We start from the raw sequence: 57,318 nt of genomic DNA, 5'->3' as shown, positions 1-57,318 counted from the left end.
GCATTCGCTGCATCACAGCCAGCGCCAGATGACGCTATGGAGCGATAACCGCAACCACCTGCTCGACGACATGCTGCGCGACGTGGTGTTTGCGGTGGCGGCGCTCGCGGTGGGCGTGGAGCCTTCCCAGTACGTGCTGCTGGTGGCGCTGTCGCAACTGCTGCAGAGCCTGCAGCATGCCAACCTGCGCCTGCACTTTGGCACATTGGGCGAGCGGCTGCTGGTCTCACCGCGCTTTCACCGCACCCACCATGCGGTTGGCGTCGGCCACGAAGCCATCGGCCGGCCCACCAAGCTGGGCGGATGCAACTATGGGGTGATCTTTCCGTGGTGGGACATGTTGTTCCGCACCGCCGTGTTCACCGACGCCTACTACCCCACCGGTGTGCGCGACCAGATGCCGCCACCGGCCGGCAAGGGGCGCGACTACGGCGCTGGCTTCCTGTCCCAGCAGTGGTACGGGATCAAGCGCCTGTTGCGGCTCGGCTGAAGCGGCGGGGCGCCTGCCGTGGCAGCCCCGTGAGCGCGTATTTCCTCGCAAGGTGCGCGCCCCGCGCCCTGCCGTCTTGCGCTAGCGGCGCACGCGTCCCCCGCGGCACTTATGACGTGTGCTAGTCTAGTTATCCCCGCCTTTGTGGAACCCCAATTTACTGCATGAACGATATTTTTCGCGCGCTAGGCCGTGCCCTGATCAGCCAGTTGCATCCGCGCATGCTGATGCTTACCGTCATTCCTTTCCTGCTCGCCACCGGGCTGTGGGGTGGCCTGCTGCTGTGGGGGTGGGAGCCGATCATGACGGCCGCGCGCGGCGTGCTCGAGACGTCGGTGCTGACCAGCTGGATCTACGGCGCGCTCGACTGGTTCGGCCTGCAGTCCTTGCGCACGGTGGTGGCGCCGCTGTTCGTGATAGCGCTGATGATCCCGCTGGTGATTGCCTCCATGCTGGTGTTTATCAGCTTGTTCTCGGTGCCAGCCGCGGTGCGGCACCTGGAGCGCAGCTATCCGGACCTGGTGAAGGCCAAGGGTGGCAGCATGGTGGGCAGCGTGTTTCAGGCGCTGGGCAGCACCATGGTGTTCCTGTTGCTGGCGCTGGTGACGCTGCCGCTGTGGCTGATCCCGCCTTTCTTTGCCTTGATCCCACCCTTGCTGTGGGGCTGGCTGACCTATCGCGTGATGACCTACGACGCGCTCGCGCAGCATGCCACGCCAGAGGAGCGCAAGACGCTGATGAAGCGCCATCGCATGGCGTTGCTCTCCATCGGCGTGGCAGTGGGCCTGCTGGGCTCGGCGCCGACGCTGATCTGGGTGGCTTCGGCGGCGCTGATTTTCCTGTTCCCGTTCGTGCTCGCGGGCACGCTGTGGCTGTATGTGCTGATCTTTATTTTCTCGGCACTGTGGTTTGGCCATTTCTGCCTGCGCGCGCTGGAGCAATTGCGCGCCGAGCGCGCTGCCGCGGCAGCCGCGGCGGCGCCGGTGGTGGACGTTATCGACCTGGCGCCGTCCGATGTACGGCGCATTGAACAATCCTGAAGCGAGGGCATCATGGGTTTCGGCCTGATCGTCATTGGTGACGAGATTCTGTCGGGGCGGCGCGAAGACAAGCATATGCGCCGTGCCATCGAACTGCTGGCGGCGCGCGGGCTGGCGCTGGACTGGGCGGAGTACGTGGGCGACGAGCGCGCGCGCATCACCGCCACACTGCGCCGCACGTTCGCGGGCAATGATGTGGTCTTCTGCACCGGCGGCATCGGCGCCACGCCCGATGACCACACCCGGCAGTGCGCCGCGGCCGCGCTCGGCGTGCCGCTGGAACTGCATCCGGACGCCCGCGAGCAGATCGCCTTGCGGATCGCGGAGACCGCGGCGGGCGATCCCGCCAAGGCCGACCTGAACCTGCCGGAGAACCAGCATCGCTTCAAGATGGGCGAATTCCCCGCCGGGGCGCGCATCATCCCGAACAGCTACAACCGCATCCCGGGTTTTTCCGTGGCGGACCATCATTTCATGCCTGGCTTCCCGGTCATGGCGTGGCCGATGATGGAATGGGTGCTGGATACCTACTATTCCCACCTGTTCCATCAGGCGGTGCAAGTGGAGCGGTCGTTCCTGGTGTTCGAGGCGCCGGAATCCACGCTGACGCCGCTGATGGAGCGGGTCGAGGCCGCCTTCGAGGGCGTCCGCGTGTTCAGCCTGCCGTCAGTGGGCGACGCCAAGCGCGGCGAGCTCTATGCGCGCCGCCACATCGACCTGGGTGTAAAGGGATTGGCCGACCTGGTCGAGCCAGCCTATGCCATGCTGCGCGAAGGCGTGCAGGCGATGGGCTTCGAGCTGGTGGAGGTTGCGGCGCGGCGCCCGGGAGATCCGGCAGGGGACTGAGCCGCAGGGCGGGCGTGGCCGGTGCAATGAAAAAACGGGACAGCCATGCTGTCCCGTTTTGCTTTTTCTTGCACGATGCAGGTGATTTACGCGATTTACGCGTTCCCGAGCTTCAGGCGCCGTGCCAGGGCAGGCCGCGGAAGCACCAGCCTTCCACCGTCTTGCGGTGGTGCTGTTCATCGCGAGCGCCTTCGAAGCCTTCCAGCACGTCCATGGCGAACTGATAGCCGGCTTCCGTGGCGACGCGGGCAGCGTGCTTGGAGCGTGCCGCACTGCGGCACAGGAACAGCACGGGCACATCCGCGCGCACGCGAGCCTTGAGCTGCGCGATAAAGGCGGCGTTCTGCGCGCCGCCCGGATAGCTGCTCCATTCCACATGCGCCGATTGGGCTTCCGGCAGGTCCGGCCCGCCGATCCAGTCGAGCTCAGCTTGCGTGCGCACGTCCACCATCACGGCGGTCGGGTCGCCCTGCAGCAGTGCAAAGGCTTCCTGCGGGGAGAGGGCGCCGAAGTACGGCAGTTGGTTTTGCTGCTGGCGCTCACGCGCCGCTTGGAGTAGATCGTCTCGGGTGGTCATCTGGGTGACAAAATCGGTGGGTGAAATGGCATCTGGCAGAGGCTGCGGGATATTCTAGCGCGGCGGGCGTGCTCGCCGGCGGCCTTTGGATGTGAAGGGCAGCTAGCGGCATCGGTTGTGCCGGAGTTGCGCCGGCTTGGTCGCGCGCTGCGGGTACCTTGGTAGCAGGATCTTGCACCGCAAGCAGGCAACGGCATTCGGTTTGCACCAAAATGTTCTAATCTGGTGCGTAGGCACCAAAATTGGGCAATGAGGCGTGCGTATGCACGTTTTTGGTGATTTTCATGGAGGGCGGGGAGAGCCGCTGGCGTTCCCGGAATGAGGCGGAAGCCAAACGGATTTATGCGTATGCCATATGCGGCACCCGAAACGCGCCTGGGCCCCCGTATCGCGCCGTCTGGCTGCACTTTTTTCGGGAACGCAGGGGTAACTAGGGGGTTGCCTTGGCATGCTTTCTGCTAACATTCCTCGTCCCTTTCGTGGCCGATCTTTGTATTGATGCAAACGTCTTTGATGCGTTGCACAGCGGGGATCGACGCAAGAATGGCTTTTCTAGATTCAGCCGAATTTCCAGGAGATAGGCATGGCCCACAGCGTTGCAGATGTGATGAAGCTTGTGAAGGAAAACGACGTCAAGTTCGTCGACTTCCGTTTCACCGATACCAAAGGCAAAGAGCAGCACGTGTCGGTACCCGTGTCGCACTTCGATGAAGACAAGTTTGAAAGCGGCCACGCTTTCGACGGTTCGTCGATCGCCGGCTGGAAGGGTATCGAGGCTTCGGACATGCTGCTGATGCCGGATCCGAATACCGCTAACGTCGATCCGTTTTACGAAGAACCGACCCTGATCCTGACCTGCGACGTGGTTGAGCCGTCGGATGGCAAGGGCTACGACCGCGACCCGCGTTCCATCGCCAAGCGCGCCGAGGCTTACCTGAAGAGCACCGGCCTGGGCGACACCGCCTACTTTGGCCCGGAACCCGAGTTCTTCATCTTCGACGGCGTGACCTGGAACATCGACATGCAGGGTTGCTCCGTCAAGATCAACTCGGAAGAAGCACCGTGGTCGTCGGGCAAGGAATTCGAGCACGGCAACAGCGGTCACCGTCCGGGCAAGAAGGGCGGCTACTTCCCCGTTGCCCCGATCGATACGTTCCAGGACATCCGTTCGGAAATGTGCCTGATTCTGGAATCGCTGGGCATCCCCGTGGAAGTGCACCACCACGAAGTCGCCGGCCAGGGCCAGAACGAAATTGGCACCCGCTTTAGCACGCTGGTGCAGCGCGCCGACTGGACCCAGCTGCAAAAGTACGTGATCCAGAACGTCGCCCACACCTACGGCAAGACCGCCACCTTCATGCCGAAGCCGGTCGTTGGCGACAACGGTTCGGGCATGCACGTGCACCAGTCTGTATGGAAGGATGGCCAGAACCTGTTCGCGGGCAACGGCTACGCCGGCCTGTCGGAGTTCGCGCTGTACTACATCGGCGGCATCATCAAGCACGCTCGCGCGCTGAATGCCCTGACCAACCCGGGCACGAACTCGTACAAGCGTCTGGTGCCGGGCTTCGAAGCACCGGTCAAGCTGGCTTACTCGGCTCGCAACCGTTCGGCATCGATCCGTATTCCGTACGTTGCCAACCCGAAGGGCCGTCGTATCGAGACCCGCTTCCCGGATCCGCTGATGAACCCGTACCTGGGCTTCTCGGCGCTGCTGATGGCTGGCCTGGACGGCGTGCAGAACAAGATCCACCCGGGCGAAGCTGCCGACAAGAACCTGTACGACCTGCCGCCGGAAGAGGATGCAAAGATCCCGACCGTGTGTAACAGCCTCGACCAGGCTCTGGAATACCTCGACAACGACCGCGAGTTCCTGACGCGCGGCGGCGTCTTCTCCAACTCCATGATCGATGCCTACATCGAGCTGAAGATGGAAGAAGTGACCCGCTTCCGCATGACGACGCACCCGATCGAGTTCGATATGTACTACTCGCTGTAAGGCGAGGCGTTGCCAGGTTGTGACCGGGCAACAGTTGCACCAGGAAGGGGCGGCCTCGGCTGTCCCTTTTTGTTTTGTTCGCCGGTTTGATCGCTAGAATGGGGCTCCTTTCCCACCATCCCTGCTGATGTCAATGGACGCGCTCGAATTCCCGCTTTCCTCGCTTCGACCGATGCACCGGTTCAGTGCCTCCATGCACGTATCGGCGGCTGCCTGCGCCATGCTGGCGCTTGTGCTGGTGTGCTGGAGCCGGCCGGCCCCGGCGCAGTCGGATATCTATGTCTGCGCTGGCCCCAACGGCGTGCCTGAATACCGCAACGGCAACGGGGGCAAGGGCTGCAAGCGGCTCAGCCTGCCGGAAGTCACGACGGTGCCGGGCGGGCGCGTGAGCGCCCCTTCGGCGGGCAAGGGCGCCGGGCCCGCGATGGCGCCCACCGCGTTTCCGCGCGTGGACAGCGCGACCCAGAAAAGCCGCGATGGCGAGCGCCGCGCGGTGCTTGAGCAGGAGCTGCAAAGCGAGGAGGCCAAGCTGGCCGCGCTGCGCGCCGAGTTCAACAACGGCCAGCCCGAGCGCCAGGGCAATGAACGTAACTACCAGAAGTACCTCGACCGCACCGCCACGCTGCGCGACGACATCGCGCGTGGCGAGGCCAATGCCGCTTCGCTGCGGCGCGAACTCTCCAATTTGAAGGACTAGCACTATGCGTCGCCTGATTCGCAGCGTCTCGCGCAAGGTGGCTTCGGCCGGGGCTGGCACGCCGGCCGAGGGTGGAGCCATGGTGCTGCCATTGGGCGATGTGTCCTACCACCAGGGGCTGGACGTGGTCGCCAACCCCGTGTTGCTGGTGCGCCAGCCCGGCCTGCGCATCGTCTACGCCAATCCCGCCGCCGAGGCCAGCTTCGCGGTGTCGCGCAAAGCCATGGTGGAGTTGTCGCTGGCAGACCTGTTCGGCGCTTCGGAAGAGCTCGGCAGCATGATCGAGACCGTGATTTCACGGCAGTTCGATGCGCGCAGGCAGGATGTGGTACTGCATCCGCCCCTGCAGGAGCCGATGCACGCGCACGTGGTGATCGGCGCGCTGGATGCCACGGCCGACACGGTCCTAGTGGAAGTGCTGCCCAACGAGCAAAAGGTCCGCAGCGACCGCGAGGAGCGCATCCTCGACCTGACCTCGGCCAACAAGGAGCTCATCCGCAATCTGGCGCATGAGATCAAGAACCCGCTGGGCGGCATCCGCGGCGCGGCGCAATTGCTCGAGTTCGAGTTGCCTGACCGTTCGCTGCGGGAGTACACCCAGGTCATCATCAAGGAGTCGGACCGCCTGCAGACGCTGGTGGACCGCCTGCTGGAGCCGCACCGCCATCCGCACATCGTGTCCGACCTCAACATCCACGAGGTGCTGGAGCGCGTGCGCTCGGTGGTGCTGGCCGAATTCCCCTCCGGGCTGGATATCGTGCGCGACTACGACGCGAGCCTGCCCGACCTGCGCGGCGACATGGAGCAGTTGATCCAGGCCGTGCTCAACATCGTCCACAACGCGGCCCAGGCACTCGCGGAGCGCGTGGCGCGGGGCGATGCGCAGATCATCCTGCGGACCCGGGTGGCCCGCCAGGTAACCATAGCGAAGCGATTGTTCAAGCTGGCATTGGACTTGCATGTCATTGATAACGGTCCGGGCATCCCCGAGGATATCCGCGAACGCATCTTCTACCCGCTGGTGTCGGGCAGGGATGGCGGTAGCGGCCTCGGTCTCACACTCGCTCAAACCTTCGTGCAGCAGCACGAGGGCTTGATCGAATGCGAGAGCCGGCCGGGCTGTACCGACTTCCGTATCCTGCTGCCCCTGCATTGATCGCATCGGCGACAGCAATTGGAACTGCCCCAATGATTGCTGCCGACCGGCTTGCCGGCGGTGTGCGGCCAGGTTCACGGAAGACCAAATGACACCGAGCAGACAAGCGACGCACATGAAGCCGATCTGGATAGTCGACGACGATCAATCAATCCGCTGGGTTCTTGAGAAGGCCCTCGCCCGCGAAAGCCTGCTCTCACGCAGCTTCACCAACGTGCGCGACGTACTGGCCGCACTGGAAGACGACGAGCCACAGGTCCTGATCTCCGATATCCGCATGCCGGGTGGCTCGGGCCTGGACCTGCTGCAAGCGCTCAAGGCGCGGCATCCGGGGCTGCCCGTCATCGTGATGACGGCATACTCCGACCTGGATAGCGCGGTAGCGGCCTTCCAGGGCGGCGCCTTCGAGTACCTGGCCAAGCCCTTCGATGTGGATAAGGCGGTCGAGCTGATTCGCCGCGCGCTGCAGGAAAGCCTGCGCGAGGAGGAGCTCGAAGACCGCCTGGTCGACGCGCCCGAAATCCTCGGCCAGGCGCCGGCCATGCAGGACGTGTTCCGCGCCATCGGCCGCCTGTCGCAATCGAACGTGACAGTGCTGATCACCGGCGAGTCCGGTACCGGCAAGGAACTGGTGGCGCAAGCGCTGCACAAGCACAGCCCGCGCGCCAACGGGCCCTTTATCGCCCTCAATACCGCGGCCATTCCGAAGGACTTGCTGGAGTCGGAGCTGTTCGGCCATGAGCGCGGCGCCTTTACCGGCGCGCAGACCATGCGCCGCGGCCGCTTCGAGCAGGCCGAGGGCGGCACGCTGTTCCTCGACGAAATCGGCGACATGCCGTTCGACTTGCAAACGCGCCTGCTGCGTGTGCTGTCGGATGGCAACTTCTACCGCGTGGGTGGCCACAATCCGCTGCGCGCCAACGTGCGCGTGATTGCCGCCACCCACCAGAACCTGGAAACGCGCGTCAAGGAAGGGCTGTTCCGCGAGGACTTGTTCCACCGCCTCAACGTGATCCGCCTGCGCTTGCCGCCGCTGCGCGAACGGCCGGAAGACATCACGCTGCTGGCGCGTCATTTCCTGCAAAAGAGTGCCAAGGAACTGGGCGTGGAGCCCAAGCGCATGTCGGACGAGGCCCTGGCCTATGTCAGCACACTGCCGTTCCCTGGCAACGTGCGTCAGCTGGAGAACCTTTGCAACTGGCTGACCGTGATGGCGCCCGCACAGACCATCGAGGTCAAGGACATGCCAGCCGAGATGATCGGCACCGGCACGGCGCCGGGTGGCGGTGCCGGCGCGGCGCGCCAGGCGGAGTTCCGGGCAGAGGGCAGGGCGGACGATGCCGACGGCCATGACGCCGTCGACTACGGCGCTGCGCCTTCCACCTTGGGCGGGGAGCCAGACACCGCGCTGGCTTACGCTGGCCGCTCGGCTGCGGCCAGCGCGCTGGCCGGCTGGGAGCACCTGCTGGCGGGGGAAGCCCGCGCCATGCTGGAGTCCGGCCAGCCGGAAGTCATGGACGCACTGACACGGCGTTTCGAGAAGGCAGTGCTGGAGGCTGCGCTGGGCGTTACCCGCGGGCGCCGCGTCGAGGCGGCCACGCGCCTGGGCATCGGCCGCAATACCATCACGCGCAAGCTGCAGGAGCTGGGCTTCGATTGAATCGGGTCATGGTCGTCGTTGCAGCGCAATAAAAAAACAGCCGGGCTTGCCCGGCTGTTTTTTTATTGTCGGCGCGCTCTTGGCAGGTCAGCCGCGCGCGGCCAGCAGAAGTTCGGCCATTTCCGCAAAGCCCTCGCCGCAGGCCGCCTCGGTGATATAGGCCGGCTTGGCTGGCAGCTGAGGCAGGATGTCGCGGATGTTGGCCACCCCGACCGACAGCGGGAAATGAGCAAACATGCTGGCGTCGTTCGCTGAGTCGCCGATAAACAGCCATTCCTCCCGTTCGGCATCCAGGTCGGCGCCCAGTAATTCCGCGGCGCACAAACGGCTCATGCTGAGCTTGTCGTGATCACCGAACCAGCCATTGACGTGAATGGACGAGACCGTGGCGGTCATGCCCGCTTCGCGCATCAGCCCGGCAATGCGCTCGACCGCGGCGGGCGGCAGGGGCGCGACGTCCTCGGCGTGGTCGACGGCCAGGTCGGCGGCGTGCCAGGCCTGGTCCGAGGCCAGCGCGCAGCCTGGCACCTCTTGCACGATGCGTTTGCCAAGCGCGTGGATGCGCGCCAGGTTGTCGGCTCGGGTGGCGGCGTCGTCCAGGTAACGGGTCACCAGCTTGCCCGCGCGCAGGTGGGAGTAGAACGCACCGTTTTCGCCGATGATGGCGTCCACCGGCCATAACCGCGTCAGGATCTCGGCCCAGGCGATGCAGCGTCCCGTGACCGGGATCACGTGCAGCCCGGCTGCCTTGAGGCGGTCGAGCGCCAGGTAGGTGGCCGCCGGCAGCCTGCCGTCGGTGGTGATGGTGCCGTCGATATCGGTCAGTACGCCGCGAATCCGGCGCAACGCCGGGGCGGGAAGGCTTTGTATGGCTTGCATAGCGCGAGATTCTACCCTGTCAAGCTGCCGATAAATCGTTGTCATATTATTGTAATTTAGTAGAAATGCCCGGTTTTCCAATCCAACAAGGCGGGGTAACATCCGCCTGTCACAAAAACTGCATACAGTCGGACGATTTTTGTCCAATGCCGCAAGATAGAACAGGAGAGATTTCCATGACCGTAAAACGTACCGCGTTGACCCTGGCCGCTTTTGCCATGCTGGCCGGCGCAGGATCGGCCAATGCCGCCGTCGAGATCCAGTGGTGGCATTCGATGGAAGGTGCGCTCAACGAGAAGGTGAACGCGATCGCCACGCAGTTCAATGCCAGCCAGTCCGACTACAAGATCGTACCGATCTACAAGGGCCAGTACGACGAGTCGCTGGCCGCGGGCATCGCTGCCTTCCGCTCGGGCAACGCGCCGGCGATCCTGCAGGTATTCGAGGTGGGCACGGCTACCATGATGAGCGCCAAGGGTGCCATCAAGCCGGTGGCGACGGTCATGAAGGACGCTGGCGAGAAGTTCGACGCCAAGATGTACATCCCGGCGGTGGCTGGCTACTACACCTCGAACAAGGGTGAGATGCTGTCGTTCCCGTTCAATAGCTCCACCACGGTGATGTACTACAACAAGGACGCCTTCAAGAAGGCCGGGCTGGATCCGAACAAGCCGCCCGTGACCTGGCAAGAGGTGGCCACCGATTCCGCCAAGCTCAAGGCTGCCGGCATCTCTTGCGGTTACACCACCGACTGGCAGTCGTGGGTGCAGCTGGAAAGCTTCTCGGCCTGGCACAACGTCTTGTTCGCCACCGAGAACAATGGCTTCGGTGGCACGGGCGCGCGCCTGGTGTTCAATTCGCCGCTGCACGTCAAGCATATTGCCAACCTGCTCGACATGCAGCAGAAGGGCTACTTTGTCTATGGCGGCCGCAAGGACGAGCCGAAGGCGAAGTTTATTGCCGGCCAGTGCGCGATGCTGACCGGTTCCTCGGCGGCGCTGGCGAATATCCGCAAGAACGCCAAGTTCGATTTCACCGTGGCGCAGCTGCCGTACGAGCAAGGCGTGCCGGGCGCTCCGCAAAACACCATCATCGGCGGGGCTTCGTTGTGGGTGATGGGCGGCAAGAAGGCCGAGGAATACAAGGGCGTAGCCAAGTTCTTCACCTATCTGTCGCGCCCCGAGGTGCAGGCCGACTGGCACCAGTCGACCGGCTACCTGCCGGTGACGACGGCAGCCTACGAACTCACCAAGAAATCGGGCTTCTATGAGAAGAACCCCGGCGCGGACGTGGCGGTCAAGCAGATGATTGTCAAGACCACCGACAAGTCGCGAGGCATCCGCCTGGGCAACTTCCCACAGATCCGTACGGTGATCGACGAAGAACTTGAAGCGGTGTGGACCGGCAAGAAGCAACCTAAGGAAGCACTGGATTCGGCGGTTGCGCGCGGCAATGAATTGCTGGAGCGTTTCCAGAAGACGGTCCGCGAATAAGCGCTGCGGCTTCTTGAGTGTTTGGGAGGCGGAGGCTGTGCCTCCGTCTTTGGTTTGTGCGGCAGCCTCGCCGCACTGGCTATGACTGATGACGCGCCGCGCATAGCGGTGGCTTGGATGCGTGATGGAAAAACGGGTCGTATTCCGATCTTCATGGTTGCCTTATCTGCTGGTGCTTCCGCAGATGGCGGTGACGCTGATCTTCTTTTTTTGGCCGGCCGGGCAGGCGCTGTACCAGTCTGTGCTGCGGCAGGATGCCTTCGGTATTGATCTCCAGTTCGTCGGCCTGGAGAACTTCCGCGATCTGTTCAGTGATGCGCAGTACCTGAACTCGTTTCGCGTCACGGGGGTGTTCGCCGTCGGGGTGACGCTGGTCGGGCTGACGGTCTCGCTGATGCTTGCCTACTTCGCCGATCGCGTGGTGCGGGGCGCCAGTGGCTACAAGATGCTGCTGATCTGGCCGTATGCCGTGGCGCCGGCGGTGGCGGGCGTGCTGTGGATGTTCATGTTCAACCCGACGCTGGGCGTGGTGTCCTACGCGCTGCATCGGTTCGGTGTGGACTGGAACTTCCTGCTCAATAGCAACCAGGCCATGCTGCTCGTGGTGCTGATTGCAGCGTGGAAGCAGATCAGCTACAACTTCCTGTTCTTCCTGGCCGGCTTGCAGAGCATCCCTAAATCGCTGATCGAGGCAGCCGCCATCGATGGCGCGGGGCCTTGGCGCCGGTTCTGGTCGATCATATTCCCGTTACTGTCGCCGACCACGTTCTTCCTGATGGTGATCAACGTGGTGTACGCCTTCTTCGACACCTTTGCCATTATCGACGCGGTGACCCATGGCGGCCCCGTCAACGCTACCAACACGCTGGTCTACAAGGTCTACCAGGATGGCTTCCGCGGACTCGATATCGGCGGCTCGGCCGCGCAGTCGGTTGTGCTGATGGGGATCGTGATTGTTCTCACGGTGGTGCAGTTCCGCTACGTGGAACGCAAGGTGCAGTACTGAAGGATTGGCAAAATGGTAGAACGACGACCCTTTCTAGATTTTCTCTCGCACCTGATGCTGGTGCTGGGCGTAGTGGTAGTGGCTTTCCCCGTCTATGTCACGTTTGTTGCCTCGACGCTGACCGCCGAGGAGGTGCTGCAGGCACCGATGACGCTGCTGCCGGGCAGCCATTTTCTGGAGAACTATCGCACCGTGCTGATAGCCGGCGTGGGCAATGCCGCCTCGCCTGTCTCCACCATGATGTTGAACAGCTTGATCATGGCGCTGGGCATCGCGCTGGGCAAGATCACGATCTCGATCATCTCGGCTTTCGCGGTGGTGTACTTCAAGTTCCCGCTGCGCAAGACCTTCTTCTGGATGATCTTCATCACGCTGATGCTGCCGGTGGAAGTGCGGATCCTGCCGACCTACAAGGTGGTGTCCGATCTCGGCATGCTGGACAGCTACTTCGGCCTGACCATCCCGATCATCGCCTCGGCAACCGCGACCTTCCTGTTCCGCCAGTTCTTCCTGACCATTCCGGATGAGCTGGCCGAGGCCGCGCGCATCGACGGCGCGGGGCCGCTGCGCTTCTTCAAGGACGTGGTGCTGCCGCTGTCCAAGACCAGCATCGCGGCGCTCTTTGTGATCCAGTTCATCTACGGCTGGAACCAGTACCTGTGGCCGCTCCTGATCACCACGCAGAAGTCGATGACGCCGGTGGTGGTGGGGGTCACGCAGATGATCTCCCGCTCCGGGGATGCCGCGACCGACTGGAACCTGGTGATGGCCACCGTGATGCTGGCCATGGTGCCGCCCGCGATCGTGGTGGTGCTGATGCAGAAGTGGTTCGTCAAGGGCCTGGTCGAAACCGAAAAATAAGCGGGCGGGGCGGGGCGCTCATAGGATGACGTGCCCGCCACGCTTGCCCAGCGAGAAAGAATAGCAATGGCAAAACTGTCGCTTCGCAACGTACAGAAGACTTACGCCGGCAACGTCAAGGTTGTGCACGGCATCGATATGGAAATCAACGACGGCGAGTTCATCGTCATCGTCGGCCCCTCGGGTTGCGGCAAATCCACGCTGCTGCGCATGGTGGCCGGGCTGGAGGCCATCAGCGGTGGCGAGGTGCATATTGGCGACAAGGTCGTCAATCACCTCGAGCCCGCCGAGCGGGACATCGCCATGGTGTTCCAGAACTACGCGCTCTACCCGCATATGAGCGTGTACGACAACATGGCCTACGGGCTGAAGATCCGCGGCATGGACAAGAGCGAGATCGAGCAGCGCGTCAAGCACGCCGCCGGCATCCTGGAGCTGGCGCCGCTGCTCGAGCGCAAGCCGCGCGCGCTGTCGGGCGGCCAGCGCCAGCGTGTGGCCATGGGCCGCGCGATCGTGCGTGAGCCTGCCGTGTTCCTGTTCGACGAGCCGCTGTCCAACCTCGACGCCAAGCTGCGCGTGCAGATGCGCCTGGAGTTGAAGGAGTTGCACCGCCGCCTGCGCACCACCAGCATGTATGTGACCCACGATCAGGTCGAAGCCATGACGCTGGCGGACCGCATGATGGTGCTCAATGGCGGGCGCGTGGAGCAGATCGGCACGCCGCTGGAAGTCTATGCACGCCCGGCCAGTACCTTCGTGGCCAGCTTTATCGGCTCGCCGCCGATGAATCTGGTTCCGGTGGCGCGGACCAATGGCGGGCAGGGCGAAGCGCAGATGCGCGTGGAGCAGAAGCCGGGTGCCCAAGGCGTACCCGCCACCCTCGGCCACTTGCCAATGGGCCTGCACCTGCCCGAGCGCGCGCTGCTCGGCCTGCGTCCGGAGCATATCGAGCCGTGTGCGGCGCATGAGGCGATCGCCGAGATCGAGGTCCGCCTGGTCGAGGCGCTTGGCGCCGACTCCTATGCGTATGGCACACTGGGCGGCCAGCCGGTAGTGGTGCGGCTGGACAGCAATATGCCTGTGCGCAGCGGCGATCGCCTGCCGATCACGGCCACGGCCGAGCACCTGCATTTCTTCGACGCCGATTCCGGCAAGCGCATCGAGGCCTGACATGACCCTAGCCGCCTGGCCCTATCCGCGCCATGTCGCCCATCGTGGCGCGGGCAAGCTCGCACCCGAGAACACCCTGGCGGCATTCCGCCACGGGGCATCGTTTGGCTACCGCATGTTCGAGTTCGACGTGAAGCTGTCGGGCGACGGACGCCCGGTGCTGCTGCACGACGCCACGCTGGACCGCACCACCAACGGCCAGGGGCGGGCCGATGCGCTGACGCTGGGCGAGATCGCCATGCTGGACGCGGGCAGCTGGCACAGCCCTGCCTATGCCGGCGAACCAGTGCCCACGCTGGCGGCGATTGCTCGCTATACCCGTGCCAACGGCTTCTTCGTCAATATCGAGATCAAGCCCGTGCCCGGCGCGGAATGGCGCACCGGCGCGGCGGTAGCCCTCGACGCGCAGGCACTGTGGGCCGGCAGCGATGTGCTGCCGCTGCTGTCGTCATTCTCGGAAGAGTCGCTGGAAGCGGCCCGCAAGGCCGCGCCTGGCCTGCCGCGCGCGCTGCTGCTGGACAAGCTGCCGCCCGACTGGCTGGAGCGGCTGCGCCGGCTGGACTGCGTGGCGCTCGATGCCAACCATCGCGAGCTTACCGCCGAGGTCATCCAGGCGGCCCATGCGGCCGGTTTCCGGGTGGCCTGCTATACCGTCAATGACCCGGTGCGCGCGACGGAACTGCTGACTTGGGGGCTGGACACACTGATTACCGACGCGGTCGACCTGATCGCACCGCGTCAGGGCTAGTCCGCCCGGTGGTGCCGGCGCGCCTGTTCATGCAGGCTGCGCCAACGCTTCGCGCACCGCATCGTCCACGCTCCAGCCGCGCCATATTTCCTCGGGCAGGGCGGGGTTGCGCGCATGCGCCAGCAGGTCGCGCACCTCGTCCTTGACCCGCGCGAGCCGTAGCGGCATGCCGTGGGCCTTCGCGAACACCGCCAGTTCGCCCAAGGCTTCAAGGGCAGTGCCGTCGAGGTCCGACGATTCTTCCAGGCTGAGTATCAGGCCGTACTGGGGATGCTCGCGCGCCAGCGCCTGGCGCACGGTGCCCAGCACGCTATCGACGTTGCCGAAGAAAAGCGGTACCTCCGGGCGCGCGATCAGCAGTCCCTTGGGCGCGGTGGCCTCGGGGTGGCGCGCCGTGTCGACGAAGTCGTGGCCATCGGCCCAACGCCCCAGCCAGCTCACCTGCGGGCGCGACAAGCGCTGCAGCAGCATCGCCAGGCTGACCCCGATTGCCAGCAGCAGCCCATGCAGCACGCCCAGCAACAGCACGCCGGCAAAGGCGGTCACCGCGACCAGGCGGTCGCGCCGCCAGTCGAAATAAGGCTTGAGGCTGCCCGGGTTTAGGCTGTGCCCGACCGCGCGGATCACGATGGCCGCGAGTACCGGTTCTGGCGTGTGCGAGATCCAGGGGAGCAGGGTGCATACCGCGGCAAAGACCACGGCACCCGCAATCAAGCCGGCACGGCGGCTTTGCGCGCCGGCTGCTTCGTTAGCCGAGGTGCCGGAAAAACCCGCGCCCACCGGCATGCCCTGGAACAACCCCGAAGCGAGGTTGGCTAGCCCCAGCGCTGCCAGGTCGCGGTTGGGCGAGACGATGTCGCCGTGGCGCATGGCAAAGGTGCGGATCGAGCCGTAGCTCTCGGCGTACAGGATCAGGGCCAGCGCGGCGGCCAGTTCGCCCACCCGCATCCAGTCGGCCGTGCTCAGTTCCGGCACCCGTGGCGCCGAGAACTGCAGGGCGATGTTGCCGACGGCTGCCACGCCATGCGCCTGGGTCCAGCCGCTGAGGTCGAGCATGATGCCGGTGGCGATGACCAGTAGCGCGCCCGGCATGGCGCGCCAGCGCGCGAACACGTGCAGCAGCGCCAGCGCAACCAGTGCCACCGCCGCGCCTGCCAGGTTCCAGTGGCGCCAGCTGGCGAGCAGTTCCCAGGCCAGGCGCAGGAAGTCGCCGTGCGCCGGGTGCACGTCCAGGACCTTCGGGCATTGCTTGAGCACGATGGTCAGCGCCAGTCCCAGCGCGAAGCCGCGCAGCACCGGCTTGGCGATCAGGTTGGAGATCGCCCCCAGGTGCGCCAGCGATGCCAGCAGGAACAGCACCCCCGCCAGCAGGATCACGGCGGCGCCGAGGGCGATGCGCAGTCCGGCGTCGCCCTCGGCGGCAGCCGTGGTGGCTGCCAGCAGCACCGCGGCAGACGACGAGGTGGCCGAAACGATCGCAAAGCGGCTGCTGCCAAGCAGGCCGTAGACCAGCAGGCCTGCGAACAGCGCGATCACGCCGGCTTGCGGCGGCAGCCCGGCAATGCCGGAATAGGCCACGGCCTCGGGCAGCAGCAGCCCGGCGATGGCCAGGCCGGCCACCAGGTCCGCGCGCCATGTGGCGGAAGCGGCGCCCGACGCCGCGGCGTCGGCGGTGGGGGCGGGCATCATTGACGGGGCCGGGCGCTGGCCCGCAGGGGGTGTGGCAAGAGATGCACGAATCGCTCCTTTGGTTTCCGGCTCCATGCTATCGAACGCATGGGTTTCGTCATCTGCCTCGGGAGGTGGTCTTGGCCGCTTCGCAACACTGCGGATCGGCCCGCGCGCGTTACGGCAAAATTCCCTCGGCTCACGCGGCAAACGTGCTATTCTTATGCGAGTGAAGACTTAGGTCCTTCCACGCACAACTGACCCTTTTAGGGCGACTGAACAGATCGGCACCCGCTGCGGTGCCGTTTGCATAATGATGCATTTAATGTGTTTCAGTTGCTGCCCAGAAAGAGTTGTTTGCAATCCGCTAACCGGTCAAGCCGTGTCGCGGAAGGTTGATGAACCCGCTTTATTCCGGCATTCCCGGATAATAGTGAGCGCCCCATGATGCAGCAGTATCAGAGCAATTCGTACCTCTTCGGCGGCAATGCCCCCTATGTAGAAGAGCTGTACGAGGCCTACCTCGAAAATCCCTCCTCGGTTCCCGATAACTGGCGCGCGTACTTCGACGCGATGCAGAACGTGCCGGCTGTCGATGGCTCCAACGCCCGCGATATCCCCCACGCTCCCATCGTCGCCTCGTTCGCAGAGCGCGCCAAGGCGGGTCCGATCAAGACTATTGTTGCCTCGGCCGACTCCGATATGGGGCGCAAGCGCGTCGCTGCCACGCAGCTGATCGCCGCCTACCGCAACATCGGTTCGCACTGGGCAGACCTGGATCCGCTCAAGCGCCAGGAGCGTCCGCCCCTGCCAGACCTCGACCCCGCGTTCTACGGCTTCTCCGAAAGCGATCTCGACATCGTCTTCAACGCCAGCAATACGTATTTCGGCAAGGAATCGATGAGCCTGCGCGAGCTGCTCAATAACCTGCGCGAAACTTACTGCAGCAGCATCGGCGCCGAGTTCATGTACATCAGCGACCAGGCGCAAAAGCGCTGGTGGCAAGAGCGCCTGGAAACCACGCGTTCCAAGCCGGTGTTCACCCTCGAAAAGAAGAAGCACGTGCTCGACCGCCTGACCGCGGCTGAAGGCCTGGAGCGCTTCCTCCACACCAAGTACGTTGGCCAGAAGCGCTTCTCGCTGGAAGGCGGCGAAAGCTTCATCGCTGCCATGGACGAACTGATCCAGCACAGCGGCAGCAAGGGCGTGCAGGAAATCGTGATCGGCATGGCCCACCGCGGCCGCCTGAACGTGCTGGTCAATACGCTGGGCAAGATGCCGGCTGACCTGTTCGCCGAGTTCGAAGGCAAGCACGTCGATGACCTGCCGGCCGGCGACGTGAAGTACCACAAGGGCTTCTCCAGCGACGTCTCCACCGAAGGCGGCCCGGTCCACCTGTCGCTCGCCTTCAACCCGTCCCACCTGGAAATCGTCAACCCGGTCGTCGAAGGCTCGGTCAAGGCCCGCCAGGAACGCCGCGGCGAGCCCGCAGGCCATGCGGAAGTGCTGCCGGTGCAAGTGCACGGCGACGCGGCATTCGCAGGCCAGGGCGTGGTGATGGAAACGCTGAACCTGGCGCAGACCCGCGGCTACGGCACGGGCGGCACGATGCACATCGTGATCAACAACCAGATCGGCTTCACCACCTCGGACCCGCGCGACTCGCGTTCCACGCTGTATTGCACCGACGTCGTCAAGATGATCGAGGCACCGGTGCTGCACGTCAACGGCGACGATCCCGAAGCCGTGGTGTTCGCCATGCAGCTGGCCGTGGACTTCCGCATGGAGTTCAAGAAGGATGTCGTGGTCGACATCATCTGCTTCCGCAAGCTGGGCCACAACGAGCAGGACACGCCGGCCGTTACCCAGCCGCTGATGTACAAGAAGATCGCCCAGCACCCGGGCACGCGCAAGCTGTACGCTGACAAGCTGACCGCGCAGAACCTGGTGGCTGCCGACTTCGGCGACCAGCTGGTCAAGGAATACCGTGCCGCGATGGACGCGGGCAAGCACACGGTCGACCCCGTCCTGTCGAACTTCAAGAACAAGTTCGCCGTGGACTGGATGCCGTTCCTGAACCGCAAGTGGACCGACGCCGCCGACACCGCCGTGCCGGTGACCGAGCTCAAGCGCCTGGCCGAACGCATCACCGCCATCCCCGAACACCTCAAGCTGCACCCGCTGGTCGAGAAGGTGGTGAAGGATCGCGCCAACATGGGCCGCGGCGACCAGCCGCTGGACTGGGGCATGGGCGAGCATCTGGCCTTCGCCTCGCTGGTGGCTTCGGGCTATCCGGTGCGCATCACCGGCCAGGACGCCGGCCGTGGCACCTTTACCCACCGCCACTCAGTGCTGCACGACCAGAACCGCGAGCGCTGGGATGCCGGCAGCTACGTGCCCCTGCAGAACGTGTCGGAAAACCAGGCACCGTTCACGGTGATCGACTCGGTGCTGTCGGAAGAGGCTGTGCTCGGCTTTGAATACGGCTTCTCCACCGCCGAGCCGAACGCACTCGTGATCTGGGAAGCCCAGTTCGGCGACTTCGTCAACGGCGCCCAGGTGGTGATCGACCAGTTCATCTCCTCCGGCGAAGTGAAGTGGGGCCGCGCCTCGGGCCTGACCCTGATGCTGCCGCACGGCTACGAAGGCCAGGGTCCGGAACACAGCTCGGCGCGCATCGAGCGCTTCCTGCAGCTGTGCGCGGACCACAACATGCAAGTCTGCCAGCCGACCACCCCGGCCCAGATCTTCCACCTGCTGCGCCGCCAGATGATCCGTCTGTTCCGCAAGCCGCTGGTGATCATGACGCCGAAGTCGCTGCTGCGTAACAAGGAAGCGGTTTCGCCGCTGTCCGACCTGGCCAAGGGTCACTTCGAGACGGTCATCCCCGATCACGAAGAGCTGAACGCCAGCAAGGTCAAGCGCGTGATCATGTGCTCGGGCAAGGTCTACTACGACCTGGTCAACACCCGCAAGGAACGCGGCGCTACCGACACGGCCGTCATCCGCATGGAACAGCTGTATCCGTTCCCGCACAAGGCAGTGGCAGCCGAGCTGAAGAAGTACCCGAACGCCAACGAAGTCGTGTGGTGCCAGGACGAGCCGCAGAACCAGGGTGCCTGGTTCTTCGTCCAGCACTTCATCATGGAAAACATGGCAGAAGGCCAGAAGCTCGGTTACGCGGGTCGTCCCGCCTCGGCATCGCCGGCGGTGGGCTACTACGCCAAGCACAACGAGCAACAAAAGGCGCTGCTGGATGCGGCGTTCTCCAAGCTCAAGGGCTTTGTCCTGACCAAATGATCGTGGCCAGCATGGCGGCGCGCGCGAAGAGCGCGCACCGCCATGTTTTTTGCCACCTGCCTTAAGCAAAAACGAATACATCAAGGAAATTCCAACCATGGCTATTGTTGACGTCAAGGTTCCGCAACTCTCTGAATCGGTTGCAGAAGCAACCATGCTGAACTGGAAGAAGAAGCCGGGCGAAGCTGTTGCCCAAGACGAAATCCTGATTGAAATCGAGACCGACAAAGTCGTGCTCGAAGTGCCGGCTCCGTCGGCTGGCGTGCTGTCGCAGATCATCCGCAACGACGGCGATACCGTGGTTGCCGACGAAGTGATCGCCAAGATCGACACCGAAGCCACCGCTGGCGCCGTCGCTCCCGCCGCTGCCGCACCGGCACCCGCTGCCGCTGCCCCGGCCGCCGCAGCTGCTCCGGCAGCAGCCGGCGCCGTGGCCATGCCTTCGGCAGCCAAGCTGATGGCCGAAGGCGGCCTGTCCGCTGGCCAGGTTGCAGGCACGGGCAAGGATGGCCGCATCACCAAGGGTGACGTGCTGGCCGCGACCGCCGCACCCGCTCCCGCACCGGCCGCCAAGGCAGCACCGGCTCCGGCCGCTGCCAAGCCGGCGCTGCAGCAGGTTTCCGCCCCGATGGACTTCGCCGCCCTGGGCGACCGCCCGGAAGAACGCGTGCCGATGAGCCGCCTGCGCGCCCGTATCGCCGAGCGCCTGCTGCAATCGCAAAGCACCAACGCGATCCTCACCACCTTCAATGAAGTGAACATGAAGCCGGTGATGGACCTGCGTAACAAGTACAAGGACCGCTTCGAGAAGGAACACGGCGTGAAGCTGGGCTTCATGTCCTTCTTCGTCAAGGCCGCGGTTCACGCGCTGAAGAAGTTCCCGCTGATCAACGCATCGATCGACGGCAACGACATCGTCTATCACGGCTACTTCGACATCGGTATCGCGGTGGGCTCGCCGCGTGGCCTGGTGGTGCCTATCCTGCGCAACGCCGACCAGATGAGCCTGGCCGACATCGAAAAGAAGATCGCTGAATTCGGCGCCAAGGCCCGCGACGGCAAGCTGTCGCTGGAAGAGCTGACCGGTGGTACGTTCTCGATCTCCAACGGTGGTACCTTCGGCTCGATGCTGTCGACGCCGATCATCAACCCGCCGCAATCCGCGATCCTGGGCGTGCACGCCACCAAGGACCGCCCGGTGGTGGAAGACGGCCAGATCGTGATCCGTCCGATGAACTACCTCGCCATGTCCTACGACCACCGCATCATCGACGGCCGCGAAGCCGTCCTGGGCCTGGTCGCCATGAAGGACGCGCTGGAAGATCCGGCACGCCTGCTGCTGGACCTGTAATCATCTGCAAAGCCTGAGGTCTTGCCCGCATTTCCTCCGCCGCGCCTGTCATCGGGTGCGGCGCTGGCGGGCATGACGGACCGAAGAGTTGAAAGCGGCCTGGCGGGCGACGTTGCCCCGCCGTGGCTGCAAAAGGAATCTCCATGAGCAAACAATTCGACGTGCTGGTGATCGGTGCCGGCCCCGGCGGCTACATCGCCGCCATTCGTGCCGGCCAGCTGGGCCTGAATGTGGCCTGCTGCGAAGGCAATGCCTACGACGATCCCAAGGACGAACCGCGCCTGGGCGGCACCTGCCTGAACGTGGGTTGCATCCCCTCCAAGGCATTGCTGGCATCCTCGGAAGAGTTCGAGAACGTACAGCATCACCTGGGCGACCACGGCATCACGGTTGGCGATGTCAAGGTCGACGTGGCCAAGATGCTCAAGCGCAAGGACGATATCGTCGGCAAGATGACCAAGGGCATCGAGTTCCTGTTCCGCAAGAACAAGGTCACGCTGCTCAAGGGCTACGGGAAGTTCGTCGGCAAGACCGCCGAGGGCTTCCAGGTCGAGATCGCCGGCAAGGCAGGTACCGAAGTCGTGACGGCCAAGCAGGTCATCGTCGCTACGGGTTCCAAGGCGCGTCACCTGCCGGGTATCGCGGTGGACAACGTGCTGGTCAGCGATAACGAAGGCGCGCTCAAGTTCGCCGGCGTGCCGAAGAAGCTGGGCGTGATCGGCGCTGGCGTGATCGGCCTCGAGCTGGGTTCCGTGTGGCGCCGCCTGGGTGCCGAAGTGACCGTGCTGGAAGCGCTGCCGTCGTTCCTGGGCGCCGCCGACGAAGGCGTGGCCAAGGAAGCGCAGAAGCTGCTGACCAAGCAAGGCCTGAAGTTCAGCCTGGGCGTGAAGGTCAATGAAGTCAAGACCGGCAAGGATAACGTCACCGTCAGCTACACCGACAAGGACGGCGCTGCCCAGACCCTGGAAGTCGATCGCCTGATCGTGTCGGTTGGCCGCGTGCCCAACACCGACAACCTCGGCCTCGACGCCATCGGCCTGGCGGCCGACCAGCGCGGCTTCATCGAGGTGGATGACCACTGCGCGACCAAGGTGCCGGGCCTGTGGGCCATCGGCGACGTGGTGCGTGGCCCGATGCTGGCCCACAAGGCAGAGGACGAAGGCGTGGCGGTTGCCGAGCGCATCGCCGGCCAGAAGCCGCACATCGACTACAACTGCATTCCGTGGGTGATCTACACCTTCCCGGAAATCGCATGGGTGGGCAAGACCGAGCAGCAGCTCAAGGCCGAAGGCCGCGAGTACAAGTCCGGCCAGTTCCCGTTCATGGCCAACGGCCGTGCACTGGGCATGGGTCATTCGGATGGCTTCGTCAAGATGCTGGCCGATGCCAAGACCGATGAGATCCTGGGCGTGCATGTGGTTGCCGCGAACGCGTCGGACCTGATCGCCGAAGCCGTGGTGGCGATGGAGTTCAAGGCTGCCAGCGAAGACATCGGCCGCACCTGCCATCCGCATCCGTCGATGTCGGAAGTCATGCGCGAAGCCGCACTCGCTGTCGACAAGCGCCAGCTCAATATGTAAGGCATAAGCCTTCGTATTGTTGAGTACCGGCGCGCCGCTCCAGCGGCGCGCCGTTTTCGCTTTCGGGGCGGCAGGGGCAGATGGCCCTGTCACGCGCCTCGATCCTCATTCAAGCCGGCGCCTCCCGGCATCCAGCGCAAGCAGTCAGCATGAACGTCCGTGAGTACTACGAGCAGGAACTGAAGCAACGTGGCTACACCACCGACCCCGCGCAGTTGCGCGCCGTCGAGCGCCTGCAGCAATGCTATGACGAGTGGGTGGCCTACAAGAGCCGGCGCAACAGCACGCTGAAAAAGCTGCTGGTGCACCCGGACGTGCCCAAGGGCGTGTACCTGTGGGGCGGGGTCGGCCGCGGCAAGTCCTTCCTGATGGACAGCTTCTATACCTGCGTACCGGTGGTGCGCAAGACTCGGCTGCATTTCCACGAATTCATGCGCGAGGTGCATCGCCAGCTCGAAGAGCTGCGCGGGCGCCCGGATCCGCTGGACGAACTGGCCAAGCGCATCGCGCGGCGGTTCCGCCTGATCTGCTTTGATGAGTTCCATGTCAGCGACGTGGCCGATGCGATGATCCTGCACCGCCTGCTGCAGCAGATGTTCGAGAATGGCGTGCAGTTCGTGATGACGTCGAACTACCGGCCGGACCTGCTGTACCCGGACGGCTTGCACCGGGATCGCGTGCTGCCGGCCATCGCGCTGCTGCAGCACAAGCTCGACGTGCTCAATGTCGATGCCGGCATCGACTACCGCAAGCGCGCGCTGGAGCAGGTGGAGGCGTATCACACGCCGCTGGGACCCGAGGCCAGCTCGGCCCTGCGCCATGCCTTTACCGGTATTGCCGGCGTGGCCGACGAATCCCCCATCCTGCATATCGAGCACCGCGAACTGCGCGCGCTGCGCAAGGCGGGCGGGGTGGTCTGGTTCGATTTCAATACGCTGTGCGGTGGCCCGCGCTCGCAGAACGACTACCTGGAGCTCGCCACCGAGTTCCACACGGTGATCCTCTCCGACGTGCCCAGGATGACGCCGCGCATGTCGTCGGAGGCACGCCGTTTCACCTGGCTGATCGACGTGTTCTACGACCACAAGGTCAAGCTGCTGATCTCGGCGGAAGTGCCGGCGGATGAACTCTACACCGAAGGCCAGATGGCCAACGAGTTCAGCCGCACGGTGTCGCGCATCATCGAGATGCAGTCGCGCGAATACCTGGAAGCGCCGCGCCGTACGGTCGACACCTCTCTGACCTGATGCCCTGCGCAGGCGGCGCGCCGTGCGCCGTCTGGCCACCCGCTTGATCTGTATCAAGGCGGCTTGCCACCGGGACTCTTACCATGCAGATGGTAAAAAAGAGTCCCGATGCCGACTTCCCCAGCCCCAGCCTATTCCGCCCGGTCCCTGCCCAATCCGCCGCCTGCACGCGCAAGCGGCGTGCCTGCGGCCGCCGGGCGTGCGGGCTGCTTCCACTGCGGACAGCCGCTCGTGGCCGGCGAGCCGCCCTTGCATGCCAGCATCGACGGCGAAGAACAGGCGTTTTGCTGCGGTGGCTGCCAGGCCCTGGCGCAGACACTGCACGCAGCCGGGTTCGGCCATCTCTATGGCGACCAGGCCCGCTTTGCCCGGCCGATCGACGACGCGGCGCGGCGCGAGGCCGAGCCTGTCTGGGCCGCCTACGACACCGAGGAGTTACGGGCCCAGTTCGTGCGCCCGCTGGACGAACGTCGGGCCGAGATCACGCTGGCGCCGGAGAATATCCGCTGCGCCGCCTGCGCCTGGCTGATCGAGCAGCACCTGGGCAGCCTGCCCGGTGTGGAATCGGTGATCGCCAACGTGGCCACGCGCCGCGTGGTGGTGCGCTGGCGCGCGGCCGAGCAGCCGGTCTCCGCCTTGCTCGCTGCGCTGGCGGGGATCGGCTACCTGGCGTGGCCGTTCGAGGTTTCGCGCTCGGACCGGCAGGACCGTCATGCGCGCCGTGGCCTGCTGATGCGCATGGCGGTGGCCATGCTCGGCATGATGCAGGTGATGATGTACGCATGGCCCATCTATACCCATGAAGCCACCATCGATCCGGGCCAGTTGCAGCTGATGCGCTGGGCCAGCCTGGTGCTGACCTTGCCTGTGGTGCTGTACTCGGCCTCGCCGATCTTCGCTGGGGCGTGGCGTGGGCTGCGGCAGCGCCACCTGGGCATGGATGTGCCGGTGGCGCTGGGCGTGGGGGCGGGCTTTATCGCCAGCACCGTGGCGACGCTACGCGGCACCGGCGAGGTGTACTTCGATTCCGTCACCATGTTTGTCGCGTTCTTGCTGCTGGCGCGCTACCTGGAGCTGCGCGTGCGCCAGGCATCGCGCAGTGGTGCCGAGATGCTGGCGCGGCAGTTGCCCGCCACCTGCGAGCGCCTGCGTGCCGAGGGCGGCGCGGGCGAGCGGGTGCCGGTGGCACGCCTGCGCGCTGGCGACCTGATCCGCGTCAAGGCGGGCGAGGTGGTACCCGCCGATGCCACGGTGATCGCCGGCGCGAGCGAGCTCGATGAATCCATGCTGACCGGCGAGAGCCGGCCGGTGCCGCGCGGCATCGGGGATCCCGTGCTGGCAGGTTGCTTCAACACCGCGAGCCCGCTTGAGTTGCGCGTGGCCAAGGTAGGGGCGGGCACCCGGCTGGCGGAGATCGTCGCCGTGCTGGACCGCGCGCTGGCCGAGAAGCCGCGCCTTGCCACCGTGGCCGACCGCGTGGCGGGCTGGTTCGTCGCCATCTTGCTGGTGCTGGCGGCCGTCACCGGCGCCGTCTGGTGGGCCTGGATCGATCCCGCGCGCGCGTTGCTTGTGACGGTGGCGGTGCTGGTGGTGAGTTGCCCGTGCGCGCTCTCGCTGGCCACGCCGGCGGCGCTGGCCGCGGCCGGGGCCGCGTTGTCGCGCCGCGGCTTGCTGCTCACGCGCGGCCACGCGCTGGAGACCCTGGCCAGCGTCACGGACGTGATGCTCGACAAGACCGGCACGCTCACGCAGGGGCGTTTCGCACTGGTGCGCACGCAGTCCAGCGGCGATGCCGATGCCGCTACCTGCCTGCGCCTGGCCGCGGCCATGGAACGCTCCGGCGAGCACCCGATCGCGCGCGGCATCGTCGACGCCGCGCAAGCCCAAGGCCTTGCACACGAGACGCTCGCCATCGACGGCATGCGCAACGTGCCGGGGCAGGGCCTTGAAGCCGATCTGGATGGGCAGCGTTACCGCCTTGGCCGGCGCGAGTTCGTGGAGGCGCTGTGCGAGCATGGCAGCGCCGCCAGCTGGCACGCAGAACTTGCCGGCAGCGAGCGCCGCGGCGCCACGCTGGTATGGCTGGGCAGCGCCGCCGGTGCGCTGGCGGTGTTCGAGTTGGCCGATGTGGCGCGTGAGCAATCCGCGCGCTTGCTCAGCGAGTTGCGCGCGCTCGGCGTGACCTGCCATCTCGTCTCGGGCGATACGCCGGCCACCGTCGGCTGGTGGGCCGATCATTTCCAGATCCCGCGCCGCGAGGGCGGTGTCACGCCCGAAGGCAAGCGCGAGTACGTGGCGCGCCTGCAGCGCGGCGGCGCCGTGGTGCTGGCGGTGGGCGACGGCATCAACGACGCGCCGGTGCTGGCGCAGGCGCAAGTCTCGATCGCCATCGGCAGCGGCGCGCCGCTGGCGCAGGCCGGCGCCGACGCGGTGCTGACCCATGGCCGCGTGGCGGAGATCGCGAACGCGCTCAAGATGGCCCGCCGTGCGCGCAGTGTGGTGCGCCAGAACCTCGCCTGGGCCTTTGCCTATAACGTGATCGCCATTCCGCTGGCGGCAACCGGCTATGTCACCGCCTGGATGGCGGGCATCGGCATGTCGGTGTCGTCGCTGCTGGTGGTAGCCAACGCCTGGCGCCTGCTGCGCGCCGGCAAGCCCGGAGATTGACGCCATGGACATGCTCTACCTGCTGGTGCCGATGAGCCTGGTGCTGGTCGCGGTGATCGCCGGCGCGCTCTGGTGGGCGCTGCACGCCGGGCAATACGACGACCTCGACCGGCCCGGCGAGGCCATTCTGCTCGACAACGATAAGCCCTGAGTGATCACGGCAATGCGGCCGTGCCCGTGCGCGGCCGCGTTGCCGTGTGTGCGGATGTGAGACGCCGTTGCACCTGAGTTCCCATGCTTTCCGGTGCGCTTGATACAGATCAAGACAGCTTGCGCGCGCTTTTCCTACAGTCACAACATCAATTCATGTTTATCCAATCTGGGGGTCTGAATGGCTGTCACCGCCGCGTATTCTCGCGCCGACACCTTCAATTACGGCGTTGTGCGGCAGTTTGCCGTCATGACGGTAGTCTGGGGGATTGTCGGTATGGCCGTAGGCGTTCTGCTCGCGGCACAGTTGATCTGGCCGGAGCTTAATTTCAACACGCCATGGCTGTCGTTCGGACGCTTGCGCCCGCTGCACACCAATGCGGTCATCTTCGCCTTCGGCGGCAGCGCGCTGTTCGCTACTTCGTACTACATCGTGCAGCGCACCTGCCAGGCGCGGCTGTTTTGCGGCCCGCTGGCGGCCTTCACGTTCTGGGGCTGGCAACTGGTGATCGTGGCCGCGGTCATCACGCTGCCGCTGGGCATCACCAGCTCGAAGGAATACGCCGAGCTCGAATGGCCGATCGACATCCTGATCACGCTGGTCTGGGTGGCTTATGCCATCGTGTTCTTCGGCACCATCATGAAGCGCAAGACCCGCCATATCTACGTGGCCAACTGGTTCTTCGGCGCGTACATCCTGACCATCGCCATCCTGCATCTCGTCAACAACGCCGAGATGCCGGTGGGCATGTGGAAGTCCTACTCGGCGTATGCCGGCGTGCAGGACGCCATGGTGCAGTGGTGGTACGGCCATAACGCGGTGGGCTTCTTCCTGACCACCAGCTTCCTGGGCATGATGTATTACTTCATCCCCAAGCAGGCCGGCCGCCCGATCTATTCCTACCGCCTGTCGATCGTTCACTTCTGGGCGCTCAACTTCACCTATATGTGGGCTGGTCCCCACCACCTGCAGTTCACCTCGCTGCCGGACTGGGCGCAATCGCTCGGCATGGTGTTCTCCCTGATCCTGCTGGCGCCTTCGTGGGGCGGCATGATCAACGGCATCATGACCTTGTCGGGTGCCTGGCACAAGCTGCGCACCGATCCCATCCTCAAGTTCCTGGTGGTGGCGCTGTCGTTCTACGGCATGGCGACCTTCGAGGGCTCGATGATGTCGATCAAGACCGTCAACGCGCTGTCGCACTACACGGACTGGACCATTGGCCACGTGCACTCCGGCGCGCTGGGCTGGGTCGCGATGATCTCGATCGGTTCGCTCTACTACCTGATCCCGCGGCTCTTTGGCGAGAAGGAGATGTACAGCGTGCGCCTGATCGAGCTGCATTTCTGGATCGCTACCATCGGCGTGGTGCTGTACATCGCCTCGATGTGGATTGCCGGTGTGATGGAGGGCCTGATGTGGCGCGCCACCCAGCCCGACGGCACGCTGACCTACGCCTTCGTGGAAGCGGTCAAGGCCAAGTACCCGTTCTACCTGATCCGCTTGCTGGGTGGCTTGTGCTTCCTCTCAGGCATGCTGCTGATGGCATACAACGTGGCCAGGACCATCATCGGCAAGCCTGCCGTGGATGCACTGATCCCGACCAGCGTTTCCGCCTCCGCCCATTGATCATTCCAGGATAGAAACGATGTCCGAAAAACGAAGCTTCTTTACGCACGAGACCCTGGAGAAGAATATCGGGTGGCTGATCATCTGCACCATCCTGGTGGTCAGCATCGCCGGGCTCGTCCAGATCGTGCCGCTGTTCTTCCAGCACTCCACCACCGAGCCCGACGCGGGTATCAAGCCGTACTCCGCGCTGCGCCTGATGGGCCGCGATATCTATATCCGCGAGGGCTGCGTGGGCTGCCATTCGCAGCAGGTGCGCACCTTGCAAGGCGATGTCGAGCGCTATGGCCACTACTCCACGGCGGGCGAATCGGTCTACGACCATCCCTTCCTGTGGGGCTCCAAGCGTACCGGTCCCGACCTGGCGCGCGTGGGCGGACGCTACTCCGATGACTGGCAGCGCATCCACTTGCGCAATCCGCGCGACGTGGTGCCCGAATCGGTGATGCCGTCCTACCCGTGGCTGGAGAAAACGCCGTTGCAGACCAACGATGTCCGCGACCGCATGCGTGCGCTGCGCCGTCTCGGCGTGCCGTACACCGACGCCGAGATTGAGCAGGCGCCTGCCACGCTGGCCGGCAAGACCGAGGAAGACGCGATGGTCGCCTACCTGCAGGAGCTTGGCATCGCCAAGCGCAATGTGCGTGTCGATACCGCGGCTGCCGCGCAGCCCGCGGCCACGCCGGCCAAGGAGTAAGCCATGGCAATGATCACCGCGTTTTCCACCGTGGTCTCGATGGCTGCCTTCATCGCCATCTGCTGGTGGGCCTGGTCGTCAGGGCGCAAGGCCGCCAACCAGGAGTCGGCCATGCTGCCGTTCGCCTTGCCCGACGAGCCGCTGGCCGCACGCCAAGACGCCAGGCCCGATGCCGGCCACCGCGTCGCGCGTCATGCCGGCGGCGCAAACAACACCAAGCAGGAACACTGAGTCATGAGCGACTTCTTCACGGATTTCTGGAGCTACTACATTGCCGCCATCGCGCTGGTCGGCATCGTCTGGTGCGTGTGGCTGCTGTTTTCCCAGCGCAAGGTCACCAAGATTGTGGGTGCGCCCGAGGACACCGGCCACGTGTGGGACGGCGACCTGCGCGAGCTGAACAACCCGCTGCCACGCTGGTGGATGTGGATGTTCCTGTTGGCATGCATCTTTGGCCTGGGTTACCTGGTGCTGTACCCCGGCCTGGGTTCCTACGCCGGCGTGCTCAAGACCTCCAGCCGGGTTGAGCTGGAGGCGCACCGCCAGGCGGCCGAACAACTGCAGCGCGAGGTCTATGGCAAGTACATGCAGATGGACGTCAAGCAGGTGGCGGCCGACCCGGCGGCGCGCGAGATCGGGCAACGCCTGTTTCTCAACTACTGCGCGCAATGCCACGGCTCCGATGCGCGCGGCAGCCGCGGCTTTCCCAACCTGACCGACAACGACTGGCTGTACGGCGGGGAGCCCGAGACCATCACGCAGACCATTACCAAGGGCCGCAACGGCGTGATGCCGTCGTTCGCCTCGACCATCGACGGCAAGCTCGCTGGCGACGTGGCGCAATACGTGCGCTCGCTGTCCGGCCTGTCTTACGACCCGATCCGCGCCTCGCGCGGCGAGAGCACGTTCAAGTCCACCTGCGCGGCCTGCCATGGCTCCACCGGCAAGGGCAACCAGGCGCTTGGCGCGCCTAACCTGTCGGACCGCGTGTGGCTGTACGGCAGCTCGGAGGCGAACATCGTCGACGCCATCCTGAAGGGCCACAACAACCATATGCCGGCGCACGAGGAAATCCTCACGCCAGAGCGTATCCGCATGTTGACGGCCTATGTCTGGGGCCTGTCCAACACCGGCGGCGCAGGCGAGGGGGGCGAAGCAATGAGCCACTGCGCTTATGCTTGTCAGCCGGGCCCGCACCGCGGCGGGGGTGTTCGCCCATGAACGCCCCCGGACCGGAGCCGCTTGAAAGGAACGGGGCCGCGTGGGCGCCGCTGCGAGCGCCCACGCCTGATTCGGCGGACGCGGAAACGTCGGACGAGACCCTGTACGAAGTCCGCCGCAAGATCTATCCGCGCTCGGTGTCGGGTGCGTTCTCGAGCTGGCGGGTCTGGATGGTGGTCCTGACCCAGCTGTTCTTCTATGGCATGCCCTGGCTGCAGTGGAATGGCCGCCAGGCCATGTTGTTCGATCTCGGCGCGCGCAAGTTCTATATCTTCGGCCTGGTGCTGTGGCCGCAGGACGTGATCTACCTTGCCGTGCTGCTGGTGATCTCCGCGGTGTCGCTGTTTCTCTTCACGGCGATCGCGGGGCGTCTATTCTGCGGCTACGCCTGTCCGCAGACGGTGTACACCGAGATCTTCATGTGGATCGAGCGGCATGTGGAAGGCGACCGCTTTGCCCGCATCCGCCTGGACGGCGATCCATGGAGCGTGCGCAAGCTGCGCCTGAAGGCCACCAAGCACACGCTCTGGATCGTGATCGCGCTATGGACGGGCTTTACCTTCGTCGGCTATTTCTCGCCCATTCGCACGCTCGGCGCGCAGGTGCTGAGCCTCTCGCTGGGTCCGTGGCAGACGTTCTGGATGCTGTTTTACTCGTTTGCCACCTGGGGCAACGCCGGCTTCATGCGCGAGCAGGTCTGCAAGTACATGTGCCCGTATGCGCGCTTCCAGAGCGTGATGGTGGATCGCGACACCTATGTGGTCACCTATGACGTGGGCCGCGGCGAGCCGCGCGGCAGCCGCTCGCGCAAGGCGGACCACAAGGCCGCCGGGCTGGGCTCGTGCGTGAATTGCAGCATCTGCGTGCAGGTCTGTCCTACTGGCATCGATATCCGCGATGGCCTGCAATACGACTGCATTGGCTGCGGCGCCTGTATCGACGCCTGCAACCAGGTCATGGACAAGATGGCTTACCCGCGCGGGCTGATCCGCTATACGTCCGAGAACGCCATGCGCAGCGCGCTCTCCGAGACCGTGGCGCGCAAGCGCCTGGTGCGGCCGCGCACGGTGATCTACTCGGTGATCTGGCTGGCGCTGGTCGCCGGCTTCATGGCCTCGCTGGCCATGCGCACGCCGCTCAAGGTCGATATCATCCGCGACCGCGGCGCGCTGGGGCGGGAAGTGGAAGGGCGCTGGATCGAGAACGTGTACCGGCTGCAGCTGATCAACACGACCGAGGCGCCAATGCGCGTCGCCGTCAGCGCGGGCAGCGATGAGCTCAAGGGCCTGGCTGTGGAATATGATCACGCTGCCGGCAACCTGGAGCCCACGTCCAATCGCCTGATTCCCATCCGGGTGCGCGTGCCGATCGAGTCCGCGGCGCAGGGCACGCACAAGATCGAGGTCACAGTGACCGCGGTGCCCGACGAGGGCGCGGGGAGCCATGGCGCGGAGATTCGACAGAGCACCAGCTTTATCGTGCCGCGCAATCTATGAGGCGGCAGGGACGCTGGTTGCACCAATCCGTACGCAACATACGCGATCTAGATCTAGAGGAGGCCAGATGACGCAGCAAAGTAATCCCTGGTGGAAGGAGCCATGGCCGTGGCTGCTGATGAGTGGGCCGTTCGTGGCCATGGTGGCCTGCGGGGTCACGATCTGGCTGGCCATGACCCATCCGGATCCGCCCATTGAGGAAGGGGTGGCGCGCCACGGCCTGGTGGTTGAGAAGGCGGGCAGCGCGGCACGCCAGGCAGCGCCGGTCGCGGCGCAAGCGAGGTGATCATGAGGCTACGCTGGCTGATGTGGGTGCTGTGGCCCGCTTTCCTGGTCGCCGGGCTGACGACCGCGCTGGTATTCTCCATGGTCGATCCCGGCGACCTGCGCTTCTTCGGCCAGCCGGTCGAGGCATCGCGGGAGGCGGTCTACACCGTGGGTTTCCTGATCGCGTGGGTGCTGTGCGCGCTGTCGAGCGGCTTGACGCTGTACACCATGCCCACGCGGCTGGCGGACACGGACGAGCTGGAGTGATTGCGATGCGCGCCTTGCCGGTTCAGGCCAGCAGGCGCGGCATCGCGGCGAGCCGCCGCAGGCGAGGGCGGCGCGCGACGTGCAGGTCAGCAGGACTTGTTGACGATCTGCTTGATCCCCACCATGTCGACCAGCTTGACGTGGCGCTGGCGGATCTGGATCAGGCCGGCTTCCGCAAAGCGCGAGAACAGGCGGCTGACGGTTTCGAGCTTGAGCCCCAGGTAGCTGCCGATTTCCTCGCGGCTCATGCGCAGCACGAACTCGGAGGCCGAATAGCCGCGCGCGGACAAGCGCTCGGACAGGTTGATCAGGAAAGCGGCAAGCCGCTCCTCGGCGCGCATCGATCCGAGCGTGATCAACATGACCTGGTCCTGCGAGATCTCCTTGCTCATCAGGCGCATGAACTGATGCTGCAGCGACGGCAGGACGTTGGACAGCGTCTGGAGATCGCCAAAGCGCACCACGCAGACTTCGGTATCTTCCAGCGCGGTGGCGTCCGACGCATGCTGCATCTCGCCAAGGCCGTCGAGGCCGACGACTTCGCCGGGAAGGTGGAAGCCCGTGATCTGCGAGCGGCCGTCTTCCATTGTCAGGTGGGTCTTGAGCGTGCCGAAGCGGATCGCGTAGACGGCGGTGAGAGGATCGCCGAGGCGGTACAGGGTTTCGCCCTTGCGTACGCGCACCCGGTCCTGGACCAGCGTATCCATCTTTTCGAGGTCCTGCTGCGACATGCCGACGGGCAGGCAGAGCTGGCCGAGCGAGCAAGTGGAGCAGCGGGGCGACATCTCGGTAATGGGAATGGTGGTGAGCAATTGGGGCCTGTCGGTTTAGCGCAGTCAGTCAAGCGCGATGTGGCGGGCGCATTGAGTTGAGAGCTTGACGTTGAGAGTCGTCGGTTGGAAGCGCTATCCACATCGGCCTGGCGCGCGGGTCTTGCGGCAGTGCGCTATCTGTGCAGCGCGGCTTGCCGTGCCCGTCGTCATGTTGTGCGAGCGCGCTGGTGTGCGCGGGCGCAAGGCCTCATGTTGATAGCGCCTCTTGGAGCTGCGGGGGCGCGTTCGCCGCATTTTACCGCGCCAGACGTTGCGATTGTGTGATTGGGAGGAGAAGTTGACCATAGGCGTGCTTATCAGCGTATTTACCTTGGCTTTGCTGGGCGGCGTGCACTGCGCCGCCATGTGCGGCGGGATCGCGCTGGCGGCGGAGCAGGGCGGCGTTGCGCGCGTGCCTGCCACGGTGCTCCGGCGTCCCGGCCATTGGTTGCTGGAACTGCTTGTCATGCATGCCGGGCGGCTGAGCATGTATGCGGTGCTGGGAGGCTTGCTGGGCGCCCTTGGCGCCGGCGTCTGGAAGACGCAGTACCTGCCGCTGCAGCGCTGGCTGTTCGGGGTCGGCAGTGTAATGCTGGTGCTGTCGGGCTTGTGGATGTTGCGCGGGCGCACCATGGGTACGGGTTGGCTGGAGCGGCTCGCCGCCCGGGGCGCGGGTGGCTTGCTGCGCGGCCTTGGTGCCGTCGGGGCGCGCTTGCCGGCTGTGGCCCGGGCGCATGGGCAGGGCCGGTTGCTGCGCCGCTACGGCATGGGGCTAGCCTGGGGGCTGGTCCCGTGCGGCATGGTGTACGGTGCTCTTGCCATGGCGTTGCTGGCCGGCAATGCCCCGTCGGGCGCGCTGGTGATGGCCGTGTTTGGCTTGGGCACCCTGCCGAACCTGCTGGTGATCTCGGGCCTGTCCGGCTATCTCAGGCAGCTTTCGCGGCGCCCGGCGTTGCGGGCTGGCGCTGGGCTTGCGGTGGTGGCCTTTGGCTTGGCCGGGGTGGCGCGCGCGCTGCTTTTGCCTGAGACGCTTGCCGCGCATGGATTCTGCCTGGTCTTCTGAAGCGCTGCTTCGTGGTGTATCTGTCACTTCTTCGCTGAGGTAGCTGTGCGAATCGGTTGCAGGTTTGCCAGGGAATGCCATACAATCGCAAGAACAGCGATATCGCGCACGTATTTCATCGTGGCATCGTCAGGTAGCATCCGCTGCTCAGGGATGCATGCCAGGAACACCCAGGCAGGCATCAGCGCCAGGGACCGTTCCCCATCCGCCGTCCGGTTCAAAAGATTCGGTTCAAAAGACCAGCTACGGCAGGGCGGGGTGAAATAGGCCAGCAGGCCCGATATCCGTATTTTCTTGCACCCGGCGCGTTCGATGATAAACGCCGCGCCGGACAGGTCCGCCACATCAGGGGGAAGGCGCGACGCAAGGGCTCCGTCGACTGGCAGATAATGCCGGTGGCCGGGCGATCTCCTGCCGGTCAGGTCCGGCACCCGATGCAATAAAAGAAGGCGCACGGCTGGCATGCATCAAGCATGCGGTTGGCTGCGCGGCCAGATGGCGGTGGCAATCCCTACCGCTGAACCCGCAATCTCCAGTGCGCCCGGGATCAACCGGGGCGCAGGTGCAAAGACAGGCTGCACGCAATCAACATGAATACCCAAGAGGCGAAGATCGTCCTCGAGACCGCGCTGATCTGCGCGCAGGAACCCTTGCGCGTCAATGACTTGCGCCGGCTGTTTGCCGACGACGTCGGTGCCGACACCATTCGTGTGCTGCTCGAAGAGCTGCGCCGCGACTGGGAGCAACGCGGCGTGGAACTCGTGGCACTGGCCAGTGGCTGGCGTTTCCAGAGCCGCCCTGTCATGCGTGAATACCTGGATCGGCTGAATCCTGAAAAGCCGCCCAAGTACTCCCGCGCCGTGATGGAGACGCTGGCGATCATTGCCTACCGGCAACCGGTCACGCGGGGCGATATCGAGGAAATCCGTGGTGTCGCGGTCAGCACCGAAGTCGTGAAGAAGCTCGAGGACCGCAGCTGGATCGAGGTGATCGGCCACCGTGACGTGCCCGGGCGGCCTGCGCTTTATGCCACCACCAAGAACTTCCTTGATGACCTTGGCCTGCGCACGCTCGATGAATTGCCGCCGCTGGAGGACATCCAGGCCCAGGCGCAGGTCGCGCTGCTGAATCAGGAGCCGATTGACTTCGAGGCGCTGGGCAAGGTGCCGGCGGATAGCGACGAAGAGGCATTCGCGGAACCTGGCGCTGATCAGGCCGGCGCTGCCGCGCTGGTTGCGGCGGATGCCGGAGAGGGTGAACCGACCTCTTCCGGCGTGGTTGCCCCCGACGGTCTTGCGGCCGGCGCCATGGATGGCATCGCCGATTTGGTGGATGCGTTTGAAAGGAAGGAGGCCTTGGCGCAAGCGGAAGCCGGGTTCACACCCGCGCCCGAGGCCGAGGCGGAAGTGCCGGCGACGCCCGGGCCAGGCAGTGAGCCAGGGAGCGAGCCGGTGTCCGCCGAGCCCGCCGGCGCGCTGTCTGGCGACATAGCCGCGGAGCAAGCCGTCGAAGACGGTGAAACAAATGAGCAAACGGACACGCCCGCCAACGGTTACCACGTACAAGTGGCCTCCGGCGAGCAGGCGTCCGAAGTCCCGGGGGCGTCCACGACGAATCCGGCGCACCCCAGCGAGCACGACGAGCACGACCAGCGCGTGTCCAACTGAACACCATGCAACATCCGAATGTGAATACCTTGTCCGATTCTGATCAAGACGTCCGCCAGGCGGATACGCCGGCCGGCGATGCCGGCAATGGCGCCGAAGGCGGCGCCGGCACCGATGGCGCGCCGCGCCGCAAGGGCCTGCGCCGTGGCTTGCGCAATCTGGTGGCCACGCGCCGCCAGGCCGCGCAGGACCGCGACGGCGACCGTGCCGCGGACGGCGGGGCGGCAATCCCTGCGGGCGGCCCCGATGCGGGCGCCGCGCAAGACGCGCGTGGCGACGGCGCAAGGAAGGGACGTACGCGTGGCAAACGCAAGCTCGCGGAAGGCGAGGCTGTGCAGGCCGGCGAGCAGCAGGGCGAACGCCCGGCGCCGCGAGGCCGCCGGAACTTCAGCGGTGACAATGCCGAAGGCGCAAGCGAAGCTGGCGGAGAAGCCACGGGCGAGCGCCAGCGTGATGGCGCGCGCGCCAACCCGAACGGGAATGGCGCCCGCAAGCGCAAGCCGCAGCAAGGCCAGCAGCCGCAAGGCGCGGCTCGCCGTGGTGGCGCCGAAGGGCAGCAAGGTGGCCCGCGCCAGCAAGGCAAGGGTAACAAGGGCAAAGGCGGCGCGCAGCGCCCGGCCGCGGGTGTGCCTGAGAAGGCGCCCGCCGCCGCGAGCGGCGAGGACCTGTTCCGCTTTGTCATTTCCGGTCAGTACGACCAGGAAGAGTCGAGTGGTCCGCAAGCCCGGGTCAAGCCGGTGCGCGAGCTGTCTGCAGACGATGATGCGCCCAAGCTGCACAAAGTGCTCGCCGAGGGTGGACTGGGCTCGCGCCGGGAAATGGAAGAGCTGATCCTGCAGGGCCGGGTTTCGGTCAATGGCCTGCCTGCCCACATCGGCCAGCGCATCCTGCCGGCCGACCAGGTCCGGGTCAACGGCAAGCTGATTCATCGCCGTGTGTCGTCCAAGCCTCCGCGCGTGCTGCTGTATCACAAGCCGTCCGGCGAAATCGTCAGCCAGTCGGATCCGGAAGGCCGTCCGACCGTGTTCGACAGCCTGCCGCGCATCAAGGCAGGGAAGTGGGTGGCCGTGGGCCGCCTCGACTTCAACACCGAGGGCTTGCTGATCTTTACCTCCTCGGGCGATATCGCCAACAAGTTCATGCATCCGCGCTACGGCGTGGAGCGCGAATATGCGGTGCGCACGCTGGGTGAGCTGGCCGAGGCCGATCGCCAGCGCCTGCTGCATGGCATCAAGCTCGACGATGGCGAGGCTAATTTTCTGCGCATCGCGGACGGCGGTGGCGAAGGCATCAACCACTGGTACCACGTGGCGCTGACCGAAGGCCGCAACCGCGAAGTCCGCCGCATGTTCGAGGCCGTCGGCCTGACCGTGTCGCGCCTGATCCGTACCCGTTACGGCCAGTTCCTGCTGCCGCGCGGCCTGAAGCGCGGCCGCTGGCAGGAGCTCGCGGCGGACGACGTGCGCGCGCTGATGGCATCCATCGGCCTGAAGGCGCCGTCCAAGGGGGAGAGTGGTCCCCGCGGCGGCAGCAAGGTGGGTGGCCGCCAGCAGCGCACCGAGGCAGCCATTGCCGGCATGCCGATGCCGACCGGCATGGACGGCCTGCCGCGCGTCAACCGCGGCAACGGCCCGCGCGGCAGCGGCGCTGGCCGCGGCCAGCCGGATCCGATGCAAACGTCGATGGGCTACATCGGTGGCCCGACCCTGCTGACGTCCCATACCACCAAGCTGGGTGGTGGCGCGGCGGGTTCCCCCCGCGGCCCGGGCGGCCCGGGCCGCGGCGGCCGCAGTGGCGGCCGTGGCGCTGGCATGGGCGGCATGGGCGGTATGGGCGGCGGTCAGAATCGTTCCCAGCGCCGCGGTGGTGGCGAAGCCAATGGGAATGTGATGCCGCAGGCCGGCAAGCCCAACGGCAATCGCCGTCCTCGTGGTGGTGGCCGCGACGGCAATCGTTGAGCGATGCGGGGCAGGGTGCCTTGGGCGGGCCTGGCAGGGAAAAGAGCGGCGCAGGCCGCATCCCTGTCTTGCCAAAGCTGGGTGCCTTTGCCTTTTGCACCGCGACAGCGTATAATCAAAGTCTATTCAAAAGTCATCCTGCAAAAGGGTGGGCGAATGATGGGCATTGCGCCCATTTTTTTTTGCTTCGCCCGTTTCGTGTGCTTGCCGTGTTTCGCGGCGCGCCGGTCGGGATGACTGGCAGGCAAGCTGGCTGAAGCCGTCAACCAAGACGGCCGTGCCGATGGGCTGGGTCTGCCACGGTATTGATGGCCATTATTCGGGAATACAGTGCATCTGGCAGATTTGATCGAAACCACCCTGAACGGCATGGGGTACGAGCTGGTTGAGCTCGAGCGCGCTCCAGGCGGACTCATGCGCGTCTATATCGATCAGCCTGAAACCGGCATCGTCATTGAGGATTGCGAGAAGGTAAGCCGTCAGCTTACCCACGTGCTCACCGTCGAGAACATCGACTACGAGCGCCTCGAAGTGTCCTCGCCGGGGCTGGACCGGCCGCTCAAGAAACTGGCTGACTTCGTCCGCTTCGCGGGCCAGGAAGCCAGGGTTACCTTGCGCCTTCCGGTCAACGGGCAGAAGAACTTCGTCGGCATCTTGCAGACGCCTACCGGTGAGCCGGGGGCAGAGCAGATTGGCCTCGAGTTCGAAGGCCAGAACGGCACGGCGCTGCTGGAATTCACCATATCCGATGTTGATCGCGCACGCCTGGTGCCGGTGATCGACTTCAAAGGAAATCAGAAAAAAGGGAACAAGCAATGAGCCGCGAAGTTCTGTTGCTCGTCGATGCGCTTGCGCGTGAGAAGAACGTCGACAAGGATGTGGTATTCGGTGCGCTGGAAGCGGCACTCGCTTCGGCAACCAAGAAGCGTTTCGAGGAAGATGTGGATATTCGCGTCGCCATCGATCGTGAGTCCGGTGAGCACGAGACGTTCCGCCGCTGGCTTGTAGTCCCCGATGAACAGGGCCTGCAGGAGCCGGACAAGCAGATCCTCATGTTCGAGGCACGCGAGCAGGATCCGGACATCCAGCTGGATGAGTTTGTCGAAGAGCAGATCGAGTCGGTCGAGTTCGGCCGTATCGGTGCGCAAGCCGCCAAGCAGGTGATCCTGCAGAAGATCCGTGACGCCGAGCGCGAGCAGATCCTCAACGATTACCTTGATCGTGGCGAGAAGGTCATGACCGGCACGGTCAAGCGTGCCGACAAGAAGGGCCTGATCGTCGAGTCCGGTCGCGTCGAAGCGCTGCTGGCCCGCGACCAGATCATCCCCAAGGAAAACCTGCGCACCGGCGACCGTGTCCGCGCATATATCCTGAATGTGGACCGCACGGCACGCGGTCCGCAGATCGAGCTCTCGCGCACCGCGCCCGAGTTCCTGATCAAGCTGTTCGAGAACGAAGTGCCGGAGATGGAGCAGGGCCTGCTGGAAATCAAGGCAGCCGCTCGCGACCCCGGCGTGCGCGCCAAGATCGCCGTGGTGGCGCATGACAAGCGTATCGATCCGATCGGTACCTGCGTCGGCGTGCGCGGCACGCGGGTGACCGCGGTGCGTAACGAGATTGGCGGCGAGGCGGTCGACATCGTGCTGTGGTCGGAAGACCCGGCGCAGTTCGTGATTGGCGCCCTGGCGCCGGCACAGGTACAGTCGATCGTTGTAGACGAGGAAAAGCACAGCATGGACGTGGTGGTCGACGAGGAAAACCTCGCCGTCGCCATCGGCCGCAGTGGTCAGAACGTACGCCTGGCGTCCGAGCTGACCGGCTGGCAGATCAACATCATGACGCAGGAAGAATCGGCACAGAAGCAAGCCGAGGAAAGCGACGTGGTGCGCAAGTTGTTCATGGCCAAGCTGGACGTGGACGAAGAAGTGGCTGACATCTTGATCGACGAAGGTTTCTCCACGCTGGAAGAAGTGGCCTATGTGCCCATCAGCGAGATGTTGGAAATCGACGCCTTCGATGAAGATACCGTCAACGAGCTGCGCAACCGCGCCCGCGATGCGCTCTTGACGATGGAACTGGCCCGGGAAGAAAAGGTGGAAGAGGTGTCGCAGGATCTGCGCTCGCTCGACGGCCTGACCCCGGAACTGATCGGCAAGCTGGCCGAAGGCAATATCCACACGCGTGACGAACTGGCCGAATTGGCCGTCGACGAACTCGTCGACATGGTTGGTCTTGGCGAGGATGATGCCCGCGCGCTGATCATGAAAGCACGGGAACATTGGTTTAACTGAGGGACACGCTCACGTAGTGCTTTTCCAGGCTGCTTGAGCGCGCATTCCACACACAATTGTCCCGACGTATAAACCGAGCATTGAAAGGGTTTGAATGGCAAGCACAACAGTTGCCCAACTGGCCGCAGAACTGAGCCGCAGCGCAGCTGCCCTGCTGGAACAATTGCAGGCAGCTGGGGTGGGCAAGGTGACGCCTGACGACATCATCACCGAATCCGACAAGACCAAGTTGCTGGATTACCTCAAGCGTTCCCACGGGGCGGCCGATGACAGCGCGCGCAAGAAGATCACGTTGACCAAGCGTGAGACCTCCGAGATCCGCCAGGCTGATTCCACCGGCAAGACTCGCACGGTGCAGGTCGAGGTGCGCAAGAAGCGCGTCCTGATCAAGCGCGACGAGGCTACCACCGATGGCGCCGATGGCCACGAAGTGGTCGAGCTTCCGGTCGATGCGGCCGAGCAGGCACGCCAGGATGAGGAAGATCGTCAGCAAGCCGAGTTGCTGGCACGCCAGGAAGCCGAGTCGAAGGCACGCCAGGAAGCGGCCGAACGCGAGGAGGTCGAGCGTCGCGCCAAGCAGGAAGCGCTGGAGGCTGAAGAGCGCCGCCAGGCTGAGCTCGCCGCCCGCAAGGCGGAAGAGGAAGCTGCCGCCCTGCGCGCCGCCGCTACGGCCAAGGCGCCGGAAGACGACGATTCGCGCAAGAAGGCCGAAGACGAAAAGGCTCGCCTGGCCGCCGAACGCGCTGCCGCGCAGAAGGCCGCCGACGACGCCAAGCAGGCTGCCGACAAGGCGCGTGCCGAACAGGACGCAGCGCGCAAGCGCCGCGAGGCCGCCGAAGCCGAAGCCCGTGCCATTCAGCAGATGCTGAATGCGCCGGCGCGCGTGCTCAAGGCGCCGTCGGAACGCAAGGCTGAAGAAAAGAAGGCCGAGCAAACCGGCACGCTGCACAAACCGGTCAAGCCGCCTGGCACCGAAGTCAAGAAAGACGAGAAGAAGCCCGCAACGACCACGGCCACCGCTACCACCACCGTCGACAAGAAGACCGGCAAGGTAGTGAAGGCAGGGACTTCCTCGACCTGGCAGGACGAAGGCTCGAAGAAGAAGGGCAGCGGCCTGAAGACCCGCGGCGATTCGTCCGGTGGCGTTGGCGGCTGGCGCGGCGGTCCGCGCGGCCGTGGCAACCGTCACCAGCAAGACGATCGCGGCACGAATTTCCAGGCGCCGACGGAACCGGTGGTGCGCGAAGTGCACATCCCCGAGACCATTTCGGTGGCCGACCTGGCGCATAAGATGGCCGTCAAGGCTTCCGAGGTCATCAAGCAGATGATGAAGCTCGGCCAGATGGTGACCATCAACCAGGTGCTGGACCAGGAAACCGCCATGATCGTGGTGGAAGAAATGGGCCACAAGGCGTTTGCCGCCAAGCTTGACGATCCGGAAGCGCTGCTGGTCGTGGGTGGTGAAGACCACACCGACGCCGAGCAGCTGCCGCGTCCGCCGGTGGTGACCGTGATGGGTCACGTCGACCACGGCAAGACCTCGCTGCTGGACTACATCCGTCGTGCCAAGGTTGCGGCGGGCGAAGCCGGCGGTATTACGCAGCACATCGGTGCCTACCATGTGGAAACCGAGCGCGGCGTGATCACCTTCCTGGACACCCCGGGTCACGAGGCCTTCACGGCCATGCGTGCTCGCGGTGCCAAGGCAACCGACATCGTGATCCTGGTGGTCGCGGCCGACGACGGCGTGATGCCGCAGACGAAGGAAGCCATTGCCCACGCCAAGGCGGCGGGCGTGCCCATCGTGGTCGCGATCAACAAGATCGACAAGCCCGAAGCCAACCCGGACCGCGTCAAGCAGGAACTGGTGGCCGAGCAGGTGCTGCCGGAAGAGTACGGCGGTGATTCGCCGTTCGTCCCGGTATCCGCCAAGACCGGCGCCGGTATCGACGACCTGCTCGAGCAAGTATTGCTGCAGGCCGAAGTGCTGGAACTGAAGGCGCCGGTGGACGCCCCGGCCAAGGGCCTGGTGGTGGAAGCCCAGCTGGACAAGGGCAAGGGCCCGATCGCAACCATCCTGGTCACCAGCGGCACGCTCAAGCGTGGCGATGTGGTGCTGGCTGGCAGCGCTTATGGGCGCGTTCGCGCCATGCTGGACGAAACCGGCAAGCCGACCAAGGAAGCCGGTCCCTCGATTCCGGTCGAGATCCAGGGCCTGTCCGAAGTGCCGGCGGCTGGTGAAGAAGTGCTGGTGCTGCCGGACGAGCGCAAGGCGCGCGAAATCGCGCTGTTCCGTCAAGGCAAGTACCGCGACGTCAAGCTGGCCAAGCAGCAGGCGGCCAAGCTGGAAACGATGCTGGAACAGATGAGCGAAGGCGAAGTGCAGACGCTGCCGTTGATCGTCAAGGCCGACGTTCAGGGTTCGCAGGAAGCACTGGTGCAATCGCTGCAGAAGCTCTCCACCGAAGAAGTGCGCGTACAGATCGTGCACGGCGGCGTGGGCGGCATCTCGGAGTCGGACGTCAACCTGGCTACGGCCTCGAAGGCGGTCATCATCGGTTTCAACGTGCGTGCCGATGCTGGCGCGCGCAAGCTGGCCGAGAACAACGGCATCGATATTCGCTACTACAACATCATTTACGATGCGGTAGACGAGATCAAGGCGGCAATGTCGGGCATGCTGGCACCGGAAAAGCGCGAAGTCACGCTGGGTACGGTCGAAGTGCGCCAGGTCTTCCGCGTGCCGAAGATTGGCGCGGTGGCTGGTTGTATGGTCACCGACGGGCTGGTCAAGCGTACCGCCCTGGTACGGGTGCTGCGCAACAACGTGGTCATCCATACTGGCGAGCTTGATTCGCTCAAGCGCTTCAAGGATGACGTCAAGGAAGTCAAGCAAGGCTTCGAGTGCGGTTTGTCGATCAAGAACTTCAACGATGTTCAGGAAGGCGACCAGCTCGAAGTGTATGAAATCACCGAGGTGGCGCGCACGCTGTAAGGCGTGTTGCGGGCGGCGGGCCAACTGGCCCGCCGCTGCCCTTCTCGACAGCAAGCGTATTGAATGGCCAAGAAAGGCAATATCTCCTCTCGTAATCTCCGGATTTCCGACCAGATCCAGCGCGACCTGGCCGAGATGATCCAGCGTGAGCTGCGCGATCCCCGCCTGGGGCTCGTCACACTGCAGTCGGTCACGCTGACCCCCGACTACGCGCACGCCAAAGTGTACTTCACCGTCCTGGCGGCTGATGCCACGGAAGTGGAGGGCATCCTCAACGAAAAGTCCGGTTACCTGCATTCGCTGCTCTACAAGCGGTTGCATATCCATACCGTGCCGACGCTGCGCTTCTTCCACGATACCTCGGTGGAACAAGCGATCGAGATGTCCAAGCTGATCAAAGAAGCCAACTCCACACGCGCAAAAGAAGACTGATAGACGGCCCGTAACCACGGGCCGTTTTCTTGTTCGCGCTGGTCGCTTCGCGTCTCCTTTGTCCCTGTCTGTCGCGCCCGGCCCCGAAGCTTTGCCGGCGTCACATAGCTCCCCGTCATGACCCATCCCAACACCAATCGCCCGCCCCGGCAACCGCGCCGCGAGGTGCATGGCGTGCTGCTGCTCGACAAGCCGCTCGGCCTTTCGTCCAACGATGCGCTGGTGCGTGCCAAGCGCATGCTGCGCGCGCTAAAGGCCGGACACACCGGCACGCTCGACCCGCTGGCCACCGGCTTGCTGCCGCTGTGCTTTGGCGAGGCGACCAAGTTCTCGCAGGACCTGCTCGAGGCCGACAAGACGTACGAAGCCACTGTGCGGCTGGGCCTCAAGACCGCGACCGGCGACGCCGAGGGCGAGGTAATCGCCGAGCGTCCGGTAACCTGCGATATCGCGGCGCTACGCGCCGCAATGCTGCGCTTCGCCGGCGAAATCGAGCAGGTGCCGCCGATGCATTCCGCACTGAAGAAGGACGGGCGTCCACTGTACGAATACGCACGTGCTGGCCAGACGGTGGAGCGCGCCGCGCGCCGCGTCACCATCCACGAAATCATGCTGCTCGATTGCGGGCTGCCGCAGGTGCCCACCTTCAGCATGCGCGTGACCTGCAGCAAGGGCACTTATATCCGCACCCTGGCCGAGGACATTGGCGAGGCGCTTGGGTGTGGCGCCCACCTGACCGGCTTGCGCCGTACGGCGGTAGGCGACCTGAGCCTGGAAGGCGCGGTCACGCTGGAGCAGATTGAGCAGCGCTCCGACGAGGAGCGCCCCGGAATGCTTGCGCCGGTCGATGCGCTGTTGCAACGCTGCGTAGCAGTGACGCTCGACGAGGCCGCGATGGCGCGCTTCCTGCAGGGCCAGCGCATCGCGCAGCGCGACCTGCCGGCGGGCGTGGCGCTGGCGGAAGACGAACTCGCCAGTGTCTATGGCGGCGAGCCGCGCCGCTTGCTTGGCGTGGCGCGCATGCGTGAAGGCGCCTTGCGGCCCGAGCGGCTGGTCAAGCTCTAACGCGGCCAATGCGGCTGCATCGGGCACGAAATCCTGACGGCTTGAGCCTGGGGTGAGGGGGCAGGGCCAGAAAGCACGAGGCCGATGCCTGTGACGGCATCGGCCTCGCTGTGCGGCGCGTGTACTGAGTGCAACTGCAGTTAGTGGGCCCCGGCCGCGGAGGCGTCCAGATCGCCTCCCTTCTTGGGCTTGGTCAGCCAGACAAAGACAATCAGCACGAAGAACAGCACGCCCGAGATCCAGAAGATATCGTTGGCGCCCAGCATGGCCGCCTGCTGCGAAATGCTGCGCTCGATCTGGCCGTTGGCCTGGGCCTGGCTCATGCCCATCTGCATCAGGTGGTTGAGCTGGTCGAGATAGGTCGGGTTGTACGGGTTGACCTGTTCAACCAGTTGCGCGTGATGCAGCGCCGTGCGGTTTTCCCAGATGGTGGTCGAGATCGACGCACCGATCGCACCGAACGTGATCCGCACGAAGTTGGACACCCCGGAGGCCGACGGGATCTTCTCCGGCGGCTGGCCCGACAGGATGATCGAGGTCAGCGGAATGAAGAACATCGCCATCGCCGCGCCCTGGATCAGCGTGGGGATCATCAGCGTGCGGGTATCGACCTGCAAGGTGAATCCCGAGCGCATCAGGCTGACCACGCCAAAGGTGACGAAGGCCATGGTCGCGACCCAGCGCGCATCCATCTTGGGCAGGTTCTTGCCGATCAGCGGCGACAGCAGGATGGCGAAGATCCCGACCGGCGCCATCACGATGCCGGCATCCGTCGCGGTATAGCCGACGATGGTTTGCAGCCATAGCGGCAGGATCACCAGGTTGCCGAAGAACAGGCCGTAGGCCACCGAGATGGCCACCACCCCCGCGCTGAAGTTACGTCCCTTGAACAAGGTGATATCGACGATCGGATGCTTCTCGTAGCTCTCCCAGATCAGGAAGAACAGGAAGCCCACAATGGCCACCACCGTCAACACGACGATCGAGGTCGAGTGAAACCAGTCGAGCTCCTTGCCCTTGTCGAGCATGAGCTGCATCGAGCCTACCCAGATCACCAGCAGCGCCAGCCCGATCCGGTCGATCGGCAGGATCTTGATCGGCGTCTCGCGGTCGCGGTAGATCGCCCAGGTCGCATAGGCGGCGCCCAGGCCCACCGGGATGTTGATGTAGAAGATCCACGGCCAGGTCATGTTGTCCGAGATCCAGCCGCCCAGCAGCGGCCCCATGATCGGCGCCACCAGCGTGGTCATGCCCCATAGGGCGAGCGCCATGGTGCTTTTCTGCGGCGGATAGCTCGACAGCAGCAGCGATTGCGACAGCGGAATCATTGGCCCTGCCACTGCGCCCTGCAGCACGCGCGCGGCCAGCAGCACTTCGAGGTTGGGCGCGACACCGCACAGCCACGACGAGATCACGAACAGCAGGATCGAAGTGATGAACAGCCGCACCGCCCCGAAGCGCGTGGTCATCCATCCGGTCAGCGGCACCGAGATGGCGTTCGCCACCGCGAACGAGGTGATGACCCAAGTGCCCTGGTTGGGTGCCACGCCAAGGTCGCCCGAGATGGCCGGGATCGATACGTTGGCGATCGAGGAGTCGAGCACGTTCATGAACGTGGCCAGCGACAGCGCGATCGTGCCGACGATCAGCTTTGCGCCCGACAACGGCACTGGCGCGGCGGGGCGCGCCGCTGGCGCCGTCGGGCCGGGCGAGGCGCCGTCGCGCGCGGGGAGGGAGGTAGCCATGTTCAGGTGTTGGCGGGCTTGGCGGCGGCCGGCGCCGACGAGACTGGCGCTGCCATGGGCTCGGTCGCCTGGCGGCCGCCGTTGTTCAGCGAGATGATGCGGGCGATCAGCGCGTCGGCGTCCTGCGCGACCTTCTCATAGACGTCGGTCTGCATCGGGCGCGCAACCGTGGCGTTGGTCATGGCCGCGCCTTCTTCCTTGCGCACATCCACCGTCACGTTCATCGACAGGCCAACTCGCAGCGGGTGGTCCTTGAGCTGCTGCGGGTCCAGCGCGATGCGCACCGGCAGGCGCTGCACCACCTTGATCCAGTTGCCGGTGGCGTTCTGCGCCGGCAGCAGCGAGAAGGCCGAGCCGGTGCCAGCCGAGAAGCCTTCCACCTTACCGTTGTAGGTCACCTTGGAGCCGTACAGGTCGGCCTCCAGCGTGACCGGCTGGCCTACGCGCATATGCGTGATCTGCACTTCCTTGAAGTTGGCGTCGATCCACACCTGGTCCAGCGGCACCACGGCCATCAGTGGTGCGCCCGGGGCCACGCGCTGGCCGACCTGCACCGAGCGCTTGGCCACGTAGCCGGTCACCGGCGCGGGCAGTGTCGAGCGTGCGAACGCGAGATAGGCGGCGCGCAGGTTGGCGGCGGCGCGCTGCACGTTGGGGTGCTTCTCCACCGTGGTCTGGTCGGTCAGCACCTTGTTGGATGCCAGTTGCTCGCGCGTGGCCAGGAGCGCCGATTGCGCGGCCGTGAGGGCGGTCTGTGCGTGGGAGATTTCTTCGCCCGAAACCGCGCCGGAGCCGGCGATGGCCTCGCGGCGCTTCAGATCTTCACGCGCCTTGGCCACGTCGGCTTCGCGCATGGTCACGTTGGCCGCCAGCGAGCCGTTGTTGACGTAGAGCGTGCGCACTTCACGCACGGCTTGCGCCAGTTGCGCCTCGGCCTGCTCCATGGCGACCTGCGAGTCGGCGCGGTCGAGCTGGATCAGGGGCTGGCCCGCGGTGACCAGCTGCGTGTCGTCGGCCGCGATCGAAATCACGGTGCCGCCGACAAGTGGGGTGACCTGCACCACGTTGCCCGCGACATACGCGTCGTCGGTGCTCTCGAAGTGGCGCGCGTACATGCCCCAGTAGATGCCGTAGGCCACGCCGGCCACCACGACCGCGGCGGTCAGCGAGAGCAGCAGGCGCTTGCGCTTGCCGTTGTTGTTGACGGGAGCCGCCGGGGAGGCGGGAGTCTGGGCCGCTTGCTTGTTATCGCTCATGATCGTCTTTTAAGAATGCTGTCGGTACTGCTCGTTGTTTTTCCGGCCGCTTGGCCGTAGTCACCTAACCGTTTAGCCGCGTGCCTCGGCTGGCTTCTGCGCATCCGTCGCGGCGCTTTCGGCTTGTTCCTGGTAACCCCCGCCGAGCGCCTTCATCAGGCCCATCTGCAGGTCCAGGCGGCGCGCCTGCAGGTCGGTGGCAAGGCGGCGTTGCTGCAGCACGTTGCTTTCGGCATTGAGCACCGTGAGCTGGGTGCCCAGCCCGGCCTTGTAGCGGATGGTGGACAGTGAGTAGGCGCGCTCGGCGAGAGCCAGCGCCTCGCGCTGGGCCGTGATCTGCGTGTCCACGCTGCGGATGCTGGCCACCGTGTCGGCGGCTTCGCGCAGCGCATCGACCAGCGCCTGGTTGTAGTTGGCCACGGCGAGGTCGTATTGCGCGTACTTGCCCTTCAGGTTGGCGCGCAGCTTGCCGCCCTCGAAGATCGGCAGGCGGATCGCCGGGCCGATGCCAAAGGTCCGGCTGATGCCCATCAGCAGGTTGGACGGGTCCAGCGACGCAACGCCGGCAAAAGCGGACAAGGTGACGGCCGGCAGGAATTCCGTGCGCGCCACCTCGATATCCTTGCTGGTGGCCTCCACGCGCCAGCGTGCGGCAACCAGGTCCGGGCGGCGGCCCAGCAGGTCGATGGTGAGGTTGTCCGGCAGCAGCGGCGTGCTTTGCGCCAGGATGGTCGGGCGCTGGATCGCCAGGCCGCGGTCCGGGCCCTTGCCCAGCAGCGCGGCGAGCTGGTTGCGCGCCAGCAGGATGTCTTCATCCACGCGCAACAGGTCGGTTTGAGCCGATGCCACCGTGCCGCGTGCCTGCGTGGTTTCGACCTGCGTGTCCAGGCCGGCGTTGAGCCGGTCGCGTGACAGATCGCTCAGGCCGCGGCGCTGGGCGATGGCGCGCTCAGCCACGTCGCGTTGCGCGTACAAGGCGGCCAGGCGTGCATAGGTGCGGGCGACCGACGTGGTCAGGATCAGGCGCGAAGCCTGGCTTTCGGCCTCGGCGGCGCGGTCGTCGGACAGCGCGGCTTCGAGCGCCTTGCGGTTCTTGCCCCAGAAGTCGAAATCATAGGAGAGCCCGGCTTGCAGGCGTGACTGGTTCTGCCACGAGCCGGCCAGCGGCGTGCCTTCGAACAGGTCCGTTTGCGAGAAGCGCTGGCGCACCAGGCTGCCGTCAAAGTCGACGTGCGGGTACAGCGCGCTGCGCGTGGCGTCCGCCATCGCGCGGGAAGCTTCCACACGCGCGAAAGCGGCTTGCAGGCTGGGGCTGTCCTTTACCGCCTCGTCGACCAGGGCGCGCAGTTGCGGGTCCTTGAACTGGTCGACCCAGTCAAGCGAAGGCCACTGGCCATGCTGCGAGGGCAGCGCCTGGGCGCTGGCGAGCGAGGCCGGCGCGGTAACGGTCTGCGTGCTGTGCGAGTTGCCGAACGCGGCGCAGCCCGTCAGCACCGCGGCCGCCAGTGCGCTCAGCACCAGCGTGCCGGTCCGGCGGCCCGCGGCGCGCGCGCGCGGCGACAAAGCGGAAAAAGAAGAGAGAGCTTGGTTCATCTGGGTGCCCTGCGATAGAGCGTTAGTGTTTGTTCTTGTATTTGAGAGATCGTGGCGCCGCTGGCGTCACTGGCCGCCAAGCCTGGCCGCTACCCGCTGTTGTTGCCGATGATCCGGTGCAGCATCGAGCGGAAGGTCTGTAATTCGGCTTCGGAGAAGCCGCGGAAATGCCGGTTCAGCACGCGGCAATAGATCTGAGGCAGCTGGTTCACGAGGATCTGGCCGGCGGGCGTGATCGACAGGTCGACCACACGCCGGTCGGCATCGCTGCGCTGACGCTCGATCAGGCCGCGCTTTTCCAGGCGGCTGAGCAGGCGCGTGACCGAACCCATATCGCAATTGAGCTCCCGGCCAAGGTCAGTCACCGTGCTGCCACGGCCGGCGGCCAGCATCATCAGGCAGGTGGCCTGGGCGTGCGTGATGTCCAGGCCATCGACCTCCTGCTCCACGCCGTGCGACAGCACGTTCTTGGCGCGTGCCATCAGATAGCCGATGCTTTCGCCCATGCGGTACTCGGCCGGGTCGAACGGGAAGGCTTCGTCGGAAATGGGCTGGCTCTGCTCGGACATCTCGGCTCGGTGCTTGTCGGTGCAATGTTTGCCGTGGCAACTATATGTTCACGTTCGCCGATCCGCAAGGACGTCAATTTGCTATTGCGGATATCGCAATAATTGGGTTTGTGACGGGGTGACGGCTTGGGAAGCTTCCCAATGTCGTCCTCGGGTTTTGCGCCGCAGCATGCTATAATTTCGGGTTATCTTTTGATGCTCAGCCCCAAAGCGAGACGCTGCAATGACCCGCGCCATCCGCAATATCGCCATCATCGCTCACGTCGATCATGGCAAGACCACTCTGGTCGACCAACTCCTGCGCCAGGCAGGCACCTTCCGCGACAACCAGCAAATGGTCGAGCGCGTGATGGACTCGAACGACATTGAAAAGGAACGCGGGATCACCATCCTCGCGAAGAACTGTGCTGTCGAATACAACGGCACCCACATCAATATCGTCGATACCCCTGGCCACGCCGACTTCGGCGGTGAAGTGGAGCGCGTGCTGTCGATGGTTGACGGCGTGCTGCTGCTGGTTGACGCTGTCGAAGGCCCGATGCCGCAGACCCGTTTCGTCACGCGCAAGGCGCTGGCGCTGGGCCTGAAGCCGATCGTGGTGATCAACAAGGTCGACCGTCCGGGCGCGCGTCCGGAATGGGTGATCAACCAGACGTTCGACCTGTTCGACAAGCTGGGCGCCACCGATGAGCAGCTCGATTTCCCGGTGATCTACGCATCCGGCCTGAACGGCTACGCCGGCCTGACCGACGACGTGCGCGAAGGCGACATGAAGCCGCTGTTCGAGACCGTGCTGGCCAAGGTGCCGGTCCGTGACGACAACCCGGACGGTCCGCTGCAGCTGCAGATCATCTCGCTCGATTACAACAGCTATGTCGGCAAGATCGGCGTAGGCCGCATTTCGCGTGGCCGCGCCCGTTCGCTGCAAGACGTGGTGGTCAAGTTCGGCCCGGAAGGCAACCCCATCAAGGGTCGTATCAACCAGGTGCTGAAGTTCCAGGGCCTGGAGCGCGAAATCGTGGCGGAAGCCGAAGCCGGTGACATCGTGCTGATCAACGGCATCGAAGAACTGGGCATTGGTTGCACCGTGTGCGCACCGGATGCGCAAGACGCGCTGCCGATGCTGAAGGTGGACGAGCCCACGCTGACCATGAACTTCTGTGTCAACACGTCGCCGCTGGCCGGCCGTGAAGGCAAGTTCGTGACCAGCCGCCAGCTGCGCGAACGCCTGGACCGCGAACTGAAGTCGAACGTGGCGCTGCGCGTGGCCGAGACCGGCGACGACACCATCTTCGAAGTGTCGGGCCGCGGCGAGCTGCACCTGACCATCCTGCTGGAAAACATGCGCCGCGAAGGCTACGAGCTGGCCGTGTCGCGCCCGCGCGTGGTGTTCAAGGAAATTGACGGCGTCAAGCACGAGCCGTATGAACTGCTGACCGTGGACGTCGAAGACGGCCACCAGGGCAGCGTGATGGAAGAGCTGGGCCGCCGCAAGGGCGAACTGCTCGACATGGCGTCCGACGGCAAGGGCCGCACCCGCCTCGAGTACCGCGTTCCGGCCCGTGGCCTGATCGGCTTCCAGGGCGAGTTCCTGACGCTGACCCGCGGCACCGGCCTGATCAGCCACATCTTCGACGACTACGCGCCCCTGCGCGAAGGCGGCCTGGGTGAGCGCCACAACGGCGTGCTGATCTCGCAGGACGACGGCGACGCCGTGGCCTACGCGCTGTGGAAGCTGCAGGATCGCGGCCGCATGTTCGTCAAGCCGGGCGATGCACTGTACGAAGGCATGATCATCGGCATCCACAGCCGCGACAACGACCTGGTTGTGAACCCGATCAAGGGCAAGCAGCTGACCAACGTGCGCGCCTCGGGTACCGACGAAGCCGTGCGCCTGGTCACGCCGATCCAGATGTCGCTGGAATACGCCGTGGAGTTCATCTCCGACGACGAACTGGTGGAAATCACGCCGAAGAGCATCCGCCTGCGCAAGCGTCACCTGAAGGAGCACGAGCGTAAGCGTGCTTCGCGCGAATCCGTGTAAGCGTTTTCGTCCCAGGCTACTTTGCCAGCAAATAAACCGCGCCTTGTGCGCGGTTTTTTGTTGTCTGTTTTTCTTGGCGCCTTCGGCTATCCAGCCTATTCGGCCTATTCAGCCATCATGCGTCCTGGCTGTGGTCCGTCCCAAATGCGGTGCCGGCCAGCGGCACGTCCCTGGCCGCCAAGTCGCGCGGATGACGCCACTCGGGCGGTTTCCAGAGGTGCCGCAGGTCGCGATGACGCCACGCGTCGGCGAACATGTCGCGCCATTCATGGAAGGTGAGAGTGATCGGGTTATGGCTGACGATGCGACGCGTAATGCCGTATTCGGGCGGCGCCTCTTCGGGCACGAAGGAGCCGAACATGCGGTCCCACACGGTCAGCACGCCCGCATAGTTGCGGTCGATGTACTGCGGGTTGCGCGCATGGTGTACCCGGTGTACTGACGGCGTATTGAACAGCCATTCAAGCCGGTGCCAGCGGCCGCCCAGCCGGGTGTGCACGAAAAACTGGAAGGCCAGGTTCAACCCCACCGCCAGGATCACCCAGTCGGGCGTGAAGCCAATCAGCGCCAGCGGAATCCAGAACAGCCACATGCCCGAGAGCGGATACGTCAGGCTCTGGCGGAACGCCGTCGAGAAATTCATGCCCTCCGAGGAATGATGGGTGACGTGCGAAGCCCACATCCAGCGCACCCGATGGCTAGCGCGATGAAACCAGTAGTAGAGGAAATCCTGCAGCAGCAGCAATAACAGGAACGACCAGACCGTCTGCGGCATCGCCCTCAGGCCATGCTGGTAGCTCCACGTGTAGACCGTGCGCACCATCAGCCACAGGAAGAACGCGTCCGACGCCTGGTGCATCAGCGCCAGCGCAGCGTTGGACGCGGTATCGCGCAGGCTGTAGATGGCGGGGTCGCGGCGGGCCCAGTACCAGGCCTCCGCGCCGATGATCAGCAGGAAGACTGGCGCGAATGCTAGCAGGATCAGGCCGGGATCGATTGTTGACGGTGTCATGCGCAAAGTGTTGCCTGATTCTGTCGGTTTTGTCTGGAGGCGATCCTCTATACGGTCGTGCGGTGTTGCCAAATGCGTACGCTAGCGCACCCAAAAATGCTCCCTGCGCACATTCGCATTCCTGATTATTTTGCATGACTGAATATCCGCATGCGCGGGGTCAAGGAGCGGTGAGGGGCGCCGTTATAGCGGGGCGGCCAAAAACGGAGCCGCATCAGCACTAAATCCAACGGGGAGCCCTCATGTTTCGCAACACTACGATCGGTACAAGATTGTGGATTCTGACTATCGTCACCAATGCGCTGTTGATGATTGTCGGTGCCGTAGGCTGGCTTGGCATGTCGCGCAGCAATGACGCCACGCGGCAGATCTACCAGCATCAGCTCTCCGCCGCGGTCAACCTGGCCGAGGCGCGTTCCAACCAGTTGCTCGTGCGAGTCTTGCTCGACCAGGCCACCTTCGCCGCCGATCCCGCCGACGCTCGCGCGCGCGCTGATACCGCCGAGGGTTTTGCGCGCCAGTCCGATGCGGCCTGGAAGGCCTATCTGGCGCTGCCGCGTTCGGCGCAAGAAGCCCGCGCGGCCGCGGACGTCGCCGCCAAGCGCGAGGCGCTGTTCACGCAAGGTGTGTCGCCGATGATCGCCGCGCTTAAGCAAGGCGACCGCGAGGCGGTGATGCGCGCCGTGCTGGAAACCATTCCCAAGCTCGATATCGCTTTCACGGCCGTCAATACCGAGTTGGGCAAGCTGCAGCTCGCCGGCGCGCTGGAGGTCTATCACGGGTCGCAGGAGCGCTACACCACGCTGCGCTCGCTGTCGATCGGCGTGCTGGGGTTTGGCTTGTGTTTCAGCACGGTGGTGGCCTGGCGCCTGCGGCGTTCCATCGTGGGTCCGCTCGATACGGCCATCGCCCGCTTCGAGCGCATCGCCGCCGGCGATCTTGGCGCGAAGGCGGATGGCGCTGGCTCCGGCGCCGAGGCGGAGCGCAGCGAGACTGGCCGCATGCTCGCCATGCTCGGGCGCATGCAAGAGAGCCTGGCCGCGATGGTGAGCGACGTGCGTGGCGGGGCCGATTCCATTGCCGCCGCCAGCAAGCAGATTGCCAGCGGCAACAGCGACTTGTCGCAACGCACGGAGCAGCAGGCCGCGTCGCTCGAGGAAACGGCGTCCAGCATGGAGGAGCTCACGGGCACGGTGCGCCAGAACGCGGATAGCGCGCGCGAGGCCAATGACCTGGCCAGCAGCGCCACCGGCCTGGCGGAGCGTGGCAGCGACGCGGTGGCGCGCGTAGCCAGCACCATGCAGGCGATCGACGCCAGCGCCAACAAGATCGTCGACATCATCGATGTGATCGAGAAGATCGCATTCCAGACCAATATCCTCGCTCTCAACGCGGCGGTGGAAGCCGCGCGGGCCGGCGAGCACGGACGAGGCTTTGCGGTGGTCGCGGGCGATGTGCGCGATCTCTCGCAGCGCTGCGCGGGCGCGTCCAAGGAGATTCGCACGCTGATCGGCGACTCTGTGTCGCGCGTGCGCGCCGGCGGCGAGATGGTCGAGCAAGCGGGGCAGGTGATGCAGGAAATGGTGGGTGCGGTGCGCCGCGTGAGCGGCATCATGGGCGGCATTAGTTCGGCATCCGATGAGCAATCGCGCGGCATCGAGCAGGTCAACCAGGCGGTGGCGCAGATGGACGGCATGACCCAGCAGAACGCCGCGCTGGTCGAGCAGGCCGCTGCGGCAGCGGCTTCGCTGGAGGACCAGGCGCAGCGGCTCACCGGGCTGATGTCGGCATTTCGGGTGGCCTGAGCGCAGTGTCTCGGACGCCGCTCAGGGGGGGGGCGGCGCGCAGCTTGGCTGGTGTAAAGTTGCGGGTTGCATTCGCGGAGAAAAGAGACATGACTGACTTGGTCACAAGCGAGATCCGGGGTGGCATCGGCTACCTGACGCTGAACCGGCCCCAGGCGCTCAACGCACTGTCGCTCGAGATGATTCGCGCCATCACCCAGGCGCTCAACGCATGGGCGGTGGCGCCCGAAGTGGCGGCCGTAGTCATCGCCGGCGCGGGCGGCAAGGCTTTTTGCGCCGGAGGCGACATCCGCTTTTTCCACAAGGCCGCGCTCGCCGGCGATCCGGCGCTCGATCAGTTCTTCGTCGAGGAATACGCGCTCAATCACTTGATCCATACCTACGCCAAGCCTTACATCGCGCTGATGGACGGCGTGGTGATGGGCGGGGGCATGGGCATCTCGCAAGGCGCACGCCGCCGTCTGGTGACCGAGCGGACCAAGATGGCAATGCCGGAGACCAATATCGGCTTGTTCCCGGACGTGGGCGGCGGCTGGTTCCTGTCGCGCACGCCCGGCCGCCTGGGTGAATACCTGGGCCTGACCGGCGCCATGATTCATGCTGCCGACGCGCTGTACGCAGGCCTGGCGGATGCCTACCTGCCGGGCAATGCCATGGCGGAACTGGTGGAGGTGCTGCGCGCGCGTCAGTTTGCCGATGGCGACGCCGTGCTCGCCTGCATCGACGAGGCCACCGCGGCGCACCGCGCCGCCTGCCTGCCGGGCGAAAGCCAGCTGGCCAAGCTGCAGGACGAGATCGACGGCCTGTTTGCCGGCGCCTCGGTGACCGGGATCGTGGCAGCGGTGAGCGATGCCGGCTCCGACTGGGCCGCGCAGACGGCCGCCATGCTGCGCGCGCGTTCGCCGCTGATGCTCAACGTCACGCTGGAGCAGATCCGCCGCGCCCGCACCATGGCGCTGAACGACGAGCTGCGCATGGAGCTGGACATGATGTACTACGTGTTCCGCCATGGCGACGGCGTCGAGGGCATTCGCGCGCTGGCAGTCGACAAGGACCACGCGCCGAAGTGGCAGCCAGCGCGCCTTGATGAGGTCACCCGCGAGCGCGTGCACGCGTTTTTCGACAGCCCCTGGGCACATGGTGAGCATCCGCTGGCGGCGCTGTAGGCTGGCGACTGGCGGTTCCTTTCGCGCAAATGGATTAGAGTGACGCTTGGAGCGGCCCCGCGGCGCAGCAATGCGGTGCGCGAGCGCCGGCTCCGCCCACCCATAGTGCTGTGAACGAGAAAGGAATCGCGATGAGTACTCCACGTGATGTAGCCGTATTGGTAGGCAGCCTGCGCAAGGACTCCTTCAACCGCAAGCTGGCACTCGCGCTGGCCGCGATGGCGCCGGCCGGGCTCAAGCTCGAAATCGTCGAGATCGGCCAGTTGCCGCTGTACAACCAGGACGACGACGCCAGCCCGCCCGCGCCATGGGTCGCCTTTCGTGACCGCATCCGGCGCGCCGACGCCGTGCTCTTCGTGACACCCGAGCACAACCGCTCGGTGCCGGCCGCGCTCAAGAACGCCATCGACGTCGGCTCGCGCCCCTACGGCCAGAGCGCCTGGGACGGCAAGCCCGGCGGCGTCATCAGCGCCTCGCCTGGCGCTGTCGGCGGCTTCGGTGCCAACCACCACCTGCGCCAGTCGCTCGTCTTCCTCAATATCCCGGTCCTCCAGCAACCGGAAGCCTACATCAGCGGCGTCGACAAGCTCTTCGACGAGCAGGGCGGCATCGCCAGCGAGTCCACCCGCGGCTTCCTGGGCAAATACCTGGCTACCTACGCCGCCTGGATCGAGCGCAACGCGGCTCGTTAAGCGGCAAAGTAACCAGCAAAGTAATCGCCAACGCTCCCAAAACCCATCCCCCAAAAACACTGACGCCCGTTGCCGACAGGGCAACGGGCGCGGAGGGCAGAATATCGCTGCCTTGCGCTTCTGATTCGACTTACTTGCGCTTGATGTCCCCGGCCGGCCGCGACTGCGTGCCTGCCAGCGGTTGGCCTGGAAAGCCCTCCGGATAGCTGATGACGCGCAAGGCTCCCCCGAGCTTGCGCGACGTCCATGCATGACCGGCGCGCGTTCTCGCGCCGCCTGTGATTGCCACCATGGCTTCTCTGTCGAGATCCACGCTGTCCGGCAAATCCTTGATGACGATGACGGCCATGACTTCCTCCTGCAGGGTGGCGAAGGCCGGCTCGGCCGGGGTTCGCCGGGTGGGTGCGCGCGATGCGGCAAGCCCAGCCAGATCAGTATAGGCCACGGGTTTTACCTCCGGGGCAGTGCCAGCTCGTGCGCAACAGCCGTGGAAACCCTTGGGTTTCCACGGAGCGGGGCGCATCTCGCTCAGACCGCGGCGTGGGTGGCGGCCCACTGCGACGGGTTGACGTCGATGCTCAGCGGGCCGAAGCCGGAGCCGATCACGCCGACGTTGTTGAGCGTGTTTACGTTGATGCTCTGCAACTGGGCGATGTTCTGGTTGACGTTGACATTGACGTTGGCCACCGGGCCCAGTCCTTGCAACCAGGAATTGCCGCCGCGCACCGCGGCCAGGGACTTGCTGTCGAGGTCTTGGTTCAGGGCGAGGTCGCGCACGATGATGGATGACATGATGGTTCTCCTAGACTTCACTTGACTTGATTGCTGGAACTTGATTGCTGGAAATGGCGGGTACTGGCTGGCCGCGCAGGCGGCGGTGCCGCCTCTTGCCGGTGCCGGGACCATTCAATAAATGTTGTTGCTGGCGTTCTGGGTCGACGTCACGTGGGACTTGATGTCGTCGGCAAAGGCCGTGTTGTTGCCGTTCAT

At 65.0% G+C, this 57,318-nt stretch carries 49 protein-coding genes and 1 pseudogene (1 of these 50 only partly in view); 37 read left to right on the top strand and 13 right to left on the bottom strand.

Annotated features, from left to right (window positions below):
* The 3 genes from AC07XB_RS10590 to AC07XB_RS10580 all read left to right on the top strand — a co-directional run.
* A protein-coding gene (locus AC07XB_RS10590; RefSeq protein WP_492372417.1) for a sterol desaturase family protein crosses the window boundary here: on the top strand, positions 1–490 show its 3' portion. Its footprint begins 485 nt before the window's first position; only the last 490 of its 975 coding nucleotides appear in the window; its start codon lies off the left edge, out of view; it ends in the stop codon at positions 488–490.
* Positions 491–654: 164 nt separating this feature from the next.
* Positions 655–1,530: an EI24 domain-containing protein gene (locus AC07XB_RS10585; protein ID WP_006157789.1), complete on the top strand. Its 876-nt coding sequence runs from the start codon at positions 655–657 to the stop codon at positions 1,528–1,530.
* A 12-nt stretch (positions 1,531–1,542) separates the two neighbouring features.
* Positions 1,543–2,376: a competence/damage-inducible protein A gene (locus tag AC07XB_RS10580; protein ID WP_492372416.1), complete on the top strand. Its 834-nt coding sequence runs from the start codon at positions 1,543–1,545 to the stop codon at positions 2,374–2,376.
* A gap of 112 nt (positions 2,377–2,488) precedes the next feature.
* On the opposite strand, the gene AC07XB_RS10575 is transcribed toward AC07XB_RS10580, so the two are convergent.
* Complete coding sequence (locus AC07XB_RS10575; RefSeq protein ID WP_441640956.1) at positions 2,489–2,953, bottom strand: rhodanese-like domain-containing protein; 465 nt, start codon at positions 2,951–2,953, stop codon at positions 2,489–2,491.
* A 583-nt stretch (positions 2,954–3,536) separates the two neighbouring features.
* Here AC07XB_RS10575 and AC07XB_RS10570 point away from each other — a divergent pair.
* From AC07XB_RS10570 to ntrC, 4 genes are all read left to right on the top strand, one after another.
* A complete protein-coding gene (locus AC07XB_RS10570; RefSeq protein ID WP_459371289.1) occupies positions 3,537–4,952 on the top strand; it encodes a 3-hydroxylaminophenol mutase in 1,416 nt (471 codons plus the stop codon).
* Between the two features lie 133 nt (positions 4,953–5,085).
* Positions 5,086–5,649, top strand: a complete 564-nt coding sequence (locus AC07XB_RS10565) for a DUF4124 domain-containing protein (protein ID WP_416049048.1) — start codon at positions 5,086–5,088, stop codon at positions 5,647–5,649.
* Positions 5,650–5,653: 4 nt separating this feature from the next.
* Entirely contained in the window at positions 5,654–6,805 is a 1,152-nt protein-coding gene (glnL, locus tag AC07XB_RS10560; RefSeq protein ID WP_253927479.1) for a nitrogen regulation protein NR(II), read from the top strand.
* A gap of 115 nt (positions 6,806–6,920) precedes the next feature.
* On the top strand, positions 6,921–8,465 hold the full coding sequence (ntrC, locus tag AC07XB_RS10555; protein ID WP_183035096.1) for a nitrogen regulation protein NR(I): 1,545 nt from the start codon (positions 6,921–6,923) through the stop codon (positions 8,463–8,465).
* 87 nt (positions 8,466–8,552) lie between these two features.
* Here ntrC and AC07XB_RS10550 read toward each other — a convergent pair whose 3' ends face one another.
* Complete coding sequence (locus AC07XB_RS10550) at positions 8,553–9,344, bottom strand: HAD-IIB family hydrolase (RefSeq protein WP_492372414.1); 792 nt, start codon at positions 9,342–9,344, stop codon at positions 8,553–8,555.
* A 176-nt stretch (positions 9,345–9,520) separates the two neighbouring features.
* Between AC07XB_RS10550 and ugpB the strand changes: the two genes are divergently transcribed.
* From ugpB to ugpQ, 5 genes are all read left to right on the top strand, one after another.
* Positions 9,521–10,837 (top strand): sn-glycerol-3-phosphate ABC transporter substrate-binding protein UgpB, encoded by a 1,317-nt coding sequence (ugpB, locus tag AC07XB_RS10545; protein WP_174423279.1) that lies wholly within the window; start codon positions 9,521–9,523, stop codon positions 10,835–10,837.
* A gap of 124 nt (positions 10,838–10,961) precedes the next feature.
* Entirely contained in the window at positions 10,962–11,843 is an 882-nt protein-coding gene (gene ugpA, locus AC07XB_RS10540) for a sn-glycerol-3-phosphate ABC transporter permease UgpA (RefSeq protein WP_174423278.1), read from the top strand.
* A gap of 12 nt (positions 11,844–11,855) precedes the next feature.
* Positions 11,856–12,704: a sn-glycerol-3-phosphate ABC transporter permease UgpE gene (gene ugpE / locus AC07XB_RS10535; RefSeq protein WP_492831407.1), complete on the top strand. Its 849-nt coding sequence runs from the start codon at positions 11,856–11,858 to the stop codon at positions 12,702–12,704.
* A gap of 66 nt (positions 12,705–12,770) precedes the next feature.
* Positions 12,771–13,874 (top strand): sn-glycerol-3-phosphate import ATP-binding protein UgpC, encoded by a 1,104-nt coding sequence (locus tag AC07XB_RS10530; RefSeq protein ID WP_492831408.1) that lies wholly within the window; start codon positions 12,771–12,773, stop codon positions 13,872–13,874.
* 1 nt (position 13,875) lies between these two features.
* Positions 13,876–14,622, top strand: a complete 747-nt coding sequence (gene ugpQ / locus AC07XB_RS10525; RefSeq protein WP_492372411.1) for a glycerophosphodiester phosphodiesterase — start codon at positions 13,876–13,878, stop codon at positions 14,620–14,622.
* Between the two features lie 27 nt (positions 14,623–14,649).
* Here the strand turns inward: ugpQ and AC07XB_RS10520 are convergent, their stop codons facing one another.
* Positions 14,650–16,311 (bottom strand): SulP family inorganic anion transporter, encoded by a 1,662-nt coding sequence (locus tag AC07XB_RS10520; RefSeq protein ID WP_492831409.1) that lies wholly within the window; start codon positions 16,309–16,311, stop codon positions 14,650–14,652.
* A gap of 423 nt (positions 16,312–16,734) precedes the next feature.
* Here AC07XB_RS10520 and AC07XB_RS10515 point away from each other — a divergent pair, with 423 nt between their 5' ends.
* The 13 genes and pseudogenes from AC07XB_RS10515 (at position 16,735) to AC07XB_RS10455 (ending at position 32,163) form a co-directional block, all read left to right on the top strand.
* Positions 16,735–19,590 (top strand): 2-oxoglutarate dehydrogenase E1 component, encoded by a 2,856-nt coding sequence (locus AC07XB_RS10515; protein ID WP_492831410.1) that lies wholly within the window; start codon positions 16,735–16,737, stop codon positions 19,588–19,590.
* Between the two features lie 97 nt (positions 19,591–19,687).
* The gene (odhB, locus tag AC07XB_RS10510) at positions 19,688–20,941 is read left to right on the top strand and encodes a 2-oxoglutarate dehydrogenase complex dihydrolipoyllysine-residue succinyltransferase (protein ID WP_492831411.1); all 1,254 of its coding nucleotides are present in this window, start codon (positions 19,688–19,690) and stop codon (positions 20,939–20,941) included.
* Positions 20,942–21,084: 143 nt separating this feature from the next.
* The gene (lpdA, locus tag AC07XB_RS10505; protein ID WP_492372408.1) at positions 21,085–22,521 is read left to right on the top strand and encodes a dihydrolipoyl dehydrogenase; all 1,437 of its coding nucleotides are present in this window, start codon (positions 21,085–21,087) and stop codon (positions 22,519–22,521) included.
* A gap of 149 nt (positions 22,522–22,670) precedes the next feature.
* Positions 22,671–23,768, top strand: a complete 1,098-nt coding sequence (zapE, locus tag AC07XB_RS10500; protein ID WP_043347352.1) for a cell division protein ZapE — start codon at positions 22,671–22,673, stop codon at positions 23,766–23,768.
* Between the two features lie 108 nt (positions 23,769–23,876).
* Positions 23,877–26,435, top strand: coding sequence for a heavy metal translocating P-type ATPase (locus AC07XB_RS10495; protein ID WP_492831412.1), 2,559 nt, complete (start codon positions 23,877–23,879; stop codon positions 26,433–26,435).
* Between the two features lie 4 nt (positions 26,436–26,439).
* Positions 26,440–26,586, top strand: a complete 147-nt coding sequence (gene ccoS / locus AC07XB_RS10490) for a cbb3-type cytochrome oxidase assembly protein CcoS (protein WP_006162067.1) — start codon at positions 26,440–26,442, stop codon at positions 26,584–26,586.
* Between the two features lie 180 nt (positions 26,587–26,766).
* The gene (gene ccoN / locus AC07XB_RS10485; RefSeq protein WP_043347346.1) at positions 26,767–28,215 is read left to right on the top strand and encodes a cytochrome-c oxidase, cbb3-type subunit I; all 1,449 of its coding nucleotides are present in this window, start codon (positions 26,767–26,769) and stop codon (positions 28,213–28,215) included.
* A 19-nt stretch (positions 28,216–28,234) separates the two neighbouring features.
* Positions 28,235–28,912 (top strand): cytochrome-c oxidase, cbb3-type subunit II, encoded by a 678-nt coding sequence (gene ccoO / locus AC07XB_RS10480; RefSeq protein WP_150990991.1) that lies wholly within the window; start codon positions 28,235–28,237, stop codon positions 28,910–28,912.
* A gap of 3 nt (positions 28,913–28,915) precedes the next feature.
* Positions 28,916–29,050 (top strand): annotated as a pseudogene (locus AC07XB_RS10475) (cbb3-type cytochrome oxidase subunit 3); the annotation flags it as partial.
* Between the two features lie 96 nt (positions 29,051–29,146).
* A complete protein-coding gene (gene ccoP, locus AC07XB_RS10470) occupies positions 29,147–30,133 on the top strand; it encodes a cytochrome-c oxidase, cbb3-type subunit III (RefSeq protein ID WP_492831413.1) in 987 nt (328 codons plus the stop codon).
* The gene (ccoG, locus tag AC07XB_RS10465; RefSeq protein WP_492372405.1) at positions 30,130–31,629 is read left to right on the top strand and encodes a cytochrome c oxidase accessory protein CcoG; all 1,500 of its coding nucleotides are present in this window, start codon (positions 30,130–30,132) and stop codon (positions 31,627–31,629) included. The genes ccoP and ccoG overlap by 4 nt, the downstream gene beginning before the upstream one ends.
* Positions 31,630–31,696: 67 nt before the next feature.
* The gene (locus AC07XB_RS10460) at positions 31,697–31,915 is read left to right on the top strand and encodes a membrane protein (RefSeq protein ID WP_043347331.1); all 219 of its coding nucleotides are present in this window, start codon (positions 31,697–31,699) and stop codon (positions 31,913–31,915) included.
* Between the two features lie 2 nt (positions 31,916–31,917).
* Positions 31,918–32,163, top strand: a complete 246-nt coding sequence (locus AC07XB_RS10455) for a hypothetical protein (RefSeq protein ID WP_253927466.1) — start codon at positions 31,918–31,920, stop codon at positions 32,161–32,163.
* Positions 32,164–32,249: 86 nt separating this feature from the next.
* Here the strand turns inward: AC07XB_RS10455 and fnr are convergent, their stop codons facing one another.
* Positions 32,250–32,975, bottom strand: coding sequence for a fumarate/nitrate reduction transcriptional regulator Fnr (fnr, locus tag AC07XB_RS10450; protein ID WP_150990999.1), 726 nt, complete (start codon positions 32,973–32,975; stop codon positions 32,250–32,252).
* Positions 32,976–33,273: 298 nt separating this feature from the next.
* Here fnr and AC07XB_RS10445 point away from each other — a divergent pair, with 298 nt between their 5' ends.
* Positions 33,274–34,038: a sulfite exporter TauE/SafE family protein gene (locus AC07XB_RS10445; protein ID WP_492372404.1), complete on the top strand. Its 765-nt coding sequence runs from the start codon at positions 33,274–33,276 to the stop codon at positions 34,036–34,038.
* 23 nt (positions 34,039–34,061) lie between these two features.
* Here AC07XB_RS10445 and AC07XB_RS10440 read toward each other — a convergent pair whose 3' ends face one another.
* Positions 34,062–34,502 carry a hypothetical protein gene (locus AC07XB_RS10440; protein ID WP_492809178.1) on the bottom strand — a complete coding sequence of 147 codons (441 nt, stop codon included), beginning with the start codon at positions 34,500–34,502 and terminating at the stop codon, positions 34,062–34,064.
* Between the two features lie 126 nt (positions 34,503–34,628).
* Between AC07XB_RS10440 and scpB the strand changes: the two genes are divergently transcribed.
* The 7 genes from scpB (at position 34,629) to truB (ending at position 44,446) form a co-directional block, all read left to right on the top strand.
* Complete coding sequence (gene scpB / locus AC07XB_RS10435) at positions 34,629–35,705, top strand: SMC-Scp complex subunit ScpB (protein ID WP_492372402.1); 1,077 nt, start codon at positions 34,629–34,631, stop codon at positions 35,703–35,705.
* Between the two features lie 5 nt (positions 35,706–35,710).
* Positions 35,711–37,663, top strand: a complete 1,953-nt coding sequence (rluB, locus tag AC07XB_RS10430; RefSeq protein ID WP_492831414.1) for a 23S rRNA pseudouridine(2605) synthase RluB — start codon at positions 35,711–35,713, stop codon at positions 37,661–37,663.
* A 330-nt stretch (positions 37,664–37,993) separates the two neighbouring features.
* A complete protein-coding gene (gene rimP, locus AC07XB_RS10425) occupies positions 37,994–38,482 on the top strand; it encodes a ribosome maturation factor RimP (RefSeq protein WP_043347318.1) in 489 nt (162 codons plus the stop codon).
* Positions 38,479–39,954: a transcription termination factor NusA gene (gene nusA / locus AC07XB_RS10420; protein ID WP_043347317.1), complete on the top strand. Its 1,476-nt coding sequence runs from the start codon at positions 38,479–38,481 to the stop codon at positions 39,952–39,954. Before rimP ends, nusA begins: the two co-directional genes overlap by 4 nt.
* 94 nt (positions 39,955–40,048) lie before the next feature.
* Positions 40,049–42,949: a translation initiation factor IF-2 gene (infB, locus tag AC07XB_RS10415; RefSeq protein ID WP_492372401.1), complete on the top strand. Its 2,901-nt coding sequence runs from the start codon at positions 40,049–40,051 to the stop codon at positions 42,947–42,949.
* Positions 42,950–43,012: 63 nt separating this feature from the next.
* Positions 43,013–43,381, top strand: a complete 369-nt coding sequence (rbfA, locus tag AC07XB_RS10410) for a 30S ribosome-binding factor RbfA (RefSeq protein WP_492372400.1) — start codon at positions 43,013–43,015, stop codon at positions 43,379–43,381.
* A gap of 117 nt (positions 43,382–43,498) precedes the next feature.
* Positions 43,499–44,446 (top strand): tRNA pseudouridine(55) synthase TruB, encoded by a 948-nt coding sequence (gene truB, locus AC07XB_RS10405; protein ID WP_492372399.1) that lies wholly within the window; start codon positions 43,499–43,501, stop codon positions 44,444–44,446.
* Positions 44,447–44,586: 140 nt separating this feature from the next.
* On the opposite strand, the gene AC07XB_RS10400 is transcribed toward truB, so the two are convergent.
* From AC07XB_RS10400 to AC07XB_RS10385, 4 genes are all read right to left on the bottom strand, one after another.
* Complete coding sequence (locus AC07XB_RS10400; protein ID WP_492372398.1) at positions 44,587–46,191, bottom strand: DHA2 family efflux MFS transporter permease subunit; 1,605 nt, start codon at positions 46,189–46,191, stop codon at positions 44,587–44,589.
* 2 nt (positions 46,192–46,193) lie between these two features.
* Positions 46,194–47,447 carry an HlyD family secretion protein gene (locus AC07XB_RS10395; protein WP_477134416.1) on the bottom strand — a complete coding sequence of 418 codons (1,254 nt, stop codon included), beginning with the start codon at positions 47,445–47,447 and terminating at the stop codon, positions 46,194–46,196.
* Positions 47,448–47,519: 72 nt separating this feature from the next.
* Positions 47,520–49,040 (bottom strand): AdeC/AdeK/OprM family multidrug efflux complex outer membrane factor, encoded by a 1,521-nt coding sequence (locus tag AC07XB_RS10390; protein ID WP_492831415.1) that lies wholly within the window; start codon positions 49,038–49,040, stop codon positions 47,520–47,522.
* 89 nt (positions 49,041–49,129) lie between these two features.
* Entirely contained in the window at positions 49,130–49,609 is a 480-nt protein-coding gene (locus AC07XB_RS10385; RefSeq protein ID WP_052494620.1) for a MarR family winged helix-turn-helix transcriptional regulator, read from the bottom strand.
* A gap of 223 nt (positions 49,610–49,832) precedes the next feature.
* On the opposite strand from AC07XB_RS10385, the gene typA reads away from it, so the two are divergent.
* On the top strand, positions 49,833–51,653 hold the full coding sequence (gene typA / locus AC07XB_RS10380; protein ID WP_174428207.1) for a translational GTPase TypA: 1,821 nt from the start codon (positions 49,833–49,835) through the stop codon (positions 51,651–51,653).
* A gap of 115 nt (positions 51,654–51,768) precedes the next feature.
* Here the strand turns inward: typA and AC07XB_RS10375 are convergent, their stop codons facing one another.
* Positions 51,769–52,665 (bottom strand): sterol desaturase family protein, encoded by an 897-nt coding sequence (locus tag AC07XB_RS10375; RefSeq protein ID WP_492809182.1) that lies wholly within the window; start codon positions 52,663–52,665, stop codon positions 51,769–51,771.
* 242 nt (positions 52,666–52,907) lie between these two features.
* Here AC07XB_RS10375 and AC07XB_RS10370 point away from each other — a divergent pair, with 242 nt between their 5' ends.
* The 3 genes from AC07XB_RS10370 to AC07XB_RS10360 all read left to right on the top strand — a co-directional run bounded on the left by AC07XB_RS10370 (position 52,908) and on the right by AC07XB_RS10360 (position 56,328).
* Entirely contained in the window at positions 52,908–54,470 is a 1,563-nt protein-coding gene (locus AC07XB_RS10370; protein WP_492372395.1) for a methyl-accepting chemotaxis protein, read from the top strand.
* 89 nt (positions 54,471–54,559) lie between these two features.
* A complete protein-coding gene (locus AC07XB_RS10365; protein WP_492372394.1) occupies positions 54,560–55,636 on the top strand; it encodes an enoyl-CoA hydratase/isomerase family protein in 1,077 nt (358 codons plus the stop codon).
* A 131-nt stretch (positions 55,637–55,767) separates the two neighbouring features.
* Entirely contained in the window at positions 55,768–56,328 is a 561-nt protein-coding gene (locus AC07XB_RS10360) for an NADPH-dependent FMN reductase (protein WP_492372393.1), read from the top strand.
* Between the two features lie 130 nt (positions 56,329–56,458).
* On the opposite strand, the gene AC07XB_RS10355 is transcribed toward AC07XB_RS10360, so the two are convergent.
* From AC07XB_RS10355 to AC07XB_RS10345, 3 genes are all read right to left on the bottom strand, one after another.
* The gene (locus AC07XB_RS10355) at positions 56,459–56,677 is read right to left on the bottom strand and encodes a hypothetical protein (protein ID WP_174428212.1); all 219 of its coding nucleotides are present in this window, start codon (positions 56,675–56,677) and stop codon (positions 56,459–56,461) included.
* Positions 56,678–56,856: 179 nt separating this feature from the next.
* Positions 56,857–57,120 (bottom strand): hypothetical protein, encoded by a 264-nt coding sequence (locus AC07XB_RS10350; protein WP_253933418.1) that lies wholly within the window; start codon positions 57,118–57,120, stop codon positions 56,857–56,859.
* A gap of 10 nt (positions 57,121–57,130) precedes the next feature.
* Positions 57,131–57,318, bottom strand: a 188-nt coding sequence (locus AC07XB_RS10345) for a hypothetical protein (protein ID WP_492831416.1), incomplete at its 5' end; no start/stop codon positions are given.

It is taken from the genome of Cupriavidus sp. GW821-FHT02F09 (assembly GCF_059421605.1).
Note: the sequence above shows the minus strand (reverse complement) of the source record. Positions and strands in the feature narration are given on the sequence as shown.

Excerpts from the sequence above, each read along its gene's own strand:
- AC07XB_RS10520 (WP_492831409.1), bottom strand. The coding sequence starts at position 16,311 with ATGATGCCCGCCCCCACCGCCGACGCCGCGGCGTCGGGCGCCGCTTCC.
- ccoS (WP_006162067.1), top strand. The coding sequence starts at position 26,440 with ATGGACATGCTCTACCTGCTGGTGCCGATGAGCCTGGTGCTGGTCGCG.
- odhB (WP_492831411.1), top strand. The coding sequence starts at position 19,688 with ATGGCTATTGTTGACGTCAAGGTTCCGCAACTCTCTGAATCGGTTGCA.
- AC07XB_RS10350 (WP_253933418.1), bottom strand. The coding sequence starts at position 57,120 with ATGTCATCCATCATCGTGCGCGACCTCGCCCTGAACCAAGACCTCGAC.
- ugpA (WP_174423278.1), top strand. The coding sequence starts at position 10,962 with ATGGAAAAACGGGTCGTATTCCGATCTTCATGGTTGCCTTATCTGCTG.
- truB (WP_492372399.1), top strand. The coding sequence starts at position 43,499 with ATGACCCATCCCAACACCAATCGCCCGCCCCGGCAACCGCGCCGCGAG.
- ugpB (WP_174423279.1), top strand. The coding sequence starts at position 9,521 with ATGACCGTAAAACGTACCGCGTTGACCCTGGCCGCTTTTGCCATGCTG.
- AC07XB_RS10460 (WP_043347331.1), top strand. The coding sequence starts at position 31,697 with ATGACGCAGCAAAGTAATCCCTGGTGGAAGGAGCCATGGCCGTGGCTG.
- AC07XB_RS10495 (WP_492831412.1), top strand. The coding sequence starts at position 23,877 with ATGCCGACTTCCCCAGCCCCAGCCTATTCCGCCCGGTCCCTGCCCAAT.
- ntrC (WP_183035096.1), top strand. The coding sequence starts at position 6,921 with ATGAAGCCGATCTGGATAGTCGACGACGATCAATCAATCCGCTGGGTT.
- AC07XB_RS10530 (WP_492831408.1), top strand. The coding sequence starts at position 12,771 with ATGGCAAAACTGTCGCTTCGCAACGTACAGAAGACTTACGCCGGCAAC.
- AC07XB_RS10565 (WP_416049048.1), top strand. The coding sequence starts at position 5,086 with ATGGACGCGCTCGAATTCCCGCTTTCCTCGCTTCGACCGATGCACCGG.
- AC07XB_RS10360 (WP_492372393.1), top strand. The coding sequence starts at position 55,768 with ATGAGTACTCCACGTGATGTAGCCGTATTGGTAGGCAGCCTGCGCAAG.
- AC07XB_RS10570 (WP_459371289.1), top strand. The coding sequence starts at position 3,537 with ATGGCCCACAGCGTTGCAGATGTGATGAAGCTTGTGAAGGAAAACGAC.
- AC07XB_RS10550 (WP_492372414.1), bottom strand. The coding sequence starts at position 9,344 with ATGCAAGCCATACAAAGCCTTCCCGCCCCGGCGTTGCGCCGGATTCGC.
- rbfA (WP_492372400.1), top strand. The coding sequence starts at position 43,013 with ATGGCCAAGAAAGGCAATATCTCCTCTCGTAATCTCCGGATTTCCGAC.
- AC07XB_RS10575 (WP_441640956.1), bottom strand. The coding sequence starts at position 2,953 with ATGACCACCCGAGACGATCTACTCCAAGCGGCGCGTGAGCGCCAGCAG.
- AC07XB_RS10355 (WP_174428212.1), bottom strand. The coding sequence starts at position 56,677 with ATGGCCGTCATCGTCATCAAGGATTTGCCGGACAGCGTGGATCTCGAC.
- AC07XB_RS10365 (WP_492372394.1), top strand. The coding sequence starts at position 54,560 with ATGACTGACTTGGTCACAAGCGAGATCCGGGGTGGCATCGGCTACCTG.
- infB (WP_492372401.1), top strand. The coding sequence starts at position 40,049 with ATGGCAAGCACAACAGTTGCCCAACTGGCCGCAGAACTGAGCCGCAGC.
- typA (WP_174428207.1), top strand. The coding sequence starts at position 49,833 with ATGACCCGCGCCATCCGCAATATCGCCATCATCGCTCACGTCGATCAT.
- AC07XB_RS10390 (WP_492831415.1), bottom strand. The coding sequence starts at position 49,040 with ATGAACCAAGCTCTCTCTTCTTTTTCCGCTTTGTCGCCGCGCGCGCGC.
- scpB (WP_492372402.1), top strand. The coding sequence starts at position 34,629 with ATGAATACCCAAGAGGCGAAGATCGTCCTCGAGACCGCGCTGATCTGC.
- lpdA (WP_492372408.1), top strand. The coding sequence starts at position 21,085 with ATGAGCAAACAATTCGACGTGCTGGTGATCGGTGCCGGCCCCGGCGGC.
- glnL (WP_253927479.1), top strand. The coding sequence starts at position 5,654 with ATGCGTCGCCTGATTCGCAGCGTCTCGCGCAAGGTGGCTTCGGCCGGG.
- AC07XB_RS10400 (WP_492372398.1), bottom strand. The coding sequence starts at position 46,191 with ATGGCTACCTCCCTCCCCGCGCGCGACGGCGCCTCGCCCGGCCCGACG.
- AC07XB_RS10440 (WP_492809178.1), bottom strand. The coding sequence starts at position 34,502 with ATGCCAGCCGTGCGCCTTCTTTTATTGCATCGGGTGCCGGACCTGACC.
- AC07XB_RS10385 (WP_052494620.1), bottom strand. The coding sequence starts at position 49,609 with ATGTCCGAGCAGAGCCAGCCCATTTCCGACGAAGCCTTCCCGTTCGAC.
- ugpE (WP_492831407.1), top strand. The coding sequence starts at position 11,856 with ATGGTAGAACGACGACCCTTTCTAGATTTTCTCTCGCACCTGATGCTG.
- AC07XB_RS10370 (WP_492372395.1), top strand. The coding sequence starts at position 52,908 with ATGTTTCGCAACACTACGATCGGTACAAGATTGTGGATTCTGACTATC.
- AC07XB_RS10580 (WP_492372416.1), top strand. The coding sequence starts at position 1,543 with ATGGGTTTCGGCCTGATCGTCATTGGTGACGAGATTCTGTCGGGGCGG.
- zapE (WP_043347352.1), top strand. The coding sequence starts at position 22,671 with ATGAACGTCCGTGAGTACTACGAGCAGGAACTGAAGCAACGTGGCTAC.
- ccoG (WP_492372405.1), top strand. The coding sequence starts at position 30,130 with ATGAACGCCCCCGGACCGGAGCCGCTTGAAAGGAACGGGGCCGCGTGG.
- ccoP (WP_492831413.1), top strand. The coding sequence starts at position 29,147 with ATGAGCGACTTCTTCACGGATTTCTGGAGCTACTACATTGCCGCCATC.
- nusA (WP_043347317.1), top strand. The coding sequence starts at position 38,479 with ATGAGCCGCGAAGTTCTGTTGCTCGTCGATGCGCTTGCGCGTGAGAAG.
- AC07XB_RS10395 (WP_477134416.1), bottom strand. The coding sequence starts at position 47,447 with ATGAGCGATAACAAGCAAGCGGCCCAGACTCCCGCCTCCCCGGCGGCT.
- rluB (WP_492831414.1), top strand. The coding sequence starts at position 35,711 with ATGCAACATCCGAATGTGAATACCTTGTCCGATTCTGATCAAGACGTC.
- ugpQ (WP_492372411.1), top strand. The coding sequence starts at position 13,876 with ATGACCCTAGCCGCCTGGCCCTATCCGCGCCATGTCGCCCATCGTGGC.
- ccoO (WP_150990991.1), top strand. The coding sequence starts at position 28,235 with ATGTCCGAAAAACGAAGCTTCTTTACGCACGAGACCCTGGAGAAGAAT.
- AC07XB_RS10455 (WP_253927466.1), top strand. The coding sequence starts at position 31,918 with ATGAGGCTACGCTGGCTGATGTGGGTGCTGTGGCCCGCTTTCCTGGTC.
- ccoN (WP_043347346.1), top strand. The coding sequence starts at position 26,767 with ATGGCTGTCACCGCCGCGTATTCTCGCGCCGACACCTTCAATTACGGC.
- AC07XB_RS10375 (WP_492809182.1), bottom strand. The coding sequence starts at position 52,665 with ATGACACCGTCAACAATCGATCCCGGCCTGATCCTGCTAGCATTCGCG.
- AC07XB_RS10515 (WP_492831410.1), top strand. The coding sequence starts at position 16,735 with ATGATGCAGCAGTATCAGAGCAATTCGTACCTCTTCGGCGGCAATGCC.
- AC07XB_RS10585 (WP_006157789.1), top strand. The coding sequence starts at position 655 with ATGAACGATATTTTTCGCGCGCTAGGCCGTGCCCTGATCAGCCAGTTG.